This is a genomic window from Burkholderia sp. LK4 (genome assembly GCF_001043615.1).
Taxonomy (GTDB): domain Bacteria; phylum Pseudomonadota; class Gammaproteobacteria; order Burkholderiales; family Burkholderiaceae; genus Burkholderia; species Burkholderia cepacia.
On the sequence record NZ_LDUL01000057.1, the window covers coordinates 1 to 55,944 of the forward strand.

Genomic DNA, 55,944 nt, shown 5'->3' on the forward strand with positions numbered 1-55,944 from the left:
GCGCTGACCACCTGTTGCTTGAACCGCTCGTCGTACTTCGTCATGAAAAACACCCCAAAGGTTGGATCGGTATCCAACTTTTGGGGTGCAGTTCACGCGGGCTGCGCTCTTTCGTTGCGGATCCGGCATGCCGCCGCTCGCCGGACGAGCGACGGATACCGTTACGCGATCATGCCTCGTACGTGGCCGGCCGGATCGCGATGACGCGCGAACCCGGGAACCGCGCAGTGAACGTGCTGCCGCGCCCTTCCTCGCTCTGCACGTACAGGTGTGCGTCGTGCCGCTGCAGCACGTGCTTGACGATCGCGAGCCCGAGCCCCGTGCCGCCCGTGTCGCGCGAACGGCTGCGGTCGACGCGATAGAAGCGTTCGGTGAGCCGCGGCAGGTCGGCGGCCGGAATGCCGAAGCCGCTGTCCGTGACGGAAAACACGCCTTGCGCGCCTTCGCGCCGCCACGTCACGACGATCTTCCCGCCTTCCGGCGTATAGCGGATCGCGTTCGTGACGAGGTTCGCGAATGCGCTGAACAGCTCCGTCTGCGCGCCGGTGACGCCGAGCGTCTCGTCGATCGAGAACGCGATGTCGTGATGCCCGTTCGACAGCGTCTGCGCATCCTCCTTCAGGTGATCGAACACGGCGCGCATGTCGATCGCGCGATCGACCGGCGGCTTGCTCTCGCCCTCCAGCTTCGCGAGCACCAGCAGGTCGGTCACGATGTGCCGCATCCGCGATGCCTGCTGCTCCATCATCTCGAGATAGCGCGCGCGGTCTTCCTCGTTCAGCGGCAGCTCGCGCATCGTCTCGAGAAAGCCCGACAGCACGGTGAGCGGCGTCTTCAGTTCGTGCGACACGTTCGCGACGAAGTCGCGCCGCATCGCGTCGGTCCGCTCGAGCTCGGTGATGTCCTGCGTAAGCAGCAGCTTGCGGTTCTCGCCGTACGGAAACACCTGCACTTCCAGCACGTTCTGCCGCGAGTCGCCCATGCCGCGCATCACGAGCGTCTCGTCGTAATGCTGCGCGTTCAGGTAGCGGACGAAATCGGGATGGCGTACCAGGTTGGTGATGTGCTGGCGCAGGTCGCGCTTCGCATCCAGGCCGAAATGGACCTCGGCGATCGCGTTGCACCACTCGATCTGGTCGTGATCGTCGAGCATCGCGACGCCGTTCGGCGACGCCTGGATCGCCTGGATGAAGCGCGAATGCTGCTGCTCGACCTGCCGCACCTGCGCATGCCACTGCTTCGCGAGCTTGTGCAGGCGATAGTAGATCTCGCCCCAGATGCCCGGCGCGCTCGGCACTTCACCGTAGACCGGCGCATCGAGCAGCCGCCACAGACGCTGCGTGTGAAAGGTACTGAAAAAGCCCTGCGCAACCAGCATCACGACCACGAACACGAGGCCCGCGGTCGGGCCGGCGAAAACGCCGACCAATACGCCGATCAGCACGAGCAGCACGAGCGACACCAGAAAGCGCGCCCAGATAATGTTCATGATTCAGCGTCCGAAAGAATGAACGGCTTGCCGTGGCACACGGCAGGCCCGGATACGTTACGCGTGCTTGGCGAGCCGGTAGCCGCTGCCGCGCACGGTCTCGATCATCGCATCGCAACCGGCCGGTTTCAAGGCCGCGCGCAATCGTTTGATGTGCACGTCGACGGTGCGCTCCTCGACGAACACGTGGTCGCCCCACACCTGGTCGAGCAGTTGCGTGCGACTGTGCACGCGCTCCGGATGCGTCATGAAGAAATGCAGCAGGCGGAACTCGGTCGGGCCGAGATCGAGCTTGATCTCGCTGCCTTCCGCATGCGCGGCGACGCGGTGCGTGGCCGGGTCGAGGCGCAGCCCGTTGATCGACACGACGTCCTCGGTCAGCTGCGGCGCACGGCGGCGCAGCACGGCCTTGATCCGCGCCATCAGTTCCTTCGGCGAGAACGGCTTCGTCACGTAGTCGTCCGCGCCTATTTCGAGGCCGAGCACCTTGTCCTGCTCGTCGCCGCGGGCGGTGAGCATGATGATCGGGATGTGTTTGGTCCGTTCGTTGTTGCGCAGGTCGCGCGCGAACGCGATGCCGGATTTGCCCGGCAGCATCCAGTCGAGCAGCACGAGATCGGGCAGCACGTCGCTGATCAGGTTCTGCGCCTGTTCGGCGTTGTACGCACGAATCGGGCAGTGACCGGCGTGCTGGAGATTCACCGAGATCAGTTCGGAAATCGCGGGCTCATCTTCAACGACGAGAATGTTGCTGGGCATCGGCACCTCTGTTCTTCCTTACGGAGTCGATTAACTGTTGGCTTCGCGATCGAGCGTGTCGCGCGGCTGGTGCCGCACGTCGGTGCCCTTCACGATGTAGATGATGAATTCGGCGATGTTCTTCGCGTGGTCGCCGATCCGCTCGATCGCCTTCGCGATGAACAGGTACTCGAGGCCGACCGAGATCGTGCGCGGATCTTCCTGCATGTACGACACGAGCTTGCGCACGAACGCGCGGAATTCCTGGTCGATTTCCTTGTCGTCCTTGACGATCTGCGCAGCGGCCACCGTATCGAGACGCGCGAACGCGTCGAGCGCGCGGCGCAGGATCGTCACGGCCATCTCGCCCGACACCTTGATCTCGGCGATGTTGACCGTGCGCGCAGCCGGCTCGTCGACCAGGCGGCGTACGCGCTTCGCGATCTTCTCGGCCTCGTCGCCGGCGCGCTCGAGGTTCGTAATCGTTTTCGAAATCGACATCAAAAGGCGCAGGTCACGCGCGGCTGGCTGCCTCCGCGCGATGATGTTGCCGCACTCCTGGTCGATGTCGACTTCCATCGCGTTCAGCGTTTCCTCGGCCGTGATGACCTTCTCGGCCGTATCGCGATCGAACTCGTTCAGTGCGTGCATCGCGCCGACGATCTGCGACTCGACGAGCCCACCCATTTCCAGCACTTTCGACGACACGGCATTGAGGTCCGCGTCGAACTGGCTCGACAGATGTTTATCCGACATGGCTGTTGTTCTCCGTCATCAGCCGAAACGGCCGGTGATGTAGTCTTCCGTTTCCTTGCGCACCGGCTTGATGAAGATCTTTTCGGTCTCGCCGAATTCGATCAGCTCGCCCAGGTACATGTAGGCCGTGAAATCCGAGCAGCGTGCGGCCTGCTGCATGTTGTGCGTGACGATCACGACCGTGTAGTCGCTCTTCAGCTCCGCGATCAGCTCTTCGATGCGGCCCGTCGAGATCGGGTCGAGCGCCGAGCACGGTTCATCGAGCAGCAACACTTCCGGACGGATCGCGATGCCGCGCGCGATGCACAGACGCTGCTGCTGGCCGCCCGACAGGCCGTAGCCGCTCTGGCTCAGCTTGTCCTTCACTTCGTTCCACAGCGCGGCCTTCGTGAGCGCCCACTCGACGCGATCGTCCATTTCCGAGCGCGTGAGCTTCTCGAACATCTTCACGCCGAACGCGATGTTGTCGTAGATCGACATCGGGAACGGGGTCGGCTTCTGGAACACCATGCCGATCCGCGCGCGCAGCAGCGAGATGTCGCGCTTCGTCGTCAGCAGGTTCTCGCCGTCCATCAGGATTTCGCCTTCGGCGCGCTGCTCCGGGTAGAGCGCGAACATCTTGTTGAACGTGCGCAGCAGCGTCGACTTGCCGCAGCCCGACGGGCCGATGAACGCCGTCACCTTCCCTTCGGGAATGCTCAGGTTGATGTTCTTCAGCGCGTGGAACTTGTTGTAGAAGAAGTTGAGGTTGTTGACCTCGATCTTCGCGTTCAGCGGCTCGAGCGGACGGCCGTGCGCCGCTTCTTGCGTGCCGGCCGGCGCTGCAGTGCGTTCGACCGGATTCAGGTGGCTTTCTGCCATATTCATCGGATTGCTCCGCCGTTACTTTTTCGAGAAGATCGAGCGCGCCAGGATGTTGAGTCCGAGCACCCCGAGCGTGATCAGGAACACGCCCGCCCATGCGAGCGACTGCCATTCCGCGAACGGGCTCATCGCGAACTTGTAGATCGTGACGGGCAGGTTCGCCATCGGCTGGCTCATGTCCCACGAGAAGAACTGGTTCGACAGCGCGGTGAACAGCAGCGGCGCCGTTTCGCCGGCGATCCGCGCGACGGCGAGCAGCACGCCGGTGATGATCCCGCCGACCGACGCGCGCAGCGTGATCTTCAGCACCATGCGCCACTTCGGCGTGCCGAGCGCGAAGGCCGCTTCACGCAGCGCGTTCGGCACGAGCTTCAGCATGTTCTCGGTCGTGCGGATCACGATCGGAATCTGCAGCAGCGCGAGCGCGATCACACCGGCCCAGCCCGAGAAGCGCCCCGACTTTGCAACGACGATCGCATACACGAACAGGCCGATGACGATCGACGGCGCGGACAGCAGGATGTCGTTGATGAAGCGGATCGTGCTCGCCAGCAGGTTCTTCTGGCCGTATTCGGCAAGATAGACACCGGCCAGGATGCCGATCGGCGTGCCGACCAGCGTGCCGAAACCGCACAGCAGCAGGCTGCCGACGATCGCGTTCGCGAGACCGCCGCCTTCCGTGTTCGGCGCCGGCGTCGATTCGGTGAACAGTTGCAGCGACAGGCCGCCGACGCCGAGATGCACCGTCGTGTAGAGAATCCACACGAGCCACAGCAGCCCGAAGGCCATCGCGCCCAGCGACGCGGTGAGCGCGATCGCGTTGACGGCCTTGCGCTTGCGCTGCAGGCGGTTGCGCATCGCGTCGAGCGCGGCGCCGTCCGGCCCCGGGAAATTCATGATGGGCTCGCTCATTTCTTGCCCTCTCCCTTCTCGAGACGAAGCAGCAGCAGTTTGGAGATGGACAGCACGATGAACGTGATCACGAACAGGATCAGGCCGAGTTCCATCAGCGCGGATGTGTGCAGGCCCGGCTGCGCTTCCGCGAATTCGTTCGCGAGCGCCGACGTGATGCTGTTGCCCGGCGCGAACAGCGACACGCTGTCGAGCAGGTTGGTGTTGCCGATCACGAAGGTCACGGCCATCGTTTCGCCGAGCGCGCGGCCGAGGCCGAGCATCACGCCGCCGATCACGCCGGTCTTCGTGTAGGGCAGCACCACCTTCCACATCACTTCCCAGGTCGTGCAGCCGATCCCGTAGGCCGACTCCTTCAGCAGCACCGGCGTGACTTCGAACACGTCACGCATCACCGATGCGATGTACGGGATGATCATGATCGCGAGGATCACGCCGGCTGCAAGGATGCCGATACCGATCGGCGGGCCGGCAGTCAGCGGGCCGAGCACCCAGACGTCCTTGAACAGGCGGCCGATCGGCTTCTGGAAGTATTCGGCGAAGATCGGCGCGAACACGAGCAGGCCCCACATGCCGTACACGATCGACGGAATCGCGGCGAGCAGCTCGATGGCGATACCGAGCGGGCGGCGCAGCCACACGGGCGACAGCTCGGTGAGGAACAGCGCGATGCCGAAGCTGACGGGCACCGCAATGACGAGCGCGATGACCGACGTCACGATCGTGCCGTAGATCGGCACGAGCGCGCCGTAGATGTCCGAGTTGGGATCCCACTCGGATTGCCACAGGAAGCCGAGGCCGAACTTCTGGATGGTCGGCATCGACGCAATGATCAGGGAAACGATGATCCCGCCCAGCAGCAGCAGGGTCACGATCGCGGCGAGCCGAGCAAGGCCGCCGAACAGGACATCCCCGAGACGGCTCGGCGCGCGCTGCTGCGCACTATCGGGCGACCGGGAGGACGTGTAAGAAATATCAGACATGGGTGCCTGCTTTTGATTGCCGGGCGCCGTAACGCCCGGCTTTACCGCACACACTGCCCGGCCGGCACGGCCGGGCAGCGAACCGCTGCAATGCTTACTCGGCGGCGACCGGCTTGCCCGAAGCGTCCGTCACCTTGACCTTCCACTGCTTGCGGATTTCCGCTTCGACTGCCGGCGGCAGCGAGATGTAGTCGAGGCTGTCAGCAGCCTTCTCGCCGTTCTTGAACGCCCAGCTGAAGAACTTCAGCGTTTCCGCGCCCTGCTCCGGCTTTTCCTGCTTCGCGTGCAGCAGCACGAACGTCGCGCCGACGACCGGCCATGCTTCCTTGCCCGGCTGGTTCGTCAGGATCTGGTAGAACGACTTCGACCAGTTCGCGCCTGCGGCAGCGGCCTTGAACGTTTCGGTCTTCGGCTCGACCACCGTGCCCGTCGAGTTCTTCAGGGCCGTGTAGACCATGTTGTTCTTCTTCGCGTACGCCCACTCGACGTAGCCGATCGCGCCCGGCAGGCGCTGCACGAAGGCCGCGACGCCGTCGTTGCCCTTGCCGCCCGTGCCCGTCGGCCAGTTGACCGTCGTGCCTTCGCCGATCTTCGACTTCCACTCGTCGTTGACCTTCGACAGGTAGTTCGTCCAGATGAAGCTCGTGCCCGAGCCGTCAGCGCGGCGGACCACGGCGATGTCCGTGTCCGGCAGCTTGACCTTCGGGTTCAGCGCGGCGATCGCCGGGTCGTTCCACTTCTTGATCTTGCCGAGGTAGATGTCGCCGAGCACCGGGCCCGACAGCGTCAGTTCGCCGGCCTTCACGCCCGGCACGTTGACGACCGGCACCACGCCGCCGACCACCGTCGGGAACTGGAACAGGCCTTCCTTCGCGAGCTCGTCATCCTTCAGCGGAGCGTCCGAGCCGGCAAAATCGACCGTCTTCGCGATAATCTGCTTCAGGCCGCCCGACGAACCGATACCTTGGTAGTTGACCTTCGCGCCGCCGGTCTGCTGGTAGTCAGCAGCCCATTTCGTATAGATCGGCATCGCGAACGTGCTGCCTGCGCCCGTGATGTCGGCAGCGTGGGCGGCGACGGCGAAAAGCGCGCCAGCCAGGCCGGCAATCGCGGTTTGCATCAATTTCATGAGACCTCCAGTGTGTGAGCGGATGACTACGGCACCGCGAAGGTTAGGGGCTCCTCATGACGGTAATGTGACAATCGATGAAACTGGCGTGACAGTAACATGACTGGTTGAAAGGGAGTAACAGGGTCGGCGCGCGTGGCGCGCAGACGGCGCCGGAGGGGCGATGGCGGCAGGAATTGCCGGCCCGGAACGGACGGGATGACGCCCCGTTTTTCATTGTGTGGCGGGATCGCGGCACCGCGTCGGTGGTACGAAAAGCCTCCGCCGGCAGCTGCCCCGATCTCGGGGTCGGACGTTTTTTCGTCCGGGGCATGCGGCAGGCGATATGCGTTACTTATAGGTATCGCAAACCTTTGCGTCTGACGAAATCGCGGCGCCCCGAAGGCGCCGCATGCCGGTTCAACGGAACACCGGCGCGTCAGGCCGTCGCCGCGCGCACCGCGTCGGCGATCGTCTCCGCATGGCGAACCGCGTCGGCCGCTTGCTGCGCTTCGACCATCACGCGCAACACGGGTTCGGTGCCCGATGCGCGGATCAGCACGCGGCCGCTGCCGGCGAGCGCGGCTTCGGCTGCGTCGATCGCTGCACGAATCGACGTGCTGCCCTTCCAGTCGGCACCCGGCTTCATCCGCACGTTGATCAGCTTCTGCGGGAACAGCGTGACGCCGTCGAGCATCTGCGCGAGGGTCTGGCCGCTGCGCTTCAGCGCAGCCAGCACGAGCAGCGCCGACACGATGCCGTCGCCGGTCGAATGGCGATCGAGCGACAGGATGTGGCCCGAGCCTTCCGCGCCGAGTTGCCAGCCGTGCTCTCGCAACTGCTCGAGCACGTAGCGATCCCCGACCGCCGCCCGCACGAACTTCACGCCCGCGCGCTGCAGCGCGACTTCGACGGCGAGATTCGTCATCAGCGTGCCGACCGCACCCTCCACCTTGCCGTCGGTCGCGATCCGGTCCTTCACGAGCACGTAGAGCAGCTCGTCGCCGTTGTACAGGCGACCGGTCGCGTCGACGACCTGCAGGCGGTCCGCATCGCCGTCGAGCGCAATGCCGAGATCGGCGTGGTTCGCGCGCACCGCGCGCACCAGCGCGTCCGGCGCGGTCGCGCCGACGCCGTCGTTGATGTTGAAGCCGTTCGGCGCGACGCCGATCGGGATCACGTCCGCGCCGAGTTCGTGGAACACGTGCGGCGCGATCTGGTACGCGGCACCGTGCGCGCAGTCGATCACGAGCTTCAGCCCGCGCAGGTCGAACGCGGCCGGGAACGTGCTCTTGCAGAATTCGATGTAGCGGCCGGCCGCATCGTCGAGGCGGCGCGCCTTGCCGAGACCGTCGGACGATGCGCATTCGAGCGGCTTGTCGAGCCACGCTTCGATCGCGGCTTCGGTGTCGTCCGGCAGCTTGTTGCCGTCAGCGGAGAAGAACTTGATCCCGTTGTCGCGATACGGATTGTGCGATGCGCTGATCACGACGCCCGCCGACAGGCGCAGCGCGCGCGTCAGGTAGGCAACCCCTGGCGTCGGCATCGGGCCGGCCAGCATCACGTCGACACCCGCCGCCGAGAACCCTGCCTCGAGCGCGGCTTCGAGCATGTAACCCGACACGCGCGTGTCCTTGCCGATCAGCACGGTCGGCCGCGAGCCTGCCGCGCCATCGGCCGAGCTGGCCAGTACCTTGCCGGCCGCGTAGCCGAGACGCAACACGAAATCCGGCGTGATGGGCGCCTCGCCCACCGTGCCGCGAATGCCGTCCGTGCCGAAATATCGACGTCCCATAGCGAATCTTCCTCCTTCGTCTTCTGACTTATCGTTGCCGCGCGGCTTCGCGCACGGCATTCCAGATTTTCAACGCATCGACCGTCGCCGCGACATCGTGCACGCGCACGATCGCCGCCCCACGCTCGACCGCGCACAATGCGGCCGCCACGCTCGCCACGACGCGCTCCATCGGCGGCTTGCCGCCGATCACCGCGCCGAGCATCGACTTGCGCGACATGCCTGCGAGTATCGGATACGCGCGCCCGTCGGGCCGCGCGGGCGCCGTTTCAGGCAGCGCGGCCAGGAGTGCATAGTTGTCGTCGACGACCGCCTTGCCGAACCCGAAACCGGGATCGACGCAGATCCGCTCCGGCGCAATCCCCGCGTCGCGCAATGCCTGCGCGCGTGCGGCGAGAAAATCGCGCACGTCGGTCACGATGTCGCCGTAATCGGGTTCGCCGACCTGCATCGTTTGCGGCTCACCGAGCATGTGCATCGCACACAGCCCGCAATCGCCCTCGCGCACCGCGTCGATCGCGCCCGGCTGGCGGAACCCCCAGATGTCGTTGATCAGGTCGGCGCCTGCGGCCAGTGCCGCGCGCATCACGGCCGGCTTGTAGGTATCGATCGACAGCGGCACGTTCAATGGGCGCAGCGCTTCGACAAGCGGGATCACGCGCGCGAGTTCCTCGTCGAGCGGCACCGGCGGTGCGCCGGGGCGCGTCGATTCGCCGCCGATATCGAGGAGATCGACGCCTTCGGCAATCATCCGCTCGGCCTGGCGCAGCGCATCGTCGCGCGCGAGGAAGCGGCCGCCGTCGGAGAACGAATCGGGCGTGGCGTTGAGAATGCCCATCACGAGCGGGCGCTCGAACGTCAGTTCGAAGCGGCCGCACCGGAGCGGCGCGGGAATTTGGGGGGAAACAGCGGAATCGGACACGGGCAACTGGCGTGAATGAATGCAAAACGGGCCGGTGTGAAGACACACCAGCCCGTGAACGGTGCTAAAGAGCGGAGATTATGCCGCCGGCGACGCAGGCGCCGGCGCGTTGCCGGCCTTCACCTCGGCGCTGCTGCCGCCACCCGACGAATCGCCGCCGACAGCCGGCGAGCTCTTCGGGGAACGCGGCGGACGGCCTTCCATGATGTCGTTGATCTGATCGGCATCGATCGTCTCCCACTCCATCAGCGCGGCGGTCATCGCTTCGACCTTGTCGCGGTTCTCTTCGAGCAGGCGGCGCGCAAGGCCGTACTGTTCGTCGAGCACGCGGCGGATTTCCGAATCGACCTTCTGCTGCGTCGCTTCCGAAATCGTGCGCGTGAAGCCACGGCCGAACGGCGATGCATCGTTTTCGTCGTCGACGTAGACCATCGGCCCGAGCGCATCGGTCATGCCGAAACGGGCGACCATCGCGCGCGCCGTCTGCGTTGCCTTGTTGAAGTCGTCCGACGCACCGGTGCTGACGAGGTTCATGAACAACTCTTCCGCCACCCGGCCACCGAACAGGATCGCGAGGCGGTCCATCAGGTAGTCCTTCGAGTACGTTTCGTTGTCATGCTCCGGCAACTGCCACGTGACACCCAGCGCGCGACCGCGCGGAATGATCGTGACCTTGTGCACGGGGTCGGCCTTCGGCAGCAGCTTCGCGATCACCGCGTGGCCCGACTCGTGATAAGCGGTCGCACGCTTCGCTTCCTCGCGGATCACCGCCGACTTGCGCTCGGGACCCATGAAGATCTTGTCCTTCGCGTCCTCGAAATCCTGCATCTCGACGATGCGCTTGCCACGGCGTGCCGCGAACAGCGCGGCCTCGTTCACGAGGTTCGCGAGATCGGCGCCCGAGAAGCCCGGCGTGCCGCGCGCGATGACTGCCGCATCGACGTCGTTCGCGATCGGTACCTTGCGCAGGTGCACGCGCATGATCTGTTCGCGGCCGCGGATGTCCGGCAGACCGACGTAGACCTGGCGGTCGAAACGGCCCGGACGCAGCAGCGCCTTGTCGAGCACGTCGGAACGGTTGGTCGCGGCGATCACGATCACGCCCGAGTTCGCCTCGAAGCCGTCCATCTCGACGAGCATCTGGTTCAGCGTCTGTTCGCGCTCGTCGTTGCCGCCGCCCATGCCGGCGCCGCGATGACGGCCGACCGCATCGATTTCGTCGATGAACACGATGCACGGTGCATGCTTCTTCGCCTGCTCGAACATGTCGCGCACACGGGCCGCGCCGACGCCGACGAACATTTCGACGAAGTCCGAACCCGAGATGCTGAAGAACGGCACTTTCGCTTCACCCGCGATTGCGCGGGCCAGCAGCGTCTTGCCGGTACCCGGAGGGCCGACGAGCAGCACGCCGCGCGGAATGCGGCCGCCGAGCTTCTGGAATTTCTGCGGATCGCGCAGGAAGTCGACGAGCTCGGACACTTCTTCCTTCGCTTCGTCACAGCCCGCGACGTCGGAGAAGTTCACCGCGTTGTTGTTCTCGTCGATCAGCCGCGCGCGGGATTTGCCGAACGAGAACGCGCCGCCTTTGCCGCCTCCCTGCATCTGCCGCATCATGTAGAACCAGAACACGATGATCAGGATCGTCGGCCCGAGGTAGTACAGCGCGGACATCAGCGCATTCGGCTCGTCGTCGGCCTTGCCGCTGACCTGCACGCCGTACTTCATCAGATCGCCAACCATCCAGATGTCGCCGGGCGACACGATCTGGTATTTCTGGCCATCAGCCGGAGTGACGGTGAGGTTGCGCCCCTGAACGATGACGTTCTTGACCTTGCCGTTCTTGGCGTCGTCCATGAACTGCGAATAGGACACGCCTTCCTGGACGCGGGGCTTGTCGAACTGCTTGAACACCGTAAACAGCACCAGTGCGATCACCAGCCACACCGCTGCCTTCGAAAACATATTGTTGTTCAAAGCACCACTCCTTCACTCGTAGACGAGCGCCTACATTTTCCTTGCGGCGCCCCTCGGTCATTCTAATCCAGTCCGACCACCCTCGCCATAAGCATTGACAACCGCCGCGATAGCGCTTCGCTTGTCTGGCAAGGGCCGGAGCCCGTTTGCGGCACCCCGCCGCGCATCAGCGCGGACGTTTCAGATGCCGACCCAAAATGAACGTTTCGGACGATTTGTCGCGGGACGCCTTCGGCTTGCGCGGCGCGACGGTCTTAAACTGCTGTTTGAATTTCTCGACGATCTGGCTGTAGCCGCTGCCGTGGAAACATTTCACGAGCAACGCACCATCCGGCTTCAGATGGTTCTGCGCGAATTCGAGCGCCAGGTCGCAGAGATGCTCGATGCGCGCCGCGTCCGCCGAGGCCACGCCGGAGAGGTTGGGGGCCATGTCGGAAATAACAAGGTCCACCGCGCGGCCTTCGAGCAATTCCTCGAGCTGGTGAAGCACGTCATCCTCGCGGAAGTCGCCCTGGAGGAAGTGGACGTCGGCGATCGGCTCCATCGGCAGGATGTCGAGCGCGACGATCGTGCCGTCGATGCCGCCTTCGCGCTCCGCATCGCGCTTCTTGCCCTGCGCGAGCTTGTTGCGGGCATACTGGCTCCAGCTGCCCGGCGTCGCGCCGAGATCGACGATCACCTGGCCCGGACGGATCAGCTTGTCCTGCTCGTCGATTTCCTTCAGCTTGTACGCGGCACGCGCGCGATAGCCCTCCCGCTGCGCCATTTTGACGTACGGGTCGTTGATGTGGTCGTGCAGCCAGTGCTGGTTGAAGCGGTTTTTTGCCATTCGAAAGAGAGATTGCTGCCAATTGCTTCGTGAAGCCGCGCTTTTAGCGGATAATACGCGTCTTCTTCGCGCGGCTGCGGCCCCTTTTCGGGCCCAAGCCGCGATTTTACGTGGTTTCGGCGCACGGCTGACGCGGTAACTACCCGCGATCGCTTTTCAGTCAGCGCGCCCTTATTTAGATTTCGACATTTCCATGCCCGCCCTTTCGCTTTCTCCCGCCGAGCGCTCCGCGCTGCGCTCCCAGGCCCATGCGCTCAAGCCCGTCGTGCTGATCGGCGCCGAAGGGCTGACCGACGCCGTGCTGAAGGAAATCAAGGTGCACCTCGACGCGCACCAACTGATCAAGATCCGCGTGTTCGGCGACGAGCGCGACGAGCGCATCGCGATCTACGACGAGATCTGCGATCGCCTGAGCGCGGCGCCGATCCAGCACATCGGCAAGCTGCTGGTGATCTGGAAGCCCGAAGCCGCCGTTGCGGCCCCGACCCGCGGCCGTCGTGCCGGCACGCTGCCGAGCGCGGCCGAAGCCGTGGACGACAAGAAAGGCCGTGCACCGCGCACCGTCAAGGTCGTCAAGGTGTCGCCGAACGCGAGCCCCGTGCGCCGTCCGCGGCCGGTCAAGGTCACGGTGCGCGGCAACGAGCGCGTGACGGCGGGCGGTACCGTGAAGCGTGCGAAAAAGCGCCAGGCCAGCACCAAGCGGCCGTTCCAGGACAAGTAAGCATCGGGGCGGCACGGCTGCGCCGTCCCGCCACCCTGCCCGCGGGCCCGGCATCGACCGGGCCTGCGCGGCACACGCGTCAGGCGTCGCGCGCCGGCAGACGCCAGATCAGCATCAGCCCCAGCACGCTCTCGACGAGGTAGAACACGCTCGAGACGCCGTGCAGCATCCCGAAGCGGCTCGCATACGGCGAATTCGCGATATCGGTGCCCGCGTCCATCGCGGCGACCCGCAGCGCGTTCATGAACGGCTGCAGCGCAAAATACCCGACCAGCACACATACGACCATCGCGGCGACGACCCAGCGCACGCGGCGATATTCGCTGCTGCCGCGTCGAACCTGCTGGTTCGACAGCGCGAGCAGCAGCACGCCACATACGACACCGAGGATCGCCTCGATACGGAACAGCTGGGCGGCGACCGAACCGGCCGTCATCCGCTCCAGCGTCTTGAACAGCACGGGCGCGACCGCATACCCGATCGTCAGCAGGCTGCCGACCCACACGGCCGACAGCAGACGGAACACGCGATGCGGCATCGTGTCGCCCCGCTTCAGATGTAGCTGACCGAGATGATTTCGTATTCGCGCACGCCGCTCGGCGCCTGCACGGCCGCGACGTCGCCTTCGGACTTGCCGATCAGCGCACGCGCGATCGGCGAGCTGACCGAGATCAGGCCGTGATCGATATCGGCTTCGTCGTCACCGACGATCTGGTACTTGACGGTGTCGCCCGACTCGAGATCCTCGAGTTCGACGGTCGATGCGAAAACCACGCGGCCTTCGGCGTCGAGCACGGTCGGGTCGATGACCTGCGCGGCCGACAGCTTCGATTCGATTTCCGCGATACGACCCTCGATGAAGCCCTGCTTTTCCTTCGCGGCATCGTATTCGGCGTTTTCGGACAGGTCGCCCTGTGCGCGGGCCTCCGCGATCGCGTTGATCACGGCCGGCCGCTCGACGGACTTGAGGCGCTGCAATTCATCGCGCAGTTGCTCTGCGCCACGCTTTGTCAACGGAATGGTGCTCATAAACGGCTCAATCGCTAAAAACGGCTATAAAAAAAATCACCGCGATTAAGCGCGTTTCCGATGCACTGGAAACACCGCCTAATCGCGGCACGTGTTGCTTCGACAGGTAACTGACTGCTTAGTTTAGGCGAGCGTGAAGACCTTGTAAATCATAGACTTCCAGATCCTTCAGGTAGCGCAAGCCTTCGACTGCCGCGCGCGCGCCCGACATCGTCGTGTAGTACGTGACCTTGTGCGCCTGCGCGCTCATGCGGATCGAACGCGAATCGGCGATCGCCTGGCGCGTTTCGTCGACGGTCGTGAACACGAGCGCGATCTCGCCGTTCTTGATCATGTCGACGATGTGCGGACGGCCGTCCTTCACCTTGTTCACGACCTTCACCGGCACGCCGGCCGCTTCGATCGCGGCAGCCGTGCCCTTCGTCGCGACGATCGGGTAGCCGAGGTCGTGCAGCATGCGCGCGACTTCGACCGCCTTCGGTTTATCCGCATCCATCACGGTCAGCAGCACCGTGCCCGACTCCGGCAGGCGCGAACCGGCCGCGAGCTGCGACTTGAACAGCGCTTCGCCGAACGTCTGGCCGACGCCCATCACTTCGCCGGTCGAACGCATTTCAGGCCCGAGGACCGGATCGACGGTCGGGAACTTGACGAACGGGAACACCGCTTCCTTCACGCTGAAGTACGGCGGCTCGACTTCCTTCGTCACGCCCTGCTGCGCGAGCTTCTGGCCGACCATCGCGCGCGCCGCGATCTTCGCGAGCGGCAGGCTGGTCGCCTTCGACACGTACGGGACCGTGCGCGATGCGCGCGGGTTCACTTCCAGCACGTAGATGATGTCCTGCTTCGAACCGTCAGCCTGCGGCACCTGCTGGATCGCGAACTGCACGTTCATCAGACCGACCACGTTCAGCGCCTTCGCCATCGCGCCCGTCTGGCGCTTCAGTTCGGCCACGGTCTCCTTCGACAGCGAGTACGGCGGCAGCGAGCATGCCGAGTCGCCCGAGTGGACGCCCGCCTGCTCGATGTGCTCCATCACGCCGCCGATGAACACGGCTTCGCCGTCGCAGATGCAGTCGACGTCGCACTCGATCGCATCGTTCAGGAAGCGGTCGAGCAGCACCGGCGAATCGTTCGACACCTTCACGGCCTCGCGCATGTAGCGCTCGAGGTCGCGCGGCTCGTGGACGATTTCCATCGCGCGGCCGCCCAGCACGTACGACGGACGCACGACCAGCGGATAGCCGATTTCGTCGGCCAGCGCGAGCGCTTCGTCTTCGGCGCGCGCGGTGCGGTTCGGCGGCTGGCGCAGGCCGAGGTCCTGCAGCAGCTTCTGGAAGCGTTCGCGGTCTTCGGCCGCATCGATCATGTCCGGCGACGTGCCGACGATCGGCACGCCGTGCGCCTCGAGGTCGAGCGCGAGCTTCAGCGGCGTCTGGCCGCCGTACTGGACGATCACGCCGACCGGCTTTTCCTTGTCGACGATCTCGAGCACGTCTTCGAGCGTCAGCGGCTCGAAGTACAGGCGGTCGGACGTGTCATAGTCGGTCGACACCGTTTCCGGGTTGCAGTTGACCATGATCGTTTCGTAGCCGTCCTCGCGCATCGCGAGCGCCGCGTGCACGCAGCAGTAGTCGAACTCGATGCCCTGGCCGATCCGGTTCGGGCCGCCGCCCAGCACCATGATCTTCTTGTTGGTGGTCGGCTGCGCCTCGCACTCTTCCTCGTAGGTCGAGTACATGTACGCGGTTTTCGTCGCGAACTCGGCCGCGCACGTGTCGACGCGCTTGTAGACCGGACGCACGTTGAGTTCGATGCGGCGCTTGCGGACGTCTTCCGGCGTCGCGCCGAGCAGCTTCGCGAGGCGGCGGTCGGAGAAGCCGCTCTGCTTCAGGTAGCGCAGCTCGTCGAACGTCAGCGATGCGAGCGTGCGGCCCGCGAGTGCCTTTTCCTTCAGGATGATCTGCTCGATCTGCTCGAGGAACCACGGGTCGATCGCGGTTTCCGCGAAGATTTCCTCGGCCTTCATCCCGATGCGGAACGCATCACCGACGTACCAGATGCGATCCGGGCCCGGCTCGTGGATCTCGATCGCGATCTCGTCACGGTTGGTCGACTTCTCGTCGAGACCGTCGACACCGACTTCGAGGCCGCGCAGCGCCTTCTGGAACGATTCCTGGAACGTACGGCCGATCGCCATCACCTCGCCGACCGACTTCATCTGCGTGGTCAGGCGCGAGTCGGCTTCACGGAACTTCTCGAACGCGAAACGCGGGATCTTCGTGACGACGTAGTCGATGGTCGGCTCGAACGACGCCGGCGTCTGGCCGCCGGTGATTTCGTTCTTCAGCTCGTCGAGCGTGTAGCCGACGGCCAGCTTCGCCGCGACCTTCGCGATCGGGAAGCCCGTTGCCTTCGATGCGAGCGCCGACGAACGCGACACGCGCGGGTTCATTTCGATGACGACCATGCGGCCGTCCTTCGGGTTGATCGAGAACTGCACGTTCGAGCCGCCCGTGTCGACGCCGATCTCGCGCAGCACCGCGAGCGATGCGTTACGCAGGATCTGGTATTCCTTGTCGGTAAGCGTCTGCGCCGGCGCGACCGTGATCGAGTCGCCGGTGTGCACGCCCATCGGGTCGAGGTTCTCGATCGAGCAGACGATGATGCAGTTGTCGGCGCGGTCGCGCACGACTTCCATCTCGTATTCCTTCCAGCCGAGCAGCGACTCCTCGATCAGCAGCTCGCGCGTGGGCGACAGGTCGAGACCGCGCTTGCAGATCTCCTCGAACTCTTCGCGGTTGTACGCGATGCCGCCGCCCGAGCCGCCGAGCGTGAACGACGGACGGATCACGACCGGGTAGCCGCTGCCGCCGGTGCCGGCCATGATCTCGGCGTGCACCTGGGTCGCTTCTTCCATCGAGTGCGCGATGCCCGACTTCGCGGAACCGAGACCGATCTTGGTCATCGCTTCCTTGAACTTCTGGCGGTCTTCCGCCTTGTCGATCGCTTCCGGCGACGCGCCGATCAGCTCGACGCCGAACTTCTCGAGCACGCCGTGGTGGTGCAGGTCGAGCGCGCAGTTCAGCGCGGTCTGGCCGCCCATCGTCGGCAGGATCGCGTCCGGGCGCTCCTTCTCGATGATGCGTGCGACGACTTCCCACGTGATCGGCTCGATGTAGGTCACGTCGGCCGTGTTCGGGTCGGTCATGATCGTCGCCGGGTTGCTGTTGACGAGAACGACCTTGTAGCCCTCCTCACGCAACGCCTTGCAAGCCTGCGCGCCCGAATAGTCGAACTCGCACGCCTGGCCGATGATGATCGGGCCGGCGCCGATGATGAGGATGCTCTTGATGTCTGTGCGTTTTGGCATGGCTTGTGAATTCAATAAGTAATCGTTGTCGTGGGTCGGCCGGCTGCGCTCAGCTCATCGTGGCGAGCGCGAGCTTCACCGAGAAACCGATGAACAGGCCGCCCACGCTGCTCGCCGCGCCTGCTGCAAGCTTGCGGCGGCGGCGGAAGTGCTCGGCGAGCCGCGCACCCGCGAAGATCAGCGTGCTCAGGTACAGGAAGCTCGCGCATTGCGCGATCGCCCCGAGCACGACGAACGACAGCGCGGGATGCGGGAATGCCGGGTCGACGAACTGGATGAAGAACGAGATGAAGAACAGGATCGCCTTCGGATTCAGCAGGCTCACGATCAGCGCCTTGCGGAACGGACGCTCGCCGTCGACCGCGGGCGGTGCATCGGCCGGCGCATCGGCGCGCGCGCGCAGCTTCTGCCACGCGCTGCGCAGCATGCCGGTGCCGATGTAGAGCAGATACGCGGCGCCGCCGTACTTGACGACGGAGAACAGCAGCGGGTTCGCCTTCAGCAGCGACGCGACGCCGGCGGCGGACAGCACCATCAGCACCGTGTCGCCGACGAACACGCCGCACGCCGCGCGATAGCCGGCCTTCACGCCGCGCTGCGCCGCGAGCGACAGCACGTACATCGAGTTCGGCCCCGGCAGCAGGATGATGAAGATCACGCCGAACACGTAGGTCCAGATATCCGTGATGCCGAGTGCGTGGCCGAACATGATGCGAATCTCCCGTCCTTCGGTTGCGTCGGTTGCGTTAAGCGTTGCGCTGCTTCGCCGCGTCCATCAGCGCGGTGAAGCGGTCGAACAGATAGCCGATGTCGTGCGGACCGGGCGACGCTTCCGGGTGGCCCTGGAAGCAGAATGCCGGCTTGTCGGTCAGCTCGAAGCCCTGCAGCGTGCCGTCGAACAGCGACACGTGCGTCACGCGCGCGTTGGCCGGCAGCGAATCCGCATCGACCGCGAAGCCGTGGTTCTGCGACGTGATCACCACGCGGCCGTCGCCGAGATCCTTCACCGGGTGGTTCGCGCCGTGGTGGCCCGTCTTCATCTTCAGCGTCTTCGCGCCGACCGCGAGGCCCATGATCTGGTGACCCAGGCAGATACCGAAGGTCGGCACGCCGCGCTCGATGAACTGCTTCGTGGCCGCGATCGCGTAGTCGCACGGTTCCGGATCGCCGGGGCCGTTCGACAGGAAAATGCCGTCCGGATTCAGCGCGAGCGCATCTTCCGCGCTCGCCTCGGCCGGCAGCACCGTCACGTGGCAGCCGCGTTCCGCGAGCATGCGCAGGATGTTGTACTTGACGCCGAAATCGTACGCGACGACGCGGTACTTCGGCGATTCCTGCATGCCGTAACCGCCTTCGAGGCGCCATTCGGTCTGCTTCCACTCGAACGGCTTCGTGGTCGACACGACCTTCGCGAGATCCATGCCCGCGAGACCCGGGAACGAGCGCGCGAGTTCGATCGCCTTCGCTTCGTCGTCCGAGCCCGTCAGGATGCAGCCGTTCTGCGCGCCCTTGTCGCGCAGGATGCGGGTCAGCTTGCGGGTGTCGATGCCGGCGATCGCGACGACGCCTTCGTCGCGCAGGTAGTCGCCGAGCGTGCGCTCCATGCGGAAGTTCGATGCGAGCGTGGGCAGATCACGGATGATCAGGCCGGCGGCATGGACTTTCGTGGCTTCGACATCTTCGGCGTTCACGCCGACGTTGCCGATATGCGGATAGGTGAGCGTGACGATCTGGCGCGAGTAGCTCGGGTCAGTCAGGATTTCCTGATAGCCGGTGATCGCGGTATTGAACACGACTTCGCCGATCGTGTGGCCTTCGGCCCCGATCGAATAACCACGAAAGACCGTGCCGTCGGCGAGTGCAAGCAAGGCGGGAGTAAAAGACGGCAACACGGGAGGCTCCTTGGGGAACACCCTGCTGCCGACCTGTTTACCCTGCCGCGCGAGCGCCGCGCTGCGTGGGCGCGCGTGGTCGCTTGCTGGACGCGGCCTGCGTTGTCGTGACGCGAACCCGGCGCGTGGCGCACGAGGCTTCGCGGCATCGCCCGGCAGGCGGCGTGCGGCGGATGAACGGGATGTATGAGGTAGGCGCTAGGGTGCGAGGTTGATCAGCACAAACTTTCAAATTATAGCCTGAAAATGGCCTTATCTTCAATTGATATGGCCGTCCGATCGTGCGTGCGCGACGCGCGGCGACGCGAAGCAGCGCGCTGCGGCCCCGTTTTACGCGGCCGCCCTGCCCCGAGCGTACCGCCGGATCAGTGTACTTGGCCAGCGCCGCGCGCGGGCCATACGTACCAGACCGCGCTCGCGAGCTGCAACGCGAGCAACACGCCCCATGCGGTGAAGTGCGCGGCGGCCGGATAGCGGCCGTCGACCGCGGGCCAGTGCGACAGCACCGCGCCGACGCCAATCTGGAACGCAAAGATCAGCAGGAAGATCACGAGCGTGAGCGTCGTGTTCGCGCGGCCGATCAGATGCGCGGGAAAATGCCCGGCCATCACCGCGTAGGTCAGGATCCCGACGCCGCCGAACATTCCGTATGCGGCCCACAGAACGGCCGGCGGCAACGGCACGCGCGCCACGATCGCAGCCTGCGTCGCGACGAACAACGCCATGCCGATGCCGCAGAACGCGTACACGGACACGCCGCGCCGCTCGAGCACGCGCGCCGCGGCGCCGAAGCCGACGCAGCCGGCCATCATCGCGAAGCCGAGCACCGACACGAGGCGCGCCGCATGCGGCGCATCGAACCCCGCGACGTCGCGCAGGTACGGCCCGACCCACAGCGACTGCATCGCGTAGAACACGCCCTGCGTGACGACGGAGAACGACGAGATCTTCCAGAAGGCACGGCTGCCCAGGATATGCCACGTGCCCTTGAACTGGCTGACGAGCCCGCCCTGGTGACGCACCTGCTTCGCCTCCGGCGCGCCCAGGCCGATCGACGCCGCGACGGCCACCGTCAGCACCGCGAGGCCGAAACAGATCGCACGCCAGCTCGTCCAGCCGAGCAGCCAGGTCAGTGGCGAGCCGACCATCACGCCGCCGAGGCCGCCCACGGCCATCACGAGCCCGTTCACGAGCGGTAGCCGGCCGACCGGGAAATGCTGCGCGAGCGCCTTGAACGCCGCGCCGAGACACACCGACACGCCGACTCCGATCAGCAGCCGGCCGACCATCATCGTGCCGAGGCTGTGCGCGGCTCCGAACACGGCCGCACCGGCGGCCGCGAACAGCAGCATGCCGGCCGTCACGCGGCGCGGGCCGAAGTGATCGAGCATCACGCCGGCCGGGATCTGCGCGCCCGCGAAGCCGAGAAAATAAAGGCTCGTGAGCAGGCCGAGATCGGCGGCCGACAACCCGAGCTCGTGCGTGACGAACGGCGCAAAGCCCAGATTGACGCCGCGAAACACATACGACACGAAATACCCGACCGAAAACAGCGCGAGCACCCTCACCTGCACCGACGACATCGTCTCTCCTTGTTATATGAAGGCATTCAAGGCGGCACCCCCGCGCCGCGCACAAACAAAAACGCCGTCACCTCGGTGACGGCGTTTCATCGCATTTCGTCGGATGATAACGCAATCGCACGAACCGGGCCGGCCGCGCGATGCGCTCGCGACTGCGTTACTTCTTCTTGCCCTTTTGCGTTGCGGCCTTGGCCGGCGCCGCTTTCGTCGCTTTCGTCGATTTGGCCGCCGGCTTCGCCGCGCCGCGCTTCGCGCCATGCGACTTGCCGCCCACCGCCAGGCTCGCGCGCTCGATGTGCGCACCGGCGGCCGACGTCGCGATCCGTTCCGGACCGGGCTCCGCCGGCACCGAACGGCCGACCGGCACGTGCAGCACGAGCGCCTGGCCCGGCATCACGAGATCGCGGTGCGTGCGGTTCCACGCCTTGAGCTGGCCGACCGACACGCCATAGCGGCCGGCGATCGCCGCCATCGACTGCTTGCGGCGCACGCGGATCAGCATCTTGCGCGTGTCGGGCACATCGGGTTCCATCGCGAGCGCGCCGTTTTCGGCGACGTCGGCGCTGATGTCCTCGTCGTCGTCATCGCCGCGCGGCACGACGATCGTCGAGCCCGGCTTCAGGCGCATGCCGGCCGGAATCTTGTTGATCGACATCAGCGTATCGGCGTCCACGCCGATCTTCTCGGCGATCGCGGCCGGCCGTGCGCGTTCGCTGACCGTATAGGTGGTCCAAGACGAAAGCTGGCCATTGTAGGCTTTCAGGTTCTTCTCGAACGCCGACGCGTTGTCGAACGGCAGCAGGATCTGCGGCTCGGTCGCGCCGAGGATCACCGGCTTCGAGAACGACGGGTTCAGCGAGCGGAATTCGTCGAGCGACAGGTTCGCGAGCTTCGCGGCGACCGCCACGTCGATGTCGCGCGACGTCGTGACCGTCACGAAATACGGGTGGTTCGGGATGTCCGGCAGCGTCAGGCCATACTGCTGCGGGCTCGCGATGATGTTCTTCACCGCCTGCAGCTTCGGCACGTAATTACGCGTCTCGTTCGGCATCCGCAGGTTCTGGTAGTCGGTCGGCAGGCCGGCCGCCTGGTTGCGCGCGATCGCACGCTGCACGTTGCCCTCGCCCCAGTTGTACGCGGCCAGCGCGAGGTACCAGTCGCCGAACATGTCATGCAGACGCGACAGGTAGTCGAGCGCGGCGCTCGTCGACGCGAGCACGTCGCGGCGCTCGTCCTGCCACATGTTGCGCTTCAGGTTGTAGGTACGGCCCGTGCCGGGCATGAACTGCCACATGCCGGCCGCCTTCGCGACCGACAGCGCCTGCGGGTTGTACGCGGACTCGATGAACGGCAGCAGCGCGAGCTCGGTCGGCATGTGACGCGCCTCGAGCTCCTCGACGATGTGATACAGGTACTTCTGCGAGCGCTCGGTCATGCGCTGCACGTAATCGGGCCGCTGCGTGTACCAGGTCGTCTGCATGTCGACGAGGTCGCTCTGCAGGTCGGGCATCTGGAAGCCGCGGCGGATGCGCCCCCAGAGATCGGAGTCTGCACTGGTCAGGTCGCCGACGGATTGCTTGTCGACGTCGACAGTTTCTTTGGCGGTGGCTGATTTACGGAGGTAGTTGGACGTCGCCTGCGAATCGGCGGCGTTGTTGGCGACAGGGGCCTGGCTCGCACAAGCGGCGAGCAGCAGAACCACCATCGCACTCAATATAAGTCGCATGAAAATCTCGGCTTCCGACGGCTGGAAATTGCAGGCGATACTACGGAAGTGCGTGCTTCACGTCAATAAAAACACCGAAAACTCAGCGAAATCCTACATTTGGAGCAATTTTTACAGACACCGCTTGAGCTTTGGAGTCCTCCGGAAATCGTCATCGGAACCGGTTTTTCCACTCGCGCATCAGCGTGAATGCCGTCAGACGATCCGGCACCGTTTCATGCAACTCGGCCTCGAGCGTGGCATGAATCGCCGCGCTGTCCGACCGCATGAACGGGTTAACGGCACGCTCGTGAGCAATCGTAGTAGGCAGCGTCGGCACGCCGCGCGCGCGCAGCGCCTGCGCTTCGTCGCGCCACGCAGCGAGCGCCGCATTGCCGGGCTCGCATGCGAGCGCGAAGCGAATATTGGACAGCGTGTATTCGTGGGCACAATGCACGCGCGTGTCGCCCGGCAGTGCGGCGAGCGCGTCGAGCGACGCGAGCATCTGCGCGGGCGTGCCTTCGAACAGGCGCCCGCAGCCGCACGAGAACAGCGTGTCGCCGCAGAACACGTGCGGTGCCGCGTTGCGCGGCCCGGCCGCCTGGAAATAGGCGATGTGGCCGCGCGTGTGACCGGGCACGCCGAGTACGTCGAAGGCGACGGACGGTGCGTCGAGCGTCACGCGATCGCCGCCTGCCAGCGGCCGCGTGACCACGCCGATCGCCTCGGCCGCGGGGCCGTAAACCGCGAGCGGAGCATCGTCCGGTTGGCTATCGCGCAGTGCCGCGACACCGCCGACGTGGTCGGCATGATGGTGCGTGAGTAAAATAGCGGTCAACCGCCAGCCTCGTTCGGCAAGAACCCGGCGCACCGGCGCGGCTTCACCCGGATCGACGGCGATCGCATCGCGGCCGTCCGAGACGAGCCAGATATAGTTGTCATCGAATGCCGGAACCGGCACGTATTCCAGCTCGTTCATGGGCGCGCAATCATCGTTATGTCTGACCGTCAAATTATAGACTGGCCCGCCTGGACCGACTCGCCTCCCGGCCGCTACGTGCTGGGCTGGGAGCAGGCGCAGCTCGACCGGATCGTGTCCGACGTCTTCGGGTTCCACGCGCTGCAGCTCGGCCTGCCGCAACTCGACGCGCTGCGCGAGAACCGCATGCCGTATCGCGGCCTCGTGCTCGACCCGGCGAGCGGCGCGAGCGCGCCCTATCAGTATCCGTGGGCCCGCGAAGCCCATTCTCCCGAGCATGCGCCCGCCGATCGCAGCACGACCTGGTGCGACCTGCTCGACCTGCCGTTCGAGTCGCAGAGCGTCGACCTGATCGTGATGCCGCACACGCTCGAATTCACGTCCGATCCGCACCGCCTGCTGCGCGAGGCCGAGCGCGTGCTGATGCCGGAAGGCCAGCTCGTGATCACCGGGTTCAATTCGCTCAGCCTGTGGGGGATGCGGCAATCGTTCGGGCGCATGGCGAACCGTCCGTTCGTGCCGGCCACGCGCGACCAGATCGCGTTCATCCGGCTCAAGGACTGGATCAAGCTGCTAGGCTTCGACCTCGAACGCGGCCGCTTCGGCTGCTACCGGCCGCCGCTCGTCACCGACAAGTGGCTGGCCCGCTACGGCTTCATGGAAGCCGCCGGCGACCGCTGGTGGCCGATCTTCGGCGCCGTCTACATGGTGACGGCCGTCAAGCGCGTGCGCGGCATGCGCCTCGTCGGCCAGATCCGGATGAAGAAACCCGTGCTCGCACCTGGCCTGACGCCGGCGGCCTCCCCGACCACCCATCAAGAACATTCATGACAATCGATACGATCGACATCTATACCGACGGCGCCTGCAAGGGCAACCCCGGCCCCGGCGGCTGGGGCGCATTGATGCGCTACGGCGACAAGGAAAAGGAGCTGTTCGGCGGCGAGCCGAACACGACCAACAACCGCATGGAGCTGATGGGCGTGATCGCTGCGCTCGAAGCGCTGAAGCGGCCGTGCCAGGTGATCGTGCACACCGACTCGCAATACGTGCAGAAAGGCATCAGCGAGTGGATCCACGGCTGGAAGAAGAAAGGCTGGGTCACCGCGGCGAAGACGCCCGTGAAGAACGCCGACCTGTGGAAGCGGCTCGACGCGCTCGTCGCGCAGCACGAGGTCGAGTGGCGCTGGGTCAAGGGCCACGCGGGCCATCCCGAAAACGAGCGCGCGGATGCGCTCGCGAATCGCGGCGTCGAATCGCTCACGGCCTGAACGCGGGCCGCCCCCTTGTTTCCTACGTTTTCCCCGACATGCGCCAGATCATTCTCGATACCGAAACCACCGGCCTGAACGCCCGCACGGGCGACCGCCTCATCGAAATCGGCTGCGTCGAGCTGCTGAACCGGCGGCTCACCGGCAACAACCTGCACTTCTACGTGAACCCCGAGCGCGACAGCGATCCGGGCGCGCTGGCGGTGCACGGCCTCACGACCGAATTCCTCAGCGACAAGCCGAAATTCGCGGAAGTCGCCGACCAGATCCGCGACTTCGTGAAGGACGCCGAGCTGATCATCCACAACGCGCCGTTCGACCTTGGCTTTCTCGACGCGGAATTCGCGCGGCTCGGCCTGCCGCCGTTCACCGAACATTGCGGCGGCGTGATCGACACGCTCGTGCAGGCCAAGCAGATGTTCCCCGGCAAGCGCAACTCGCTCGACGCGCTGTGCGACCGCTTCGGCATCAGCAACGCGCACCGTACGCTGCACGGCGCACTGCTCGACTCGGAACTGCTCGCCGAGGTCTATCTCGCGATGACGCGCGGCCAGGACAGCCTCGTGATCGACATGCTCGACGACGCGGGTGCCGACGGCGGCACGGCAAACGGCCAGCGCGTGTCGCTCGCCGCGCTCGACCTGGCCGTGGTGGCCGCGAGCGACGACGAGCTCGCCGCGCACCAGGCGCAGCTCGACGAGCTCGACAAGTCGGTCAAGGGCACCTGCGTATGGCGCCTGTCCGCCGACGCGGGCGCCGCCGAAGCGGCCTGAAACACGCGGCACACGGCACGCGCCGCGGCCGCGCTCACCCGCGCGGCTGCAGCGCGATGACCGCCATTCCGCCGAGCGCGAGCGCCGCGCCGGCCACGTCCCAGCGGGTCAGCGCGACGCCGTCGACCACCCGCAGCCAGACCAGCGCGACCGCGATGTACACGCCGCCGTACGCCGCATAGGTGCGCCCCGCCGCACTCGGGTGCAGCGTCAGCAGCCACGCGAACAACGCGAGCGACAGCGCGGCCGGCAGCAGCAGCCACACCGGCCGCCCCTCCTTCAGCACGAGCCACGGCAGGTAACAGCCGACGATTTCGGCCAGCGCGGTGGCGGCGAACAACGCCGCGATCCTCATCAGTTCGGTCATCCGGTTCCTCGTGAATTCGCCCCCGTCACCGCGAGGCGGCACGGCCCCGCCGCGCGCCGCCGATCATACCCGAGCCGCCCCCGCCGAACGCCCCGCCAGACGGGCGTTTCCCGGCAATTTGCACGATCATCTGTCATTGTGCTATCATGTCGCCTGTTTCAACATTCAATCTCTGTCTATTCGATTTCGAGAGAAGTCCGTCCGCGCGTTGCGGGCCGGCCCTTCGACCGAAATTGCACCCACAGGAAAGCCCGCCCGACAGGCCCGCTTTTCTCGTTTCGTTGCCCCTCCGGGGCGCTTGCCGGAACGCCGGACATCGTCCGCACCGGCATCTGCCGCTTGCATCACGCGGCCCATTCTTCATGAGCGCACTGTCGCGACGGCCCATCGGGCCCGCGTCGAAGCAGCCCCTTACGGCCCTTTACCGCCGCTTGTGCAGTAAGTGCTTAATGGTCTGCCCCGACGCGCCGCACGCGATACCGCGCTCGCCGGCAAACCGTGTCGGACGGCCCGCCCGTTCGGCGCAGTCAAAGGAGTGCATGACCTTGACCGCAACACACGTCAGCCCGACCGCTGCTTCTTCCTCCGCTTCGTCGTCCGGCGAAGCCCCGCTCGTCGCGGACGACATCACCGTCGTCGACCAGAGCCTGCTCAAGCGCGCCGTCAGCGCGATGGCCATCGGCAATGCGATGGAATGGTTCGACTTCGGCGTCTACAGCTACATCGCCGTCACGCTCGGCAAGGTGTTCTTCCCGTCCAGCAGCCCGTCCGCGCAGCTGCTCGCCACCTTCGGCACGTTCGCGGCCGCCTTCCTCGTGCGCCCGCTCGGCGGCATGGTGTTCGGCCCGCTCGGCGACCGCATCGGCCGCCAGCGCGTGCTCGCCGCCACGATGATCATGATGGCCGTCGGCACCTTCGCGATCGGCCTGATCCCCAGCTACGCGTCGATCGGCATCATGGCCCCCGTGCTGCTGCTCGTCGCCCGTCTCGTGCAGGGTTTCTCGACCGGCGGCGAATACGGCGGCGCGGCCACCTTCATCGCCGAGTTCTCGACCGACAAGCGCCGCGGCTTCATGGGCAGCTTCCTCGAATTCGGCACGCTGATCGGCTATGTGCTGGGTGCCGGTGTCGTCGCGCTGCTCACCGCGTCGCTGTCGCAGGAGGCGCTGCTGTCGTGGGGCTGGCGTGTGCCGTTCCTGATCGCCGGCCCGCTCGGCCTGATCGGCCTGTACATCCGGATGAAGCTCGAGGAAACGCCGGCGTTCAAGCGCCAGGCGGAGGAGCGCGAAGCGCAGGACAAGGCCGTGCCGAAGGCGCGCTTCCGCGAAACGCTGATGCGCAACTGGCGTGCACTGCTGCTGTGCGTCGGCCTCGTGCTGATCTTCAACGTGACCGACTACATGGTGCTGTCGTACCTGCCGAGCTTCATGTCGTCGACGCTGCATTTCGACGAATCGCACAGCCTCGTGCTCGTGCTGATCGTGATGGTGCTGATGATGCCGCTGACGCTCGCCGCCGGCCGCCTGTCCGACCGGATCGGCCGCAAGCCCGTGATGCTCGCCGGCTGCGTCGGCCTGCTCGCGCTGTCGATCCCGTCGATGATGCTGATCCATGCCGGCACCACGGCATCGGTGTTCGGCGGCCTGCTGATCCTAGGCGTGCTGCTGTCGTGCTTTACCGGCGTGATGCCGTCGGCGCTGCCGGCCCTGTTCCCGACCGAGATCCGCTACGGCGCGCTCGCAATCGGCTTCAACGTGTCGGTGTCGCTGTTCGGCGGCACGACGCCGCTGGTCACCGCGTGGCTCGTCGACGTCACGCACAACCTGATGATGCCCGCGTACTACATGATGGGCGCCGCCGTGATCGGCATCGTGTCGGTCGTCGCGCTCGCCGAAACCGCACGCCAGCCGCTCAAGGGCTCGCCGCCGGCCGTCGCGACGCGCCGCGAAGCGCACCAGCTCGTGCGCCAGATGCGCGAGGACGACGATTCGGGCATGTACCCTGCCGTGTCGACCGCACGCGCCTGAGCATCGCCCATGAAAAACCCCGGCCGAAGCCGGGGCTCGATCGAATCCGATCCGCCCGACCGGCTCGCGCCGGCCGGGCTTTTTTTCATCCCCTCGCCGCGTACGCGTTCATGCTTGCGCTTCGCAATGGCGGCAGAACAGCAGTGCGCGCGATCGCGACACGGCCGCCTGTGCACCACGCGTCGCGACGATCAGCCCGACCTGACCGAGATTGAAATCGCGCTCGACCATCAACTGCGTCAGCGCGGCAAGCGGCAACACGACGGACGGGTGGTACAGGCTCGATTCGATCAGGGTTCGCATCATCAGCTCCATCAGGCAAGGCGTCATTCGATGGAGTGGATTCTAGGGATCGGCGCCCGCCGGATAAACCGCGCGAATGCGAAGTCACTTGTCAGCCGCGGAGAACAATCGGCCGACGCTTGCCTGGCAAGGCCCGACGGGCAGCCGGCAGCGGCCCGCAGCAGCCGGATGGCCCGCCGGCGGGCCTACGCGAGCGGCGTTTCGACGAAGGCCGGCAGCGCTTCCGCCCGCGCGGAATGCGCGGCGAGCGCCGGATAACGGGCCGGATCGATCCGCGCGAGCACCGGGTAGTCGGCCGCCATGAACTGCGTGAAGCGCCATGCGACCGCCACCGTCACGTCGGACTGCAGCAGGCGCGCGCCGCCGAACCAGCCGTTCGCGGCGGCGACGAGCGGCTCCAGTGCACCGTATGCGCCCTCGATCTGGCTCAGCACGCGCTCGAGCCACGGCGCGTGCTGCTTGTCGGCCGGACGCAGCGCCAGCTCGTAGACCACCTGCACGCTCTTCTCGGCGGCCGCCAGCGCAAAACCGACCGGCACGAGCGTGTTCAGGCGCGCGGCCGCATCCTCGGGCAGCAGCCGCCGCTCGGGCGCGACCCGATGATCCAGATAATCGACGATCAGCGACGAATCCATCAGCGTCGCACCGTCGTCGGTCACGAGCGTCGGCGCCTTGACGACCGGATTGATCGCCCTGAACTGCTCGATATGACGGAACACCGAGATCGACTCGTGTTCGAACGGGAGGTCGAGCAGCTTCGCCGAAATGGCGACACGGCGCACGAACGGGGAATCCAGCATGCCGATCAGCTTCATCGCAAACGCTCCGCTTGAGGGTATGGGATCGACGACTGTAGCAGCGCCGCAGGGCTTCGCCTAGCGCCCCCGTGCGTTTGATGCGCATCAGCCGGCCGCACGCGGGGCTCACGTTGTCCGGCCACAGTGACCATAATGCAAGTTCACGCCCCTTCCGCCCCAAGGTTCGCCATGTGGTACGCCCTCGTCGAGCAGCAGCGGGAATGGATGCGCGCCTGGCGCGCGGCCACGCGGCATGCGTTCGACGCGTGGCCCGCGGCGACGCTGCCGCACGCCGCATCGTCGTGCTACGACGACCTGTTCGAGCCGCTGCTCGGGCCGCCGGGAGAGCCCCCGCACTTCGACATCGGGTGGCCGGCCGTCGGCGAGCACATCGTCGCGCGCACGCCGTTCTGCGACCTGCGGCGCTTCACGCGCGTCGATGCGCGGCGCACGGTACTGCTCTGTGCGCCGCTCGCCGGGCATGCGGCCGTGATGATGCGGGAAACCGTCGAGACGCTGCTCGCGGATGGCGACGTCTGCGTGACCGACTGGCGCAATGCGCGCGACGTGCCGCTCGCGGCGGGCCGCTTCGGGCTCGACGAATATGTCGCGACGCTCGACGGCTTCGTCGACGGGCTCGCGCACGACGACCGGCCGCTGCATGTCGTCGCCGTGTGCCAGGCAACCGTGCCGGTGCTCGGCGCGCTCGCGCTGCGCGCCGCTCGCGGCCTCGCGCCGCCCGCGAGCGTCACGCTGATCGGCGGCCCGCTCGACGCGCGCCGGAATCCGAGTGCGCTCGGCACCGCCGCCGCGGCCCATTCGCTGGGCTGGTGCCGCCGCCACCTGATCGACGTCGTGCCGCCGGGTTTCGCGGGGCATGGCCGCCACGTGTTTCCCACCTATCTGCAGCAAGGCGAGATCGCGCTCGTGTACCCGCAGCGCTTCCTGTCGCTGATCGAAGCGTACGCGCTGGCCGCGTCGCGCTTCGACATGACCGGGCTCGCCGGCGCACGGCGTGCGCTGCTCGAATACACGGCGCTGCTCGACATGCCGGCCGAGTATTTCCTCGACACGATCGACATCGTGTTCCAGCGCATGAGCCTCGCGGTCGGTACCTGGGACGTGGGTGGGCAGCGCGTCGAGCCGGCCGCGCTGCGCGGCGTCGCACTGCTGACCGTCGAAGGCGCATGCGACGCGGTCACGGGCGCCGGCCAGACGCATGCAGCGCTCGACATGTGCAGCGGCCTCGCCGACGACGAGCGCTACCGCGTCGACATCGGCGACTGCGATCACTACGGGTTGTTTACCGGGGTGCACTGGCGCGGGGAGGTCCATCCGATGCTGCAGCGCCTGTTCGCGTGGGCCGAAACACGCCGCCCTCGCCCCCGCCCGCGCCGCATCAGGCGCACGTGATGCCGTGTCTCAGGGCCGGGCCGCGTCGAGCAATGCGCGTACCTCGTCGTCGCTCGTCTGCTCGAAGCGCGCGTAGAACTGGCTGATCCCGAAGAACGGCAGCGGCTGCCACACCGTGACGAACGCATCGGCCAGGTCGTCGAACGCGTGCCGCGCGCCCGCCGGCGCGACCGGCGCAGCCGCGACGATGCGCGCCGGGTGACGCTCGCGCAACGTCTGCAGCGCGACGCGCATCGACGCGCCGGTCGCGACGCCGTCGTCGACGACGATCGCAATGCGCCCCTCGACCGGCAGCGGCGGCGCGGCACCGCGATACAACGCCTCGCGGCGATGCAGTTCGATCGTCTCGCGCGCGATCACATCGGCGAGCTGCGCGTCGGACACGCTCATCGAGCGGAGCACCGAACGCTGCAGATGAATCGCACCGCCCGTCGCGATCGCGCCCATCGCGAGCTCGGGATCGGACGGCACGCCGAGCTTGCGTACGACCAGCACGTCGAGCGGCGCGTGCAGCGCGCAGGCGACCGGATACGCGACGGGCACGCCGCCGCGCGGCAACGCGAGCACGACGACATTGCCGCGGCCCGCATAATCGCGCAACGCGTCGGCCAGCCGGCAGCCGGCATCGGTGCGATCGGCAAAACACTCGAACACGTTCGGCCCCCTGCCGTTGCGCCGGATGCGCGAAACCCGCGCCGGCGCCTGTCAACGAGCATGGTTCATCGTCGGCGCCGATGCAAGCAGGGTCATACCGGCGCGCGGGGCACCGAAGGAAAGGGTCAGAGGCCGCCGGCCTGCCGGTACAGCCGCCAGAACGACTGCGCATAGGATTGCGCGAGCTCGGGCGCGCGCTGGAACACGTTCACCGTTTCCGCATGCGCAGCCGCCCCTTCGGACAGCGTCGTCAGCGCGACGCTGTCGTCGACGATCACGAAGCGCGGCACAGGATCGCCGTGCCGCGACTCGATCGCCACGTCGATACCCGACGATTTCAGATAGCCCGCACCGCTGTACCGGCCCGCGTGCGGCGACCGCACGAGCACGACACGCACCTCGATCCCGCGCGAGCGGGCCGCGCTCAGCGCGCTCGCGACTGCCGGCGGCACGTGCGTATAGCCGGCCAGCAACACGCGACGCTGCGCCTGCTCGATCAGGTCGACGGTCGCGTCGGCCGCCGCATTGTCATACGAAAAGTATGTGCCGACCGACGCGGCGTCGGACGGAATCTGGCTGGCGTGGGCGCTCGCCGCGCAGCAGAGCGCGGCGAGAAGGAAGGCGGCTGGTCTCATGGCGGGCGCCATTTTAGCGACGCCAATTCGTGTGGCAAGCGCCGGCTGCAAGGCTGCTGCGCCGGCGCAACACACAGTGCGAAAGGCGCCTCCGGCGAGGGTCTTCCGGGCCGTCGATCAGCCCGCCGCGACACGCGCGAGCCAGCTCGCGACGCCGTCGACGGAACGGAAATCCGCGAGGCTGCGCGCCGGCAGCGCGGGATATGCGCTACCGGCCATCTCGGCCAGCGCGCGGCCGGGGCCGAACTCGAGGAACGCGGTCGCACCGGCCTCCACGCACGCGGCAAGACAGGCCGCCCACTCGACCGGCTCCGCGATCTGCCGGGCCAGCTTGTCGAGTCCCGCGTCGACGTCGAGCACCGACGCGCCGTCGATACCCGAAAAGAGCCGCGTGCCGGGCAACGGCCGCCGCACGTGAGCGGCGGCGAGCGACGCGCGAAACACCGGCACGGCCGCGGCGAGCCGGCGCGTGTGCGACGCGATCCGCACGCAGACGGGCGCGACGCGCAGCGCACCGTCGCGCGACGCGTCGTCGGCCACCGCATCGACATCGGGCTGGCGCCCCGCGACCACGAACGCGTCGCCCGGGTTCGCGATCGCGATCGCCGCGTCGCGGCCGTCGCACAATCGCGCAAGCCGAGCGCGCGTCAGGCCGCGCACGAACACCATCCGCTCGCCGCCGCCGCTCGCGGCATCCATTGCACGCGCGCGCGCATCGGCCAGGTCGAGCGCGGCGTCCGGCTCGATCATCCCCGCGACGCTCCACGACGCGACTTCGCCGACGCTGTAGCCGGCGACGCAGCGCCGGCGCGGCCACACCGCGTCGAGCAGCGCGGCCGCCGCGAGCGCCTGGACCGTGCAGAGGATCTGCGCGGCACGGTTTTCACGCAGCGCGTCCGGCCCGGCCTGCCGCACCCACGCGCGCGGATCGTCGCCGAGCAGCCGGCCGGCGTGTGCGAACACCGCATCGGCCTGCGGTGCAGTGCCGGTCAGGTCGAACATGTCGGCGCGCTGCGCGCCCTGTCCCGAGCAGAGGATGGCCAGCGTCATCGCGCGCCTCCGTCGGCTTCGAGCGCATCGACGAAAACGCTCATCGCGAGCAGGTCGGCCGCGCCGCCCGGGCTCAGCCGGCGCGCGACGAACGCACGATGCGCGCCGGCCGCGCGTAGCCGCCAGTCGCGCGCCCGCACGCCGCCGCGTGCAACGAACGCGCGTGCGGTTGCTTGCGCGAATTCGAGGCCGTCCTGCCCGCCCCGGTGCAGCAGGTTCGTATCGTCGAGCGCGGCGATCAGCGCAAAGCACGCGTCGACGCGCGCCGCTTCCGGGTCGCCGGGCAGGTCGCGCCGCGCGCGGCGCAGCGCGGGCAACCCGACCGCATAGACGGTCGTGAAACCGTCGGCCGCCTCGCGGCGCGCGCCGCCGACGCCATAGCGGCGGCTCGCGCGTTCGCCATGGCTGTCGGGCAGGCGCGGGCCGCCGAGGATGTCGGCGCCCCAGCGGCGGGAGACGAACGCGCCGAGCGTCGTCCCGCCCGGCACGGCGCCCGGCGTCGCACGCCGGCCCGCCGCCGCACACAGCAGCCCGAGCCCGAAGATCGCGCCGCGATGCGTGTTGACGCCGCCGGTCGCGGCGAGCATCGCGTGCTCGGCGCGCAGGCCGATCTTGCGCAGCACGGCCATGTCCGCATCGCGCGCGCCTGCGTCGGCCAGTTCCGCAAAGTAAGGCCGCAGCACGGCGGCGCTGCGTGCGAAGGTCGCGGCATCCATGTCGGTATGACTGCCGGTGTCGACGTGACTGACGAGCCCCGGCTTCGGATAGGTCTCGATCTCGAGCACGAGGCTGCGCTCGGCCAGTTCGGCGATGCGCTCGGCTTCGGACGGCGCCGGTATGCGGCAGGCGGCCCATGCAGTCATCGCGCGCCCCCGGTGAAGGCGTCGGCCGGCATCAGTTCGACGGCGATCGCCGTCTTGACCGCGACTTCAGGCTGCCGCGCGTGCAGTTCGCGCCAGTTGACGCCCGCACCGTCGTTGCGCAGCAGTTCGCCGTCGATGCGCATGGGCGCGCGCCCGTCGATCGCCGCAAGGCCGTCGAGCAGCGTCGCGACCGATGCCGCTTCCGGTAGCGGGAACACGATGTCGAGGTCGGACGACTCGCCCAGGTACGGCTCGCCCGTCAGCGCCTGCCATGCGAGGCTGCCGAACACGCGGCCCTGCACGCCGCACCGCGCGCCGAGCGCATCGAGCTCGCGCAACGGTGCGCGCCACGCGTCGGGCGCGGCCGCGAGCACGTCGGACAACGTGGGCAGCGGGCTGACCGTCGCGAGCGCATCGGCCGCTGCGTTCAGCGCGATGCGCCGCTTGCCCGCGGACGGCGGCAGCGGCAGGCCGAGCGGCACGCGGCCGGCATCGGCCTCGTCGGGCGACGCGCGGCGCACGATCAGCGGCCGGCCGCGCGCGGCCCACACCTGCACGAGCGGATCGGCGGCGAGCGCGGGATCGCGCGCGAATGCCGCGCCCCACCCCGCCGCCGTCAACGTGACGAGCGTGTGGCGGCGCAGCGGCATCTCAGCGCGCGGCACGCGCGAGCGCCTCGACGCGCCGCGCGACATCGGCAGCCACCGGCCGGCCGCGCGCAGCGCGCCGGTCGACGCGGTCGGCCGGCTTGCCGAGCCATTCGCCGACCTGCGCGTCGAGCGCGCGGGCCGGATCGAGCACGGCGTCGACGGCGCCCATCTTCACGAGATTGTCGAGCCCCGGCGCGAACACCGGTGTCGAGCGCGCCATCTCCTTCAGCACGTCTATCGGCAGCTTGGTCACGCGCGACATCGACGGCAGATCCATCACTTCCGGTTCGGCGCCCGGCACCGCAAGCAGCGTGCGCGTCGCGAGCGCGGTCGCGATGAACGCGCCGGCGGCCGTGTGGCCGTACAGCACGCCGATCGTCCGGTGCCCGGCGAGATCCGCGTGCATCAGGCACTTCGCGAGATGCGACAGCCCCTCGTTCAGGCCGAGCAGTTCGTCGCGCTTGCTCATCCGCTGGCTGTCGCTGTCGACGAGCACGAGGATCGGCGTGTCGCCGCCGCGCGCGATCGTGTCGAGCACGCGCGCCGCGAGCGTCAGCGCCTCGTCGATGCCGAACGGCAAGCGGTCGGCGACGCCGATCACGTCGACGCGCGTACCGGCCAGTTCCGCATGCCCCGTCAACAGGCCGCCGGTGCGGGCGATCGAGTGGCCCTGGGGAAACAAGGCATTCAGCACTTCATCGAGCGTCATGCGTGCTCTCCTGCAATTGATCCGCGAGCGACACGAACGTGTCGTCCGGCATGCCCGGAATCGCTTCCGGCTTGTCGGCCCCGAGCGCGCGCCAGACGTCGAGCGCATCGTTGCATGCGCCGAACCTTTCGACACGCGCCTCGAGACGCGCCTGCTCGGCACGCAGCATCGCCGCATCGAATGCCGGCGCACGCCCGATCAGCTCGAGCGCGGCCGCGCGGAACGCGTCCGGCGTATCGGCCACGTAGCGATCCGCGCCGCCGATCAGCCGCCGGTGCTTGCCGCCCATCGTGCGCCAGATCAGCGCGCGGTCCTTCGAATCGAACTCCTCGACGCCGCGATTGGTTTCGATCACCTCGGGGCCCGACACGCTGATACGGCCCTGCTCCGACACCGCGAGCGCCGAGCAGCATGCGGCGAGCAATCCGCCGCCGCCGTAGCAGCCCGCGCGCCCGCCGATCAGCCCGATCACCGGCACGCCGGCCGCACGCGTTTCGACGAGCGCGCGCATGATCTCGGCGATCGCGAGTTCGCCCGCGTTCGCCTCCTGCAGCCGCACGCCCCCCGTATCGAACAGGATCAGCACCGGCTTGCCGACTTCGCGCGCGGCGCGCAGCAGCCCGGTGAGCTTCGCGCCGTGCACTTCGCCGAACGCCCCGCCCATGAAGCGGCCTTCCTGCGCGGCGACGAACACCGGCTGCCCGTCGAGCCGGCCGTGGCCGACCACCATCCCGTCGTCGAACTGCTGCGGCAGGTCGAACAGCGGCAAGTGCGGGCTCGTCACGCGTTCGGCCGGCCCGAGGAATTCGTCGAAGCTGCCCGCGTCGAGCAGCCCGTCGACGCGCTGCCGCGCCGATGCTTCGTACCAGCTCGCCGCGTTCGCGACGAATGCGGGGGCGTCATGGGTGTGATGAATGTCGCTCATCATGCGTCCCCCTCGATCGCGCGCACGGCCTGCGCGAGCCGCAGCGACACCATGTCGGGCCGCGCGCCGCCGTCGTTGATCGACAGCTTCAGGCCGCCCGGCGTGCGCCGCTCGACGAAATCCGTGACGACGGCCTGCCACACCGCGCCGAAACCGACCGCCGCGGTGCGGATGTCGATCTCGCATTCGTTGCCCGGCAGCACGCGCTCGACGAGCACCTCGAGATTGCCGGATGCCACCACGCCGACGAGCGCCGCGGCCAGCTCGCCCTTCGCGCGCTCGCGCGCGGTGAAGCGATAGTTCAACTGTTCCATGCCCTCTTCCTCACCAGTTGCGGAACCGGGCCGGCGGCGCATAAAGCCCGCCCGACCAGTGCACGAGATCCTTGATCGAGCGCGCGGCGAGCCAGCGGCGATCGGCGTCGAGCGGATCGATGCCGAGATCCTCCGGACGGCGGATCACGCCGCGCTCGCGCAGCCGCTCGACCATCTTCCGGTCGCGGCCGCGGCCGATCTCCGTATAACCGGCGACGCCGCGGATCGCGTGCTCGCGTTCGTCCCTGTCGCGGCACATCAGCAGGTTCGCGATCCCTTCCTCGGTGACGATGTGCGTGACGTCGTCGCCGTAGACCATGATCGGCGCGAGGTCGAGCTGCAGCTTGTCGGCAAGCTTCAGCGCGTCGAGTTTCTCGACGAACATCGGCACGTTCTTGTCGCCGAACGTCTCGCCGATCTGCACGACGAGCTTGCGGCCGCGCCTGAGTGCCGCCGGCGTATCGGGATCGGCTTCCGCGCCGGCCTTCAGCCACGGCTCGCTCGGGTGACGCCGGCCGCGCGCATCGCTGCCCATGTTCGGCGCGCCGCCGAAACCGGCGATGCGCTCGGCGGTGACCGTCGACGAATGGCCGGACAGGTCGATCTGCAGCGTCGAGCCGATGAACATGTCGCACGCGTAGAGGCCGGCCGTCTGGCAGAACGCGCGGTTCGAGCGCAGCGACCCGTCGGAGCCCGTGAACCATATGTCGGAACGTGCGCGGATGTAGTCGTCCATCCCGACTTCCGAGCCGAAGCAGTGGATCTGCTCGACCCAGCCCGATTCGATCGCGGGAATCAGCGTCGGGTGCGGATTGAGCGCCCAGTGCGAGCAGACCTTGCCCTTCAGCCCGAGCTTCTCGCCGTAGGTCGGCAGCAGCAGTTCGATCGCGGCCGTGTTGAAGCCGATCCCGTGGTTCAGGCGCTTGATGCCGTAAGGTTCGTAGATGCCCTTGATCGCGAGCATCGCGGTGAGGATCTGCGTCTCGGTGATCGCGGCCGGGTCGCGCGTGAACAGCGGCTCGACGTAGAACGGCCGGCCCGCCTCGACGATGAAGTGCACGCGGTCGCCGGGAATGTCGACGCGCGGCACCTTGTCGACGATGCGGTCGACCTGCGCGATCACGATGCCGTCCTTGAACGCGGTGGCCTCGACGACGGTCGGCGTGTCCTCGGTGTTCGGGCCCGTGTACAGGTTGCCGTCGGCGTCGGCGCTGACCGCGGCGATCAGCGCGACCTGCGGCGTGAGATCGATGAAGTAGCGCGCGAACAGCTCGAGATAGGTGTGCACCGCGCCGAGCGCGATCTTGCCGCCGAACAGCAGCTTCGCGATGCGCTGCGACTGCGGGCCCGAATACGCGAAGTCGAGGCGCTTCGCGATGCCGCGCTCGAACACGTCGAGATGCTCGGGCAGCACGACGCCCGACTGCACCATGTGCAGGTCGTGAATCTTCGCGCTGTCGACGTCGGCGAGCGCCGTCGCGAGCAGGTCGGCCTGCTTCTGGTTGTCGCCTTCGAGGCACACGCGGTCGCCGGGCCGCAGCACCGCTTCGAGCAACGCGACGGCGTCGCGCGCATCGACCCGCTTGCCCTGCGCGAAACGCGCACCGGCCGCGAGGCGTGCATCGCGCGCCTGCCGCGCGTGATTCCATCCCGTCATGAACAGTTCTCCCGCTTCGATGGTTCAGCGGCATTCTAAGCCGGGCGCCGCCGCCGATTGATGATGTTGACGAATGCGACTCAGAGGACGCCGCGATGGATGCGGCCCGCGCGCCTGGGCCGCATCGCAGCGCGCTACGCGCCGACCAGCGCGCGCGTCGTGAAGAACAGCACCGACGGCCCGAGCAGGCAGCCCACACCCGTATGGAACGTCGCGACCAGCGCGCCGTACGGGACGAGCCGCCGGTCGGTCGCGGCGAGCCCCGCGCTCACGCCGCTGACGGTGCCGGCCAGACCACCGAAGATCATCGCGGAACGCGGCGTCTTCAGGCCCATGAAGTTGGCCGCGACCGGCGTGCCGACCATCACGATGATCGCCTTCACGAGCCCCGTCGCGATGCTGAGCGCGATCACGTCGGAGCTCGCGCCGATCGCCGCGCCCGTCACGGGGCCGACGATGTAGGTGACGGCGCCCGCGCCGATGGTCGTCATGCTGACCGCGTCGGTGTAGCCGAACGCGCGCGCGATGCACGCACCGACGATGAACGGCAGCACGGTGCCGAGCAGCAGCGACACGACGCCGACGAGCCCGGCCTTGCGCGCCTCGGTCGGCTGCACTTCGAACGCGGTCGCGACGATCGCGAAATCGCGCAGCATCGCGCCGCCCATCAGGCCGATGCCGGCGAACAGCTTGACGTCGGCCAGCCCCTTCTCGCCACCGGTGAATGCGCCGCCGACATAGGCGAGCACGAGGCCGATGACGATCGCGATCGCGGAGCCGTGCACACGGCCGAACGTGAGCTTGCGCGACGCGATCGACGACAGCCACATGATCAGGCCGACCAGCGCGAACGACGCGACGAGCCCGTTGTGGGCGACGACTTTTTCGAGCATCTGCAGCATGGCGGCCTCCGTCACTGTTCTTCGAATTGCGGCACGGCCGCGAAGGCCGTGTCGTCGCGCCCGGTGCGCACGAGTACCGCGATGCAGCATGCGCAGATCGCGACCGCGCCGACGGCGGCCAGCAGCGCGACGGGGCCGCCCTTCAGCGCGGCGACGACGTTCTGGTTCGCGGCCATCGCGACGACGACGGGGATGTACATCGCGCCCCAGAACCCGACGCCGGCCTCGGTTTCCTTCGGCAGCCAGCCGCGCCGGTGCAGCCACAGGCGCAGGCAGATCAGCAGCAGCATCGCGATGCCGACGCCGCCGACGTTGGTCTTCACGCCGATCGCGCTGCCGAGCAGGTCGCCGAGGAACAGGCCGGCCAGGTGGCAGAACGCCAGCAGCGCGGTTCCGTAGATGATCATGAGTCGTCTCCAGTCTCTTCGTGACGGGCGCCGGACGCATGCAGGAACCGGCCCCGCACGCCGATCCCGTGCGCGGACTTGTCTCCTGCGGCGGTGCGCCGCGGCCCGGCGGCCCGTCGTGCGGGCGCGTTCTCGGGCGGTCGATGGGATGATGCGGTTTCGGGCCGGACGCCGGATGCCGTAGACTGCCCGATGCAGCCGCCGGCACGACGCGGGCCACGCATCCGGTGCGCGCCGTGACGGGCACGCACCGAGGCGTGATCCGATACTAGCGCCGCAATATCCGGCCATTTATGAAGTTGTCGAAACCGATTCAGTGGATTTAGCAATGCGCCCGTTACCGCCCGAGCTGCTGCGCAGCTTCGTCGCCGTCGCCCAGTCCGGCAGCTTCACCGCCGCGTCCGAGCGCGTGAGCCTGTCGCAGTCGACCGTCAGCCAGCATATCCGCCGCCTCGAGGAGCTGCTCGACCGGCCGCTGTTCGAACGCGACACGCGCAACGTGCACCTGTCGCAGCACGGCGACGCGCTGTTCCGCTACGCGGTGCGCATCCTCGAACTGATGGACGAGGCCGTCACGTCGGTGTGCGGGCCGCCGCTGTCGGGCAAGGTGCGGCTCGCGATGTCGGAGGATTTCGCGTCGGCGCACCTGACGGCCGCGCTCGCAAGCTTCGTGCAGCGCAATCCGGAAGTCGAGCTCGCGATCTCGACCGGGCTGTCGGGCGACCTGTTCGACGCGCTCGACGAAGGGCGGCACGATCTCGTGTTCGCGAAGCGCATCGCGGGCAGCCGGCGCGGCCGCGTGATCCGCAGCGAGCCGCTGTACTGGTGCACGGGCCCCGATTCGCGGATCACCGGCCACGAGACCGTGCTGCCGCTCGCGATGCATCCGGAGCCGAGCGTGTCGCGCCGCCGCGTGCTCGAATCGCTCGAAGCCGTCGGGCGGCCGTACCGGATCGCGGTAGTCAGCAGCAGCGTCGCGGTGTTGCGCGCCGCCGCGAGCGCGGGGCTCGGCGTCAGCGCGTTCGCGGGCTACGTGATCCCGGCCGGGCTCGCGCGGCTCGACGCGGGGCTGCCCGAGCTCGGCGAACTCGAGTACGTGATCGACCGGCCGGCGGCCGCGTCGCGATCGACGCTCGCGCTCGAAGCCACGCTGATCACGGCCGCGTCGGAGTTGTAAGCTCACCGGGCACGACGCGCGCACGCGCGGGCGGCCGCGCCCGCAACTGACCGTTCTGCCCGGAACGCGTCATCGTCCGCGCAGCACCCGCTCACGACAATGGGCCCCATCGGAACGCACGGCAGCCGCCGCGCGCATCCGGTGTCCCGTCCCCTTGATCGGAGCACGCCATGAATGTCTTGCGATTCGCCGTCGCGACCGCCGCCGCCGCCCTGCTGTCCCCCGCCTTTGCCCAGACCGATGCCGCTGCGCCCGAACCGGGCCTGACACGCGCGGAAGTCATCGCCCAGCTCAAGCAGGCCTATCTCGACGGTGAACTGCCGACCAACGACGGCAACTACCCGCCGAGCGCCGAGACGCGCGCGCGCAACCGCGAACTCGTGCAGGCCGCAAGCCCGTCGTGGCTTGCCCAGACGCCGCGGGCACCGCAAACGGCCGCGCAGCAGTAGCGGAGCGCGGGCTGACCGATCGCGGTCCGACCGATCGCGGCCCGACCGAAACGCTCCGCCCACGCGCGATCACGGCAGGAAACTGCGGCGCCGCGCGTCGATCAGCTCGACGAGCAGGCGGTCGCGTTCGGCCGCCAGTTCCTGCATCGAACGCTCGCCCTGGATCGCGCGCAATTCGTCGTTCAGCTTGCGATCGACGACCGGGTTGAACGAGGGCGTGCCGAGGTCGTCCCACCAGCTCGTGATCGGCCCCGACAGGTGTTCCAGGAAGTGCGCGATTCCGCCCGCGCCGCCACCCAGGTGATAGGTCAGGCACTGCCCCATCAGCCCCCAGCGCAGGCCGGGCCCCCAGGCGACGGCCTTGTCCGCATCGGCAACGCTCACGACGCCTTCGCCGACGAGGTGATACACCTCGCGGAACAACGCCGCGGCGAGCCGGTTCGCGACGTGGCCGGTCATCTCCTTGTTGAGGACGATCGTCTGCTTGCCGAGCGCATCGTAGAACGCCTTCACGCGCGCGATCACGTCCTGGCCGGTGGCCTCGCCGCCGACCAGCTCGACGAGCGGAATCAGGTGCGGCGGATTGAACGGATGCGCAATCAGGCAACGTTCCGGATGCTTGTCGCACGCGGTCTGGATGTCCGACATTTTCAGGCCCGACGAACTCGACGCGATCGGCACGTGCGCGGGCAGCACGTCGTCCATCTGCCGGTACAGCGCGCGCTTCAGGTCGAGCCGCTCCGGGCCGTTCTCCTGCACGAAGTCGACGCCGTCGAGCGCACGCACGAGATCGGCATCGAACGACAGCCGCGCGGAAAGCTCGGCGGCCCGCTCGCCGAGAAACGCGGCCAGTGCGTCGCGCAGCCGCGCGTCGGCTTGCGGCGCCGGATCGGTCGCGACGACGTCGAAGCCCTGCGTCAGGTAGAAAGCGGCCCAGCTGGCGCCGATCACGCCGGCGCCGACGATCGCGATGCGTCGAATGTCCATGGTTGTCCCGTGTCGTTGGTCTGCAGATAGATCGCGGCGATTGTCGCATCGAACCGCACGGGCCTGCATTGATGCAGATTGTGGATCCCCTCTTGAAATGCGCTGCGGCGGCCACTAATTACGCGTCGTCGGGCAGTGCACCGCACCACGCACTGCCCCCGTTTCGACCCAGTGGAGCCCCCGCGTCGCGCCCGCCGCCGGCGTCGCGCCGTCACGTCTCCCGCGTTCCCTGTTCAGGAGGACTCACATGAGCGGTATCCATTTCGGCAGCGACCTGTTCGACGAATTCGCCCGCGTGCAGCGGCAGGTGGCGAACCTGCTCGGCGATCGTCCGTCCGGCATTCGCGCGGTGCGGCCCGGCGCCTTTCCCGCGCTCAACGTCGGCGCCACCGACAGCGCGATCGAGATCGTCGCGTTCGCGCCCGGCATGGCCGCGGCCGACTTCGACGTGTCGATCGACAAGGACCTGCTGACCATCAGCGGCGAGCGCAAGCCGGCGCCAGGCGGAGAAGGCGACGACCTGCGCACCTATGCGCAGGAGCGCTTTCACGGTGCGTTCCGCCGCGTCGTCGAACTGCCGCGTGACGCGGATCCCGACCAGGTCAGCGCCCGCTACGAAAACGGCTGCCTGCTGATTCGCGTCGGCCGGCGCGAGGCATCGAAGCCGCGCGCGATCACCGTTCAATAATACTCAGGATACCGACATGAATGCGAACCCGACCCTCGCCGAACGCCAATCGAGCACCGTCCACCCCGCTGCCGCCGAAGCGGCGCGCCGGCCCGCGATCACGCCGGCCGTCGACATCGTCGAGAATCACCTCGGCGTCACGCTGCGGGCCGACCTGCCCGGCGTGCCGCGCGAGAACCTCGACGTGAAGGTGCACGACAACACGCTGACGATCGAGGCCGACACGCACCTCGATACGCCGGCCGACCTCCGCGTGCGGCATGCCGAAATCCGCGCGACGCGCTATGCGCGCAGCTTCGTGCTGAGCCCCGACCTCGACACGTCGAGGATCGACGCGAACCTGCGCGACGGCGTGCTGACGCTGACGATTCCGCGCCGCGAGGAAACGCGTCCGCGCCGCATCGACGTGACGGCCGGCAACGCGTAAGCATCGGTGCGCGCCGTCGTCCCGCACGCGTGAAAAAGCCCCGCCGGGCACGCGCCCGGCGGGGCTTTTCAACGACATGACGACATCGGCGGAGTCAGTCGAAGTCGAACAGGTCGAACACCGATTTCCGGCGACGCTGGCCGTCATGCTTGTAACGATCGCCGTGCGAGCGGCCATCGTGCCGGTCCCGGTCGTCGTGAGCGCGGCCGTCGCGCCCCCACCCGCCGTCATGGCCGCGCGGCGCTTGCGCATCGTGCCGCACGGGCGTCTCGTCGCGACGCACCGGCGCGTCGCCGGCTTCGCGCGCGATCAGCTTGTCGAGTTCGCCGCGATCGAGCCATACGCCGCGGCAGGTCGGACAGTAGTCGATTTCGATCGACTGGCGCTCGGCCATCAGCAGGTCGGGCGTCTTGCAGACAGGGCATTTCATCGCGCTTCTCCTTTCCGTGCGAATTTCGTCTGGATGCCGTATGAAACGCGCGAGCCGGGTGCCGCCTGAGCGGCAGCCGGTGTCGCGCGCGGCCGCTCAGCGGCCTTCCGTCCGTGCCGCGCGCTTCGCCTTCGCGCGCCGCGCCAGCATGTTCATGCCCTCGACGAACGCCGAGAACGCCATCGCCGCGTAGATGTAACCCTTCGGCACATGCGAGCCGAAACCTTCGGCGATCAGCGTCATGCCGATCACCACCAGGAACGACAGCGCGAGCATCACGATGGTCGGGTTGCGTTCGATGAAGCGTGCGAGCGGCTGCGCGGCGAACAGCATCACGGAGACGGCGACGATCACCGCGACGAACATGATCGGCACGTGTTCGGTCATGCCGATCGCGGTCACGATGCTGTCGATCGAGAACACGATGTCGAGCATCACGATCTGGCCGATCGCGGCCCACATCGTCAGGCCTGCCGCGCCGCCGGCACCGCCCGCGCCGTCACCGTCGTGCGACACGTGGTGATGGATCTCGGTGGTCGCCTTCCACACGAGGAACAGGCCGCCCGACAGCAGGATCATGTCGCGCCACGAGAACGCATGGTCGAACAGCGTGAACACCGGTTCGGTGAGGCTTGCGATCCACGCGACGCTGCCGAGCAGCGCGAGGCGCATCACCAGCGCGAGCGCGATGCCGAGGCGCTGCGTGCGGGCGCGCTGCGCTTCGGGCAGCTTGTTGCTGAGGATCGAGATGAAGATCAGGTTGTCGATGCCGAGCACGACTTCCATCACGACGAGCGTCAGAAGCGCCGCCCAGACGGCAGGGTCGGCGGCAAGCGTCAGCAGGTAGTCCATGAAATGGGCCGATTCGAAAGTGGAAAGCCCGATGATATGCCGCCCAGAACTTCGTAAAAATCAGAGAGAATCTGATTTTTGGTTCGGTTTTTCCGAAATTACGATCCGATGCTCAATTTCCGACATCTGTACTACTTCTGGGTCGTCGTGAAGGAAGGCGGCTTTGCGCGCGCGGCCGGACGGCTCGACATGGCCGTGCAGACCATCAGCGCGCAGGTGCGCGAGCTCGAGAAGGCGCTCGGGCACCAGTTGCTGCGCCCGGCCGGGCGCAGCGTCGCGATGACCGACGCCGGCCAGGCCGCGTTTGCGCGCGCGGAGGCGATCTTCGAGATGGGACGGCTGATCCCCGACGAAGTGCGCGCGGCGGCCAGCCAGCCGACCGTGCGGCTCGCGGTCGGCCTCGCGGACGGCATCTCCAAGCTTGCCGCGCACGCGATCCTGGCACCCGTGCTGGATACCCCAACGCTGCGGCTGCTGTGCCACGAGGGCGAGCACGACGCGCTGCTCGCGGAGCTCGCGCTGCATCATCTCGATCTCGTGCTGGCCGGCCAGGGCGCACCGTCCGGTTCGAACCTGCGCGTGACGAGCGAGCGGCTCGTCGCGTCGCCGGTCGACTGGTACGGCCCCGCGGCACTCGTCACGCCGGCCGCGCGGGAGCACTTTCCGCAGTGCCTCGCCGAGCTGCCCGTGCTGCTGCCGACCGCACATTCGGCGCTGCGCGCGCGCCTCGACCGGTGGCTGGAAGGTGAGCGGATCGTGCCCCGCGTGGCCGGGGAATTCGAGGACAGCGCGCTGATGGCCGTGTTCGCGGCGCGCGGCCTCGGCGTGTTTCCGCTGAGCGAACTCGGCGCGAACGATGCGTCGCTGCTGCGCGGGTTGCGGCGGCTCGGGCGCGCGGGCGACGTGACCGAGGAGATCCACGCGATCCGTTCGCGGCGCGGCGAACACCATCCGCTGACGTCGCAATTGCTGGACGCGGCGCGCGGCGCGCCGGCCGACTGAAGCGAGTGCGACATCAAACGAAACTATAATGGCGCCCCGGCCTTACGAGATTGCCGCGCGCTTCATCCAGGCACCGCCGTTGCGCGGCCTCTCGCCAAGCCTTCTGAAAGACGCCATGCACAACCGATTTCGCCTGTTTTCCGTTTCGTGCGCGCTCGCGGCCGCGACCGTGCTGGCGGCGTGCTCGTCGCCGCCCAAGCCGATCTACCAGCAGGAACAGTTCGACGCGACGAGCAGCCCGTATGCGCATACGTTCCATTCGAAATCCGACGCGGCCTGCGAGGCCGCGCGGCGCGCGCTGCTGAGCCAGGGTTATGTGGTGTCGTCGTCGCGCAACGATGCGGTCGACGGCAGCAAGAATTTCCAGCCGAACAACGACATGCACGTGGTGATCGAGTTTCACGTCGTGTGTGCGGACGCGAACGCGGACGGCTCGTCGAGCATCGCGTACGTCAACGCGGTGCAGGATCGTTACACGCTGAAGAAGTCGAATACGTCGGCCAGCGTCGGGCTCAGCGTGTTCGGCTCGCTGTCGCTGCCGATCGGGTCGAGCGACGACGCGCTCGTCAAGACCGCCAGCGAGACGATTCCCGCCGGCGTGTTCTATGAGCGCTTCTTCAATCTCGTCGAGCATTTCCTGAAGATCGACCCGGCCCGCCGCGACCGCGCGACCGTCAAGGCCGCCGAGAAGGAACCCGTCACGCCGCTGCCCGAACCCGCGCCGACGCCGCAGGGCGAGCCGATGAAGATGACGACCCCGGCCGTGCCGACGCCGCCCGCGGCGCCGGTGCCGCTTTCGCTGCCGGCCGTCGCCCCCGAATCGGGCGCGCATGCCGTGCCGGCCGCGGCGTCGGCCGTGGTCGCGCCGGCGGCGATGCGTGCTGCCGCGCCGGTGGCCGCGTCGGGTTCGGGTGCGGTACCGGCTTCGGCTTCGGTACCAGCTTCGGCTCCGGTTCCGGCTTCGGTTCCGGCTGCGGGCGCTGCACCGGCTCCAACCACCGCGTCGACGCCCGCACCGGCGATGGCACCTGCAACAGCGTCCGGGGCGGCGTCCACACCGGCATCGGCGCCCGCGCACGCTTCCACGCCTGTTTCCGCTTCCAGTCCGGCATCGACACCCGCCACAGCGGCCTCGGCGCCCGCCGCTTCCCCACCCGCCGCTGCGACGCCAACGCCGGCACCGGCCGCGCCTGCGCCCGTGTCCGCCGCATCGGCCGCCGTACCGGCATCGGCGCCCTCGAGCTCGGCACCCGCGCCTGCCGCGGCCAATCCTGTCGCATCGTCCGCCCCGTCCGGCGCGAGCGCACCGGCCGCAAACTGACCGGCCACCCGTATCGCCGCGCCCGGCCGTAACCGGCGCAGCGCGACGATACGCACCCTTCCCCGTCGTTCCTCGCATGAATTTCCACGCTGGCGGCTGCCTGTCCGTTGCGTAGCCGGCATGGCGACGACGCTTCGCGGCGGGAATACGCGCCAATGCACGCGTTCGCCGTGATCGTCTACGGCCGCGTTACCTACCGCAACGTCGCGCGCAGCGTCTGCAACTGCTCGACGGTCGCCGTCACGCCGCCGCAGACGATCACGGCGATATCCTTCGCCGACGCGAGCACGGGCACCGGCCGCTCGAGCGCAGCCAGCGCGGCACCGCAGGCGGGCTCGACGACGATCCGGTGTTCGTCGACGAAGCGCAGCGACGCGGCCACCGCGTCGGCGTCGGACACGACGACCGGATGAATCTCGTGCCGCGTCGCCCATTCGACCGCCGCGTCGCACGGCCGCTTCGCGCCGAGCGACGTCGCGATGCTCGTGATCGCCGGCAATTCGACCGGGCGCCCCTGCGCGAGCGAGCGCGCATAGCAGTCGGCGCCTTCCGTTTCGGCCGCGACCACCGGCACGTCGTGCCAGCCGTTGCGCGCCAGCCCTTCGAGCACGCCGCACAGCAGCCCGCCGCCACCGACCGCGAGCACGACCGCGTCGGGCTTCGGGCCGGCCGCCGCCATCTCGTCGATCATCGTCGCGTGGCCCTGCCACAGCACGCGGTCGTCGAACGGGTGCACGAACGCATCGTGCTCGCCGAGCGTCGACTGCGCGAACGCGTTCGCCTCGGCCCAGCTCGGGCCGTGCACGATCAGCTCCGCGCCCTCGACACGGATCAGGTCGCGGGCGCGGGCCGATGCGCTTTCCGGCACGACGACGCGTACCGGCACGCCAAGTACGCGGCCGCAATAGGCGACCGCGATGCCCGCGTTGCCGCCCGACGACGACACGAACCGCCGCGCGCCGGCCGCGTGCCGCGCTTCGCAGACGGCACCGATGCCGCGCAGCTTGAACGAGCCCGACGGCTGCAGCGCATCGAGCTTCAGCCGGATGGTCCTGCCGAGCCGGCGGGACGCGATTTGCGAGCGGATATAGGGGGTCGGGATATGAAGCGGCATGGGGACGGAACCAATGGGAATAGAGGCGAACGGAAGAAACTCGCGGAAGAAGCGCACGCGACGCGCGAGGGCGAGCGGCGATGACGGCCATCGTACGGCAGGCTCTCCATGCTTTCCAATACCATTGCATGGCACTTGCTATGCTTCACAGGTATATCAACAAACCGGAACGGATACCGCATGCGCCAGATCGAATTGCGTCACCTGCGCTACTTCGTCGCCGTCGCACAAGCCGGCAGCGTGATGGCGGGCGCCCGTGCGGCCGGCATCGTCCAGCCCGCGCTGTCGCGGCAGATCCGCGAACTCGAGGACGCGATCGGCACGCCGCTGCTGATCCGCCGCACAACGGGCGTCACGCTCACGGCGGCCGGCACGAGCTTCCTTCAGGACGCGACCGGCCTGCTCGCGACATTGCAGGACAGCCGTGAGCGTGCGCTGCGCAGCGCGGCCGGCCAGCTGGGCGAACTACGGCTCGGCGCGTTGCCGAACTGCCTGCCGTTGCCCGTCGTCGCGAACGTCCTCAGGGCGTTTCGCGATGCCTGCCCCGACGTCAAGCTGTCGATCGCGCCGATGCTGTCGGCCGAACAGGCGAACGCGCTGGTGCGCGGCCAGCTCGACGGCGGCATCATGGCGTGGCGCCGCGACGAGGCGCCGCACCTGTCCGGCGTACGGTTGCTGAGCGACCGCTTCGTGCTGGCGATGCCCGCGCCGCCGGGCGGACACTTCACCGCGCCGCGCACGCTGGCCGACGTCGCGAACGAGCCGTTCGTGTGGTTCGACGCGCAGCGCTCCGCCGCGCATCACCGGTTCCTGATGACACAGTGCCGGCAGGCCGGCTTCACGCCGCGCATCGCGCAGGTCGGCAGCGACATCCCGACGCTGATCGGCCTCGTCGCGGCCGGAATGGGCTGTGCGTTCGTGCCGGAAAGCGCGTCGCCGACCTGCCCGCACACGGTCAGGCTCGTCGCGCTCGACGAACTCGCGAGCCGCTTCGACATCGAGTTCGTGTTCGACGGCGCCGCCGTGCCGCCGTCACCCGTCGTCGCGCGGTTTCTGGCGGCCGTGCGCGATGCGGCCGGCGAAGCGAACTGACCGGGCGCGGTTCGACCGAAGACGCGTCCGCCCTACGATTCGCGCAGCCGAATTCGCCCCGTCGATCCACGACCGGATGCCTCTCCGTCAAACCGCCGGTTCGACTGGCCTGACGTACTAATCACCCGCATCCCTTGCGCTAAACATCTTTCAAAACGCCGACGTGAGACGCCGCAGCGCCGGTGTTTTTAAATTGACACCCAAAACGGCCGTTTAACGCCGGTTCGAATTGTCACGCGTCGAAATATACTTCGCGCGCATCCAACCCTCGTGCCAAAGAGAGGATGCGTTTCTGCCCCGGTCACGGTCCCCCTGTGGCCGGGGCTTTTTTTGCCTGCACGCCTTGTCTGCCAAGGGTTTCCGGTGGTGACGCGACGCTCGCGCCGTGCGATGGCCGTCACCTCGCCGGCCCGCCGGATCCACGCCGCCGGACGGGCGGCGGACGGCTTCCGGGCCACCCGGGCGAAAAAGGGCAAAACGGGTATCTGTCCACGTCGAACCGCTCATGGATCGCGCTATCCCGGTCGAGAGTCACCCGCCAATCTTTACAAAAAGCCTTCGAAAAAAAGCCCCCCACTCGTTCGCCCGCGCCGCCTGCCGGTTTCGCTGCACGCTGCATTGTTGAAATGAAATCAAGATAATTTCGTCCGGATACGGCTTTTTCCGCAAAAGTGAAGCAGGCACACTTCGCACTGTCCTCAATGGCCCCGTGCCGTTGTTTCCCGATTACAGGAGCACATCGCGTGAACCCCACGACTTCCTCTCCTTCCCGCCCGGGCGGCGGCGCCGCGCTGCCGCTGCTGGCACTCGCCGCCGGTGCGTTCGGCATCGGTACGACCGAGTTCTCGCCGATGGGCCTGCTGCCGGTGATCGCCGACGGCGTGCACGTGTCGATTCCGCAAGCCGGCATGCTGATCAGTGCTTACGCGATCGGCGTGATGGTCGGCGCGCCGCTGATGACGCTGCTGCTCGCGCGCTGGTCGCGCCGCTCGGCGCTGATCGCGCTGATGTCGATCTTCACGATCGGCAACCTGTTGTCGGCACTCGCGCCCGGCTACACGACGCTGCTGCTCGCCCGCCTCGTGACGAGCCTCAACCACGGCGCCTTCTTCGGGCTCGGCTCGGTGGTCGCGGCCAGCCTCGTGCCGCGCGAAAAGCAGGCCAGCGCGGTCGCGACGATGTTCATGGGTCTCACGATCGCGAACGTCGGCGGCGTGCCGGCCGCGACCTGGCTCGGCCAGATCATCGGCTGGCGCATGTCGTTCGCGGCGACCGCGGGCCTCGGCCTGGTGGCGATCGCGGGGCTGTTCGCCGCGCTGCCGAAGGGCGAAGCCGGCAAGATGCCCGACCTGCGCGCCGAACTCTCGGTGCTGACGCGCCCCGTCGTGCTCGGCGCGCTCGGCACGACCGTGCTCGGCGCCGGCGCGATGTTCACGCTCTACACGTATGTCGCACCGACGCTCGAGCACCTGACCGGCGCCACGCCCGGCTTCGTGACCGCGATGCTGGTGCTGATCGGCGTCGGCTTCTCGATCGGCAACATCGCGGGCGGGCGTCTGGCCGACCGCTCGCTCGACGGCACGCTGATCGGTTTCCTGCTGCTGCTGATCGCAACGATGGTCGCGTTCCCGGTGCTCGCCAGCACGCATGCCGGCGCCGCCGTCACGCTGCTCGTGTGGGGCATCGCGACGTTCGCGGTCGTGCCGCCGCTGCAGATGCGCGTGATGCGGGCGGCCCACGAGGCGCCGGGCCTTGCGTCGGCCGTCAACATCGGCGCGTTCAACCTCGGCAACGCACTCGGCGCGGCCGCCGGCGGCGCGGCGATCTCGGCGGGCTTCGGGTATGCGGCCGTGCCGCTCGTCGGCGGGCTGATCGCCGCGGCCGGCCTCGCGCTCGTCTTCCTGCAGATCGCGCAACAGCGCCGCGCACCGGCCGCCGCGAATTCGTAATCGCGACATGCCGTCCACCGGCGACGAATGCCGGATCACCCCCCGCACCGGAACACGTTCGCGGCCGCTCGATGCGGCCGCGCTCGTTTTCAACCGTCAATTCCACTTCATTCGATCTTCAAGCCCGAATATCCGGAATATCCGCGAATCCCGTTTCGACAAGAATAAAATTCTCTTGCGAATTGCCGAAATCAACCCAATCCCCTTGAATGATTCATTTTTCATTCTCTCAATTCCGCCAGATTCATCAATCAACCATTCCGTACAGGCTGATTCACCCCGCCCGCTCGGGCAAAAATCACGGCCGAATCCGGCATGATTCATGAAGTACTTGCTACATCGCAGGAATATATTTCATTCAATTCGCGCATTGAAATCACAAATCGCAATGCTTCCAGACTTTATTTACTCAACACCCAATCCAGATGTAACAAAATGAAACAGGCTCGATTTTAATATTGAAAGAATTGCCGGTTCGTATCAGCATCTGCGATACCGTGGCCTGCGAAGCGCGGCATAAATCCAACGAAAATTCGATCGATGAGGGATCTGCGTGAAAGTCGCCATCGTATCCACCACATTGTCGCTCGCGCTGTCAGTCGGCCTTTCGACGCCCGCCGCAGACGCCGCCATCTATTCGAACGGCACGTCGACCGCCACCTTCAACGTCACGCTCACGCTGCAACCGAACTGCACGATCACGGCGAACCCGCTGGCCTTCGGCACGAACGGCGTGCTGTCCGCCGCGATCAACCAGCAGACGACCTTGAGCGTCACCTGCACCAACACGACGCCGTACAACGTCGGTCTCGACGCGGGCCTGGTCACGGGGTCGACCGTCGCGAACCGGCTGATGGCCGGCACGGCGACCGGCAACACGACGACGACGGTCGGCTTCCAGCTCTACCAGGACGCCGGACGGACGACGATCTGGGGCAACACGCAAGGCACGGACACCGTGGCCGGCACCGGCACGGGGTCCGCACAGTCCTTCACCGTCTACGGACAGGTGCCCACGCAAGCCACGCCGAAGCCGGACACTTATCAGACGACCATCACCGCAACCGCCTACTTCTGACCGGCGCTGCTTCCCATGTCCGCATTACGTCGAACGCTCGCCGCGCTGCTGTGCGCGGCCGGCGCCGCGCACGCCGCGTCGCTGCAGATTTCCCCCGTCACGATCGAATTCGGCGCCGACGACACGGCCACCGGCATCACGCTCCGCAATCCGGGCGAGCGCCCGGTGTACGGGCAGGTGCGCGTGTTCCGCTGGGATCAGGCCAATGGCGAGGATGCGTTGACGCCCACCCAGGATCTGCTCGCCAGCCCGCCGCTGATCGAGGTCGGCAAGCAGGCCGAGCAGCTGATCCGCGTCGTGCGCGCTTCGCGTACGCCGGCCGGTACCGAGCAGACCTACCGGCTGCTGATCGACGAGTTGCCGCAGCCCGGCGAGGCACCGGCCAACGGCGTGTCGATCCGGCTGCGCTATTCGATTCCGGTGTTCGTCGAGCCGGCCGCCAGCGGCGCGCCGCAGCTCGACTGGGCGCTCCTGCGCAGCAACGGCGGCTGGGTGCTGCGCGTGCACAACGGCGGCACGCGGCGCGCGCAACTCGCGTCGGTCGAACTCGTGACCGGCGACGGGCGCGCGTACCCGCTCACGCGCGGGCTGCTCGGCTACGCGCTCGCGGGCCGAACCGGCCAGTGGAGCGTGCCGCTGCCGGCCGGCGTCGCGCTCGGCGGCAAGGTCACGGTGCGGGCGGCCGTCAATTCGCAGCCGGCCAGTGCGGTCGTCGCGGTGGAGCCGCCGGGCTAGACCGCCGGTGCGCCGCCCGGCCTCTCCCCCTTCGCCACGCGCCGGCATGGCCCCGGCCAATGGACGCGGAGCGCCGCGCCGCTTGCCGCGCGCCGTGCTCGCGGCCGTCGTGGCCGGCGGCCTGCTCGCATTCGGCCCGGTGCGCGCTGACGAACTCCCGGTGCTCGTGATGACCGACGGCACGCACGACGTGATCCTCGAAGTCAGCGTCAACGGCGAAAACACGACGCTGCTCGCGCACTTCCGCGAACGCGACGGCCACCTGTCGGCGAGCGGCGCCGACCTGCGCACGATCGGCGTTGCCACCGACCGGCTCGGCCTCGCCGACGCGGCGACGGTCAACCTCGACGCGATCCCCGGCCTGCGCTACCGCTACGACGCGGCACGCCAGAGCGTCGACCTGCAGATGCCCGACTCGCTGCGCCGGCCGTACGCGGTCGACAGCCGTGCGTTGCCGCCCACGCAGGCGGCCAGCGCGTCGCGCGGCGTCGCGATCAACTACGAGGCGTACGCGCAGACGATCGGCGACCGGCAGTACTCGCTCTACACCGACGTGCGCTACTTCGATCCGGGCGGCGTGTTCGACACCACGGGCGCCGCGACCTTCTACAACGGCCAGCGGCGCTACACGCGCTTCGATACGTCATGGAGCCGCTCGGACCCGGCGCGGCCAGGCACGACACAGATCGGCGACACGATCTCGGGGTCGCTCGCGTGGACGCGCTCGGTGCGCATCGGCGGCTTCCAGTGGCGCAGCAACTTCGCGCTGCGCCCCGATCTCGTCACGTTCCCGATCCCGTCGCTCGCGGGCTCCGCCGCCGTCCCCTCGGCCGTCGACCTGTACATCAACAACGTGCGCCAGTACACCGGCAACGTGCCGAGCGGCCCGTTCCTCATCCATGACGTGCCGGGCATCAGGGGTGCCGGCCAGGCGACCGTCATCACGCGCGACGCGCTCGGCCGCACCGTCGCGACCTCCGTGCCGCTCTACGTCGATACACGCATGCTGTCCGCCGGGCTGTCGAGCTATTCGTTCGAAGCCGGCTTCCTGCGCCGCCACTACGGGCTGCAGTCGTTCGACTACGACGCACGGCCGGCCGCCAGCGGCTCGATGCGGCGCGGCGTCACCGACGTGCTGACCGTCGAGGGGCATGCGGAAGCGACCAGCGGCGTGCTCAACGCCGGCGTCGGCGCGCTGCTGCGGCTCGGCTACGCGGGCGTCGTGAGCGGCGCGGTCGCGGGCAGCGCCGGCCGCTTTCCGGGCACGCAGGTGAGCGTGGGCTACCAGCTGATCGAGCCGCGCTTCTCGATCAACGCGCAGACGATCCGCGCGTTCGGCCGCTACGGCGACCTGGCATCGCGCGACGGCGCGACGGCGCCGGCGGCGACCGACCAGGCGACGCTCGCGCTGCCGTTCATGCACCGCCAGACCCTGTCGCTCAGCTATATCGGCTTCCGGATGCCGCAAGGCCCGGGTACGCGGATCGGCACGGTGTCGTACACGCTGGGCTTCGGCGATCTCGCGTCGCTGAGCGTGAGCGCGTACCGCGACTTCGCGCAGCAGGGTGCGAACGGCGCGTTCGTGTCGCTGAACATCGGGCTCGGCCGCAACACGTCGATCAACACGACCGTCGGCCGCCAGCGCGGCCAGTCGAACTACACCATCGACGCGAGCCGGCCGCCCGACTACGGCGGCGGCTGGGGCTGGGGCGTGCAGACGGGCGGCACGGGCGCGGTGCCCTACCGGCAGGCGCAACTGCGGTATCTCGGCCACGCGGGCGAAGTCATCGCGGCCGCGCAGCAGATCGACCGGCAGGCCGGCGCGTCGCTCGACGTGAGCGGCGCGCTCGTGTTCATGGACAGCAGCCTGCAGGTGTCGCGCCGCATCGACGACGGCTTCGCGCTCGTGTCGACCGACGGCGTCGCGGGCATTCCGGTGCTGCACGAGAACCGCGTGATCGGCACGACCGACCGCGCGGGGCACCTGCTCGTGCCCGACCTGAACGCGTACCAGAACAACCAGATCGCGATCGACTCGATGAAGCTGCCCGCCGATGCGCGGATCGCCCGCACGTCGATGACGGTCGTGCCGCAGGCGCAATCGGGTGTCGTCGCGCATTTCGGCGTGTCGCGCTATCGCGCGGCGTCGGTGATCCTGCGCGACGCCGAGGGCCGGCCGCTGCCGGCCGGCGCGCGCGTGCACCACGCCGAAAGCGGCGCGGATACGATCGTCGGCTACGACGGGCTCACGTTCATCGACGGGCTGAAGGAGGACAACCACCTCGTGATCGACTCCGGCACGCAGCGCTGCATCACGGAATTCGCGTTCACCGCGCCCGGCGACGGCACGCTGCCGACCCTCGGGCCCCTCACCTGCCGGGCGGCGCCATGAGGCTCGCGCTGCTGCTCGTCATCGCGTTCGCCGCGTGGTGCGGCGTGCCGCATCACGCGCGGGCCGAGTCCTGCACGGCCACGGCGTCGACGGTCAGTTTCGGATCGGTCAGCCCGATCTCCAACGCGCCGGTCACCGCGACCGGCACCGTCAGCGTCACCTGCACGTGGTCGGCCGTCTCGCTGGTGCCGAACGTGCTCGTATGCCTGAACCTCGGCGGCACGAGCCCGCGCAGCCTCGTCAACGGCACGAACGCGATGCAGTACGACCTCTATCTCGACGGCGGACATTCGGTCGCGTGGGGCTCCGTGTATTCCGGCACGACACCGACGTCCGTCACGCTCGCCAAACCCGCGCTCGGCACGAGCGCGTCCGCGACGGTCACCGTGTACGGACAGATCACCGGAAACCAGCCGACCGTGCCGACGACCGGCAACAGCACCACGACCTATTCGCAGCAGTTCGGCGGCAACACGACATCGATCAACACCGGGTTCTACCTGCTCGTCGCGCCGACCTGCGCATCGCTGACGACGTCGAGCGGCACCTTCCCGTTCGGCGCGACGGCGGACGTCATCAACAACTGCAACATCAACGCGACCAACGTGAGCTTCGGCACCGCGAGCATCCTGTCGGGCACGCTCGCGGCGACGGGGACGATCACCGCGCAATGCACCAACGGCGACGCGTGGAAAATCGCGCTGAGCAGCGGCGGCAGCGGCGACGTGACGGCGCGCCAGATGAAGCGCAGCGGTGGTGGCGGGACGATCGGTTACGGGCTGTATACGGACGCCGCGCACTCGATCCGATGGGGCGACGGCACAGGCGGCAGCGCGACGGTCACGGGCGTCGGCACGGGCACGTCGCAGGTCGTGACCG

At 67.8% G+C, this 55,944-nt stretch carries 56 protein-coding genes (1 of these 56 only partly in view); 19 read left to right on the forward strand and 37 right to left on the reverse strand.

Annotated features, from left to right (window positions below):
- Positions 1-169 precede the first annotated feature (169 nt).
- From phoR to VK92_RS26580, 11 genes are all read right to left on the reverse strand, one after another.
- Positions 170-1,489, reverse strand: coding sequence for a phosphate regulon sensor histidine kinase PhoR (phoR, locus tag VK92_RS26530; protein ID WP_021157274.1), 1,320 nt, complete (start codon positions 1,487-1,489; stop codon positions 170-172).
- A gap of 57 nt (positions 1,490-1,546) precedes the next feature.
- Positions 1,547-2,248 carry a phosphate regulon transcriptional regulator PhoB gene (gene phoB / locus VK92_RS26535; protein ID WP_027787869.1) on the reverse strand — a complete coding sequence of 234 codons (702 nt, stop codon included), beginning with the start codon at positions 2,246-2,248 and terminating at the stop codon, positions 1,547-1,549.
- Between the two features lie 30 nt (positions 2,249-2,278).
- Positions 2,279-2,983, reverse strand: coding sequence for a phosphate signaling complex protein PhoU (gene phoU / locus VK92_RS26540; protein WP_048025398.1), 705 nt, complete (start codon positions 2,981-2,983; stop codon positions 2,279-2,281).
- 18 nt (positions 2,984-3,001) lie between these two features.
- On the reverse strand, positions 3,002-3,850 hold the full coding sequence (gene pstB / locus VK92_RS26545; RefSeq protein WP_048025399.1) for a phosphate ABC transporter ATP-binding protein PstB: 849 nt from the start codon (positions 3,848-3,850) through the stop codon (positions 3,002-3,004).
- Between the two features lie 15 nt (positions 3,851-3,865).
- A complete protein-coding gene (gene pstA, locus VK92_RS26550) occupies positions 3,866-4,759 on the reverse strand; it encodes a phosphate ABC transporter permease PstA (RefSeq protein ID WP_048025400.1) in 894 nt (297 codons plus the stop codon).
- Positions 4,756-5,742, reverse strand: coding sequence for a phosphate ABC transporter permease PstC (gene pstC, locus VK92_RS26555; RefSeq protein WP_021157279.1), 987 nt, complete (start codon positions 5,740-5,742; stop codon positions 4,756-4,758). The genes pstA and pstC overlap by 4 nt, the downstream gene beginning before the upstream one ends.
- 94 nt (positions 5,743-5,836) lie before the next feature.
- Positions 5,837-6,871, reverse strand: coding sequence for a phosphate ABC transporter substrate-binding protein PstS (gene pstS / locus VK92_RS26560; protein WP_048025401.1), 1,035 nt, complete (start codon positions 6,869-6,871; stop codon positions 5,837-5,839).
- Positions 6,872-7,289: 418 nt separating this feature from the next.
- The gene (glmM, locus tag VK92_RS26565; protein ID WP_021163356.1) at positions 7,290-8,645 is read right to left on the reverse strand and encodes a phosphoglucosamine mutase; all 1,356 of its coding nucleotides are present in this window, start codon (positions 8,643-8,645) and stop codon (positions 7,290-7,292) included.
- Between the two features lie 28 nt (positions 8,646-8,673).
- Entirely contained in the window at positions 8,674-9,567 is an 894-nt protein-coding gene (folP, locus tag VK92_RS26570; RefSeq protein ID WP_414142958.1) for a dihydropteroate synthase, read from the reverse strand.
- Positions 9,568-9,645: 78 nt separating this feature from the next.
- Positions 9,646-11,544 (reverse strand): ATP-dependent zinc metalloprotease FtsH, encoded by a 1,899-nt coding sequence (gene ftsH, locus VK92_RS26575; RefSeq protein ID WP_021163358.1) that lies wholly within the window; start codon positions 11,542-11,544, stop codon positions 9,646-9,648.
- A gap of 166 nt (positions 11,545-11,710) precedes the next feature.
- Complete coding sequence (locus VK92_RS26580; protein ID WP_021163359.1) at positions 11,711-12,373, reverse strand: RlmE family RNA methyltransferase; 663 nt, start codon at positions 12,371-12,373, stop codon at positions 11,711-11,713.
- Between the two features lie 193 nt (positions 12,374-12,566).
- Between VK92_RS26580 and VK92_RS26585 the strand changes: the two genes are divergently transcribed.
- Entirely contained in the window at positions 12,567-13,094 is a 528-nt protein-coding gene (locus VK92_RS26585; protein ID WP_048025403.1) for a YhbY family RNA-binding protein, read from the forward strand.
- Positions 13,095-13,173: 79 nt separating this feature from the next.
- On the opposite strand, the gene VK92_RS26590 is transcribed toward VK92_RS26585, so the two are convergent.
- From VK92_RS26590 to gloB, 8 genes are all read right to left on the reverse strand, one after another.
- Complete coding sequence (locus VK92_RS26590; protein ID WP_021163361.1) at positions 13,174-13,632, reverse strand: DUF4149 domain-containing protein; 459 nt, start codon at positions 13,630-13,632, stop codon at positions 13,174-13,176.
- 14 nt (positions 13,633-13,646) lie between these two features.
- On the reverse strand, positions 13,647-14,123 hold the full coding sequence (gene greA / locus VK92_RS26595) for a transcription elongation factor GreA (RefSeq protein WP_021163362.1): 477 nt from the start codon (positions 14,121-14,123) through the stop codon (positions 13,647-13,649).
- Between the two features lie 118 nt (positions 14,124-14,241).
- Positions 14,242-17,496 carry a carbamoyl-phosphate synthase large subunit gene (gene carB, locus VK92_RS26600; RefSeq protein WP_048025404.1) on the reverse strand — a complete coding sequence of 1,085 codons (3,255 nt, stop codon included), beginning with the start codon at positions 17,494-17,496 and terminating at the stop codon, positions 14,242-14,244.
- A 49-nt stretch (positions 17,497-17,545) separates the two neighbouring features.
- Entirely contained in the window at positions 17,546-18,205 is a 660-nt protein-coding gene (gene leuE / locus VK92_RS26605; protein ID WP_021163364.1) for a leucine efflux protein LeuE, read from the reverse strand.
- Positions 18,206-18,242: 37 nt separating this feature from the next.
- Complete coding sequence (gene carA, locus VK92_RS26610; protein WP_048025405.1) at positions 18,243-19,388, reverse strand: glutamine-hydrolyzing carbamoyl-phosphate synthase small subunit; 1,146 nt, start codon at positions 19,386-19,388, stop codon at positions 18,243-18,245.
- A 365-nt stretch (positions 19,389-19,753) separates the two neighbouring features.
- Positions 19,754-20,971 (reverse strand): MFS transporter, encoded by a 1,218-nt coding sequence (locus VK92_RS26615; protein WP_021163366.1) that lies wholly within the window; start codon positions 20,969-20,971, stop codon positions 19,754-19,756.
- 157 nt (positions 20,972-21,128) lie between these two features.
- A complete protein-coding gene (locus tag VK92_RS26620) occupies positions 21,129-22,697 on the reverse strand; it encodes a transglycosylase SLT domain-containing protein (RefSeq protein WP_042977861.1) in 1,569 nt (522 codons plus the stop codon).
- A 151-nt stretch (positions 22,698-22,848) separates the two neighbouring features.
- On the reverse strand, positions 22,849-23,655 hold the full coding sequence (gene gloB / locus VK92_RS26625) for a hydroxyacylglutathione hydrolase (RefSeq protein WP_048025406.1): 807 nt from the start codon (positions 23,653-23,655) through the stop codon (positions 22,849-22,851).
- A gap of 18 nt (positions 23,656-23,673) precedes the next feature.
- Between gloB and VK92_RS26630 the strand changes: the two genes are divergently transcribed.
- Genes VK92_RS26630 through dnaQ form a run of 3 tightly spaced genes read left to right on the forward strand, consistent with a single transcriptional unit; the run spans position 23,674 to position 25,699 of the window.
- On the forward strand, positions 23,674-24,486 hold the full coding sequence (locus tag VK92_RS26630) for a class I SAM-dependent methyltransferase (RefSeq protein WP_027787882.1): 813 nt from the start codon (positions 23,674-23,676) through the stop codon (positions 24,484-24,486).
- Positions 24,483-24,926: a ribonuclease HI gene (gene rnhA, locus VK92_RS26635; protein WP_021163370.1), complete on the forward strand. Its 444-nt coding sequence runs from the start codon at positions 24,483-24,485 to the stop codon at positions 24,924-24,926. The genes VK92_RS26630 and rnhA overlap by 4 nt, the downstream gene beginning before the upstream one ends.
- A 38-nt stretch (positions 24,927-24,964) precedes the next feature.
- On the forward strand, positions 24,965-25,699 hold the full coding sequence (dnaQ, locus tag VK92_RS26640) for a DNA polymerase III subunit epsilon (RefSeq protein ID WP_048025407.1): 735 nt from the start codon (positions 24,965-24,967) through the stop codon (positions 25,697-25,699).
- Between the two features lie 34 nt (positions 25,700-25,733).
- Here the strand turns inward: dnaQ and VK92_RS26645 are convergent, their stop codons facing one another.
- The gene (locus VK92_RS26645) at positions 25,734-26,066 is read right to left on the reverse strand and encodes a YnfA family protein (protein WP_021163372.1); all 333 of its coding nucleotides are present in this window, start codon (positions 26,064-26,066) and stop codon (positions 25,734-25,736) included.
- A 539-nt stretch (positions 26,067-26,605) separates the two neighbouring features.
- Between VK92_RS26645 and proP the strand changes: the two genes are divergently transcribed.
- Positions 26,606-28,093, forward strand: coding sequence for a glycine betaine/L-proline transporter ProP (gene proP / locus VK92_RS26650; protein ID WP_048025408.1), 1,488 nt, complete (start codon positions 26,606-26,608; stop codon positions 28,091-28,093).
- 108 nt (positions 28,094-28,201) lie between these two features.
- Here the strand turns inward: proP and VK92_RS26655 are convergent, their stop codons facing one another.
- Together VK92_RS26655 and VK92_RS26660 are read right to left on the reverse strand one after the other, a co-directional pair.
- Entirely contained in the window at positions 28,202-28,408 is a 207-nt protein-coding gene (locus tag VK92_RS26655; protein ID WP_042977865.1) for a hypothetical protein, read from the reverse strand.
- A gap of 173 nt (positions 28,409-28,581) precedes the next feature.
- Positions 28,582-29,211, reverse strand: coding sequence for a glutathione S-transferase family protein (locus VK92_RS26660; RefSeq protein WP_048025409.1), 630 nt, complete (start codon positions 29,209-29,211; stop codon positions 28,582-28,584).
- 171 nt (positions 29,212-29,382) lie between these two features.
- Between VK92_RS26660 and VK92_RS26665 the strand changes: the two genes are divergently transcribed.
- A complete protein-coding gene (locus VK92_RS26665; RefSeq protein WP_048025410.1) occupies positions 29,383-30,606 on the forward strand; it encodes a polyhydroxyalkanoate depolymerase in 1,224 nt (407 codons plus the stop codon).
- A 9-nt stretch (positions 30,607-30,615) separates the two neighbouring features.
- Here VK92_RS26665 and VK92_RS26670 read toward each other — a convergent pair whose 3' ends face one another.
- The 11 genes from VK92_RS26670 to madL form a co-directional block, all read right to left on the reverse strand.
- Complete coding sequence (locus VK92_RS26670; protein WP_048025411.1) at positions 30,616-31,260, reverse strand: phosphoribosyltransferase; 645 nt, start codon at positions 31,258-31,260, stop codon at positions 30,616-30,618.
- 125 nt (positions 31,261-31,385) lie between these two features.
- Positions 31,386-31,907 (reverse strand): phospholipase D-like domain-containing protein, encoded by a 522-nt coding sequence (locus tag VK92_RS26675; protein ID WP_048025412.1) that lies wholly within the window; start codon positions 31,905-31,907, stop codon positions 31,386-31,388.
- 105 nt (positions 31,908-32,012) lie between these two features.
- On the reverse strand, positions 32,013-32,945 hold the full coding sequence (gene mdcH / locus VK92_RS26680; protein ID WP_048025413.1) for a malonate decarboxylase subunit epsilon: 933 nt from the start codon (positions 32,943-32,945) through the stop codon (positions 32,013-32,015).
- Positions 32,942-33,808 (reverse strand): triphosphoribosyl-dephospho-CoA synthase MdcB, encoded by an 867-nt coding sequence (gene mdcB / locus VK92_RS26685; protein WP_048025414.1) that lies wholly within the window; start codon positions 33,806-33,808, stop codon positions 32,942-32,944. The genes mdcH and mdcB overlap by 4 nt, the downstream gene beginning before the upstream one ends.
- Positions 33,805-34,473 (reverse strand): malonate decarboxylase holo-[acyl-carrier-protein] synthase, encoded by a 669-nt coding sequence (gene mdcG / locus VK92_RS26690; RefSeq protein WP_048025423.1) that lies wholly within the window; start codon positions 34,471-34,473, stop codon positions 33,805-33,807. The genes mdcB and mdcG overlap by 4 nt, the downstream gene beginning before the upstream one ends.
- On the reverse strand, positions 34,460-35,167 hold the full coding sequence (mdcE, locus tag VK92_RS26695) for a biotin-independent malonate decarboxylase subunit gamma (RefSeq protein WP_048025415.1): 708 nt from the start codon (positions 35,165-35,167) through the stop codon (positions 34,460-34,462). The genes mdcG and mdcE overlap by 14 nt, the downstream gene beginning before the upstream one ends.
- Positions 35,154-36,095: a biotin-independent malonate decarboxylase subunit beta gene (locus tag VK92_RS26700; RefSeq protein WP_048025416.1), complete on the reverse strand. Its 942-nt coding sequence runs from the start codon at positions 36,093-36,095 to the stop codon at positions 35,154-35,156. Before VK92_RS26700 ends, mdcE begins: the two co-directional genes overlap by 14 nt.
- The gene (mdcC, locus tag VK92_RS26705; RefSeq protein WP_021162697.1) at positions 36,092-36,406 is read right to left on the reverse strand and encodes a malonate decarboxylase acyl carrier protein; all 315 of its coding nucleotides are present in this window, start codon (positions 36,404-36,406) and stop codon (positions 36,092-36,094) included. Before mdcC ends, VK92_RS26700 begins: the two co-directional genes overlap by 4 nt.
- 10 nt (positions 36,407-36,416) lie before the next feature.
- A complete protein-coding gene (mdcA, locus tag VK92_RS26710; protein WP_048025417.1) occupies positions 36,417-38,063 on the reverse strand; it encodes a malonate decarboxylase subunit alpha in 1,647 nt (548 codons plus the stop codon).
- A 134-nt stretch (positions 38,064-38,197) separates the two neighbouring features.
- Positions 38,198-38,965 carry a malonate transporter subunit MadM gene (gene madM / locus VK92_RS26715; protein WP_021162695.1) on the reverse strand — a complete coding sequence of 256 codons (768 nt, stop codon included), beginning with the start codon at positions 38,963-38,965 and terminating at the stop codon, positions 38,198-38,200.
- An 11-nt stretch (positions 38,966-38,976) separates the two neighbouring features.
- Positions 38,977-39,372, reverse strand: a complete 396-nt coding sequence (madL, locus tag VK92_RS26720) for a malonate transporter subunit MadL (RefSeq protein WP_021162694.1) — start codon at positions 39,370-39,372, stop codon at positions 38,977-38,979.
- Between the two features lie 328 nt (positions 39,373-39,700).
- Between madL and VK92_RS26725 the strand changes: the two genes are divergently transcribed.
- Positions 39,701-40,549: a LysR substrate-binding domain-containing protein gene (locus VK92_RS26725; RefSeq protein WP_021162693.1), complete on the forward strand. Its 849-nt coding sequence runs from the start codon at positions 39,701-39,703 to the stop codon at positions 40,547-40,549.
- A gap of 170 nt (positions 40,550-40,719) precedes the next feature.
- Complete coding sequence (locus VK92_RS26730; protein ID WP_048025418.1) at positions 40,720-40,998, forward strand: DUF4148 domain-containing protein; 279 nt, start codon at positions 40,720-40,722, stop codon at positions 40,996-40,998.
- A 69-nt stretch (positions 40,999-41,067) separates the two neighbouring features.
- Here the strand turns inward: VK92_RS26730 and VK92_RS26735 are convergent, their stop codons facing one another.
- Complete coding sequence (locus VK92_RS26735) at positions 41,068-41,985, reverse strand: 3-hydroxyacyl-CoA dehydrogenase NAD-binding domain-containing protein (RefSeq protein WP_048025419.1); 918 nt, start codon at positions 41,983-41,985, stop codon at positions 41,068-41,070.
- A gap of 247 nt (positions 41,986-42,232) precedes the next feature.
- Between VK92_RS26735 and VK92_RS26740 the strand changes: the two genes are divergently transcribed.
- Both VK92_RS26740 and VK92_RS26745 read left to right on the forward strand, forming a co-directional pair.
- The gene (locus VK92_RS26740; RefSeq protein ID WP_021162690.1) at positions 42,233-42,673 is read left to right on the forward strand and encodes an Hsp20/alpha crystallin family protein; all 441 of its coding nucleotides are present in this window, start codon (positions 42,233-42,235) and stop codon (positions 42,671-42,673) included.
- 16 nt (positions 42,674-42,689) lie between these two features.
- On the forward strand, positions 42,690-43,100 hold the full coding sequence (locus tag VK92_RS26745; RefSeq protein WP_048025420.1) for an Hsp20/alpha crystallin family protein: 411 nt from the start codon (positions 42,690-42,692) through the stop codon (positions 43,098-43,100).
- A 94-nt stretch (positions 43,101-43,194) separates the two neighbouring features.
- On the opposite strand, the gene VK92_RS26750 is transcribed toward VK92_RS26745, so the two are convergent.
- Positions 43,195-43,530: a TFIIB-type zinc ribbon-containing protein gene (locus VK92_RS26750; RefSeq protein ID WP_027787904.1), complete on the reverse strand. Its 336-nt coding sequence runs from the start codon at positions 43,528-43,530 to the stop codon at positions 43,195-43,197.
- 96 nt (positions 43,531-43,626) lie between these two features.
- Entirely contained in the window at positions 43,627-44,382 is a 756-nt protein-coding gene (locus VK92_RS26755; RefSeq protein ID WP_048025421.1) for a TerC family protein, read from the reverse strand.
- A gap of 108 nt (positions 44,383-44,490) precedes the next feature.
- Here VK92_RS26755 and VK92_RS26760 point away from each other — a divergent pair, with 108 nt between their 5' ends.
- Together VK92_RS26760 and VK92_RS26765 are read left to right on the forward strand one after the other, a co-directional pair.
- Entirely contained in the window at positions 44,491-45,384 is an 894-nt protein-coding gene (locus tag VK92_RS26760; RefSeq protein ID WP_048025422.1) for a LysR family transcriptional regulator, read from the forward strand.
- A gap of 115 nt (positions 45,385-45,499) precedes the next feature.
- Entirely contained in the window at positions 45,500-46,705 is a 1,206-nt protein-coding gene (locus tag VK92_RS26765; protein ID WP_048025424.1) for a DUF2242 domain-containing protein, read from the forward strand.
- A 193-nt stretch (positions 46,706-46,898) separates the two neighbouring features.
- Here VK92_RS26765 and VK92_RS26770 read toward each other — a convergent pair whose 3' ends face one another.
- Entirely contained in the window at positions 46,899-47,819 is a 921-nt protein-coding gene (locus tag VK92_RS26770) for a pyridoxal-phosphate dependent enzyme (RefSeq protein WP_048028734.1), read from the reverse strand.
- A 180-nt stretch (positions 47,820-47,999) separates the two neighbouring features.
- Between VK92_RS26770 and VK92_RS26775 the strand changes: the two genes are divergently transcribed.
- From VK92_RS26775 to VK92_RS26800, 7 genes are all read left to right on the forward strand, one after another.
- Positions 48,000-48,911 carry a LysR family transcriptional regulator gene (locus tag VK92_RS26775; protein ID WP_048023670.1) on the forward strand — a complete coding sequence of 304 codons (912 nt, stop codon included), beginning with the start codon at positions 48,000-48,002 and terminating at the stop codon, positions 48,909-48,911.
- A gap of 743 nt (positions 48,912-49,654) precedes the next feature.
- Entirely contained in the window at positions 49,655-50,860 is a 1,206-nt protein-coding gene (locus tag VK92_RS26780; RefSeq protein ID WP_091922273.1) for an MFS transporter, read from the forward strand.
- A 7-nt stretch (positions 50,861-50,867) separates the two neighbouring features.
- A complete protein-coding gene (locus VK92_RS42065) occupies positions 50,868-51,179 on the forward strand; it encodes a hypothetical protein (protein ID WP_131723325.1) in 312 nt (103 codons plus the stop codon).
- 261 nt (positions 51,180-51,440) lie between these two features.
- Complete coding sequence (locus VK92_RS26785) at positions 51,441-51,938, forward strand: Csu type fimbrial protein (RefSeq protein ID WP_048023674.1); 498 nt, start codon at positions 51,441-51,443, stop codon at positions 51,936-51,938.
- Between the two features lie 15 nt (positions 51,939-51,953).
- On the forward strand, positions 51,954-52,673 hold the full coding sequence (locus VK92_RS26790) for a fimbrial biogenesis chaperone (RefSeq protein WP_048023676.1): 720 nt from the start codon (positions 51,954-51,956) through the stop codon (positions 52,671-52,673).
- A gap of 82 nt (positions 52,674-52,755) precedes the next feature.
- Positions 52,756-55,065, forward strand: coding sequence for a fimbria/pilus outer membrane usher protein (locus VK92_RS26795; protein WP_423064355.1), 2,310 nt, complete (start codon positions 52,756-52,758; stop codon positions 55,063-55,065).
- On the forward strand, positions 55,062-55,944 hold the 5' portion of the coding sequence (locus VK92_RS26800) for a Csu type fimbrial protein (protein ID WP_048023677.1). It continues 80 nt past the right edge of the window; 883 of the gene's 963 nt are visible here — the first part of the coding sequence; it begins with the start codon at positions 55,062-55,064; its stop codon lies beyond the right edge, outside the window. Before VK92_RS26795 ends, VK92_RS26800 begins: the two co-directional genes overlap by 4 nt.

Coding starts and splice junctions, on each gene's coding strand:
- phoR (WP_021157274.1), bottom strand. CDS start 1,489: ATGAACATTATCTGGGCGCGCTTTCTGGTGTCGCTCGTGCTGCTCGTG.
- phoB (WP_027787869.1), bottom strand. CDS start 2,248: ATGCCCAGCAACATTCTCGTCGTTGAAGATGAGCCCGCGATTTCCGAA.
- phoU (WP_048025398.1), bottom strand. CDS start 2,983: ATGTCGGATAAACATCTGTCGAGCCAGTTCGACGCGGACCTCAATGCC.
- pstB (WP_048025399.1), bottom strand. CDS start 3,850: ATGAATATGGCAGAAAGCCACCTGAATCCGGTCGAACGCACTGCAGCG.
- pstA (WP_048025400.1), bottom strand. CDS start 4,759: ATGAGCGAGCCCATCATGAATTTCCCGGGGCCGGACGGCGCCGCGCTC.
- pstC (WP_021157279.1), bottom strand. CDS start 5,742: ATGTCTGATATTTCTTACACGTCCTCCCGGTCGCCCGATAGTGCGCAG.
- pstS (WP_048025401.1), bottom strand. CDS start 6,871: ATGAAATTGATGCAAACCGCGATTGCCGGCCTGGCTGGCGCGCTTTTC.
- glmM (WP_021163356.1), bottom strand. CDS start 8,645: ATGGGACGTCGATATTTCGGCACGGACGGCATTCGCGGCACGGTGGGC.
- VK92_RS26580 (WP_021163359.1), bottom strand. CDS start 12,373: ATGGCAAAAAACCGCTTCAACCAGCACTGGCTGCACGACCACATCAAC.
- VK92_RS26585 (WP_048025403.1), top strand. CDS start 12,567: ATGCCCGCCCTTTCGCTTTCTCCCGCCGAGCGCTCCGCGCTGCGCTCC.
- VK92_RS26590 (WP_021163361.1), bottom strand. CDS start 13,632: ATGCCGCATCGCGTGTTCCGTCTGCTGTCGGCCGTGTGGGTCGGCAGC.
- greA (WP_021163362.1), bottom strand. CDS start 14,123: ATGAGCACCATTCCGTTGACAAAGCGTGGCGCAGAGCAACTGCGCGAT.
- carB (WP_048025404.1), bottom strand. CDS start 17,496: ATGCCAAAACGCACAGACATCAAGAGCATCCTCATCATCGGCGCCGGC.
- leuE (WP_021163364.1), bottom strand. CDS start 18,205: ATGTTCGGCCACGCACTCGGCATCACGGATATCTGGACCTACGTGTTC.
- VK92_RS26615 (WP_021163366.1), bottom strand. CDS start 20,971: ATGTCGTCGGTGCAGGTGAGGGTGCTCGCGCTGTTTTCGGTCGGGTAT.
- VK92_RS26620 (WP_042977861.1), bottom strand. CDS start 22,697: ATGCGACTTATATTGAGTGCGATGGTGGTTCTGCTGCTCGCCGCTTGT.
- gloB (WP_048025406.1), bottom strand. CDS start 23,655: ATGAACGAGCTGGAATACGTGCCGGTTCCGGCATTCGATGACAACTAT.
- VK92_RS26630 (WP_027787882.1), top strand. CDS start 23,674: ATGTCTGACCGTCAAATTATAGACTGGCCCGCCTGGACCGACTCGCCT.
- rnhA (WP_021163370.1), top strand. CDS start 24,483: ATGACAATCGATACGATCGACATCTATACCGACGGCGCCTGCAAGGGC.
- dnaQ (WP_048025407.1), top strand. CDS start 24,965: ATGCGCCAGATCATTCTCGATACCGAAACCACCGGCCTGAACGCCCGC.
- VK92_RS26645 (WP_021163372.1), bottom strand. CDS start 26,066: ATGACCGAACTGATGAGGATCGCGGCGTTGTTCGCCGCCACCGCGCTG.
- proP (WP_048025408.1), top strand. CDS start 26,606: ATGACCTTGACCGCAACACACGTCAGCCCGACCGCTGCTTCTTCCTCC.
- VK92_RS26655 (WP_042977865.1), bottom strand. CDS start 28,408: ATGGAGCTGATGATGCGAACCCTGATCGAATCGAGCCTGTACCACCCG.
- VK92_RS26660 (WP_048025409.1), bottom strand. CDS start 29,211: ATGAAGCTGATCGGCATGCTGGATTCCCCGTTCGTGCGCCGTGTCGCC.
- VK92_RS26665 (WP_048025410.1), top strand. CDS start 29,383: ATGTGGTACGCCCTCGTCGAGCAGCAGCGGGAATGGATGCGCGCCTGG.
- VK92_RS26675 (WP_048025412.1), bottom strand. CDS start 31,907: ATGGCGCCCGCCATGAGACCAGCCGCCTTCCTTCTCGCCGCGCTCTGC.
- mdcH (WP_048025413.1), bottom strand. CDS start 32,945: ATGACGCTGGCCATCCTCTGCTCGGGACAGGGCGCGCAGCGCGCCGAC.
- mdcB (WP_048025414.1), bottom strand. CDS start 33,808: ATGACTGCATGGGCCGCCTGCCGCATACCGGCGCCGTCCGAAGCCGAG.
- mdcE (WP_048025415.1), bottom strand. CDS start 35,167: ATGACGCTCGATGAAGTGCTGAATGCCTTGTTTCCCCAGGGCCACTCG.
- VK92_RS26700 (WP_048025416.1), bottom strand. CDS start 36,095: ATGATGAGCGACATTCATCACACCCATGACGCCCCCGCATTCGTCGCG.
- mdcC (WP_021162697.1), bottom strand. CDS start 36,406: ATGGAACAGTTGAACTATCGCTTCACCGCGCGCGAGCGCGCGAAGGGC.
- mdcA (WP_048025417.1), bottom strand. CDS start 38,063: ATGACGGGATGGAATCACGCGCGGCAGGCGCGCGATGCACGCCTCGCG.
- madM (WP_021162695.1), bottom strand. CDS start 38,965: ATGCTGCAGATGCTCGAAAAAGTCGTCGCCCACAACGGGCTCGTCGCG.
- madL (WP_021162694.1), bottom strand. CDS start 39,372: ATGATCATCTACGGAACCGCGCTGCTGGCGTTCTGCCACCTGGCCGGC.
- VK92_RS26725 (WP_021162693.1), top strand. CDS start 39,701: ATGCGCCCGTTACCGCCCGAGCTGCTGCGCAGCTTCGTCGCCGTCGCC.
- VK92_RS26730 (WP_048025418.1), top strand. CDS start 40,720: ATGAATGTCTTGCGATTCGCCGTCGCGACCGCCGCCGCCGCCCTGCTG.
- VK92_RS26735 (WP_048025419.1), bottom strand. CDS start 41,985: ATGGACATTCGACGCATCGCGATCGTCGGCGCCGGCGTGATCGGCGCC.
- VK92_RS26740 (WP_021162690.1), top strand. CDS start 42,233: ATGAGCGGTATCCATTTCGGCAGCGACCTGTTCGACGAATTCGCCCGC.
- VK92_RS26745 (WP_048025420.1), top strand. CDS start 42,690: ATGAATGCGAACCCGACCCTCGCCGAACGCCAATCGAGCACCGTCCAC.
- VK92_RS26750 (WP_027787904.1), bottom strand. CDS start 43,530: ATGAAATGCCCTGTCTGCAAGACGCCCGACCTGCTGATGGCCGAGCGC.
- VK92_RS26755 (WP_048025421.1), bottom strand. CDS start 44,382: ATGGACTACCTGCTGACGCTTGCCGCCGACCCTGCCGTCTGGGCGGCG.
- VK92_RS26760 (WP_048025422.1), top strand. CDS start 44,491: ATGCTCAATTTCCGACATCTGTACTACTTCTGGGTCGTCGTGAAGGAA.
- VK92_RS26765 (WP_048025424.1), top strand. CDS start 45,500: ATGCACAACCGATTTCGCCTGTTTTCCGTTTCGTGCGCGCTCGCGGCC.
- VK92_RS26770 (WP_048028734.1), bottom strand. CDS start 47,819: ATGCCGCTTCATATCCCGACCCCCTATATCCGCTCGCAAATCGCGTCC.
- VK92_RS26775 (WP_048023670.1), top strand. CDS start 48,000: ATGCGCCAGATCGAATTGCGTCACCTGCGCTACTTCGTCGCCGTCGCA.
- VK92_RS42065 (WP_131723325.1), top strand. CDS start 50,868: ATGCCGTCCACCGGCGACGAATGCCGGATCACCCCCCGCACCGGAACA.
- VK92_RS26790 (WP_048023676.1), top strand. CDS start 51,954: ATGTCCGCATTACGTCGAACGCTCGCCGCGCTGCTGTGCGCGGCCGGC.